The organism is Amycolatopsis echigonensis (assembly GCF_014174495.1).
In the GTDB taxonomy this organism is placed as follows: Bacteria; Actinomycetota; Actinomycetes; order Mycobacteriales; family Pseudonocardiaceae; genus Amycolatopsis; species Amycolatopsis echigonensis.
On the sequence record NZ_JACJHR010000007.1, the window covers coordinates 1 to 56049 of the forward strand.

Annotated in this window: 57 protein-coding genes (1 of these 57 only partly in view); 31 read left to right on the forward strand and 26 right to left on the reverse strand. The window is 70.5% G+C overall.

Translation table 11 applies throughout. The features are described from left to right. The first annotated feature begins 66 nt into the window (after window positions 1-66). Window positions 67-1527 (forward strand): flavin-containing monooxygenase, encoded by a 1461-nt coding sequence (locus tag H5411_RS06825; protein WP_183123274.1) that lies wholly within the window; start codon window positions 67-69, stop codon window positions 1525-1527. A 297-nt stretch (window positions 1528-1824) separates the two neighbouring features. Here the strand turns inward: H5411_RS06825 and H5411_RS49250 are convergent, their stop codons facing one another. From H5411_RS49250 to H5411_RS06850, 5 genes are all read right to left on the reverse strand, one after another. Continuing rightward, window positions 1825-2415 carry a helix-turn-helix domain-containing protein gene (locus H5411_RS49250; RefSeq protein ID WP_101438130.1) on the reverse strand — a complete coding sequence of 197 codons (591 nt, stop codon included), beginning with the start codon at window positions 2413-2415 and terminating at the stop codon, window positions 1825-1827. A gap of 124 nt (window positions 2416-2539) precedes the next feature. Continuing rightward, entirely contained in the window at window positions 2540-4228 is a 1689-nt protein-coding gene (locus tag H5411_RS06835; protein WP_376772101.1) for an LCP family protein, read from the reverse strand. Window positions 4229-4392: 164 nt separating this feature from the next. Beyond that, window positions 4393-6573, reverse strand: a complete 2181-nt coding sequence (locus H5411_RS06840; RefSeq protein WP_183123275.1) for a phospholipase A2 — start codon at window positions 6571-6573, stop codon at window positions 4393-4395. Window positions 6574-7126: 553 nt separating this feature from the next. Next, window positions 7127-8491 carry a GGDEF domain-containing protein gene (locus tag H5411_RS06845; protein ID WP_101438133.1) on the reverse strand — a complete coding sequence of 455 codons (1365 nt, stop codon included), beginning with the start codon at window positions 8489-8491 and terminating at the stop codon, window positions 7127-7129. 464 nt (window positions 8492-8955) lie between these two features. Continuing rightward, window positions 8956-10164: an MFS transporter gene (locus H5411_RS06850; RefSeq protein WP_183123276.1), complete on the reverse strand. Its 1209-nt coding sequence runs from the start codon at window positions 10162-10164 to the stop codon at window positions 8956-8958. 352 nt (window positions 10165-10516) lie between these two features. On the opposite strand from H5411_RS06850, the gene H5411_RS06855 reads away from it, so the two are divergent. Further along, window positions 10517-11413 (forward strand): SDR family NAD(P)-dependent oxidoreductase, encoded by an 897-nt coding sequence (locus H5411_RS06855; protein ID WP_101441116.1) that lies wholly within the window; start codon window positions 10517-10519, stop codon window positions 11411-11413. Between the two features lie 6 nt (window positions 11414-11419). Here H5411_RS06855 and H5411_RS06860 read toward each other — a convergent pair whose 3' ends face one another. Continuing rightward, window positions 11420-12994: a phosphoenolpyruvate--protein phosphotransferase gene (locus tag H5411_RS06860; RefSeq protein ID WP_183123277.1), complete on the reverse strand. Its 1575-nt coding sequence runs from the start codon at window positions 12992-12994 to the stop codon at window positions 11420-11422. 103 nt (window positions 12995-13097) lie between these two features. Between H5411_RS06860 and H5411_RS06865 the strand changes: the two genes are divergently transcribed. The 7 genes from H5411_RS06865 to H5411_RS06895 all read left to right on the forward strand — a co-directional run bounded on the left by H5411_RS06865 (window position 13098) and on the right by H5411_RS06895 (window position 18580). After that, on the forward strand, window positions 13098-13859 hold the full coding sequence (locus H5411_RS06865) for a DeoR/GlpR family DNA-binding transcription regulator (protein ID WP_101438136.1): 762 nt from the start codon (window positions 13098-13100) through the stop codon (window positions 13857-13859). After that, window positions 13856-14800 (forward strand): 1-phosphofructokinase, encoded by a 945-nt coding sequence (pfkB, locus tag H5411_RS06870; RefSeq protein WP_183123278.1) that lies wholly within the window; start codon window positions 13856-13858, stop codon window positions 14798-14800. Before H5411_RS06865 ends, pfkB begins: the two co-directional genes overlap by 4 nt. After that, window positions 14797-15249, forward strand: a complete 453-nt coding sequence (locus tag H5411_RS06875) for a PTS sugar transporter subunit IIA (protein WP_101438138.1) — start codon at window positions 14797-14799, stop codon at window positions 15247-15249. Before pfkB ends, H5411_RS06875 begins: the two co-directional genes overlap by 4 nt. Window position 15250: 1 nt before the next feature. Next, window positions 15251-16720 carry a PTS fructose transporter subunit IIC gene (locus H5411_RS06880; RefSeq protein WP_183123279.1) on the forward strand — a complete coding sequence of 490 codons (1470 nt, stop codon included), beginning with the start codon at window positions 15251-15253 and terminating at the stop codon, window positions 16718-16720. Continuing rightward, window positions 16713-17009, forward strand: coding sequence for an HPr family phosphocarrier protein (locus H5411_RS06885; RefSeq protein ID WP_009082438.1), 297 nt, complete (start codon window positions 16713-16715; stop codon window positions 17007-17009). Before H5411_RS06880 ends, H5411_RS06885 begins: the two co-directional genes overlap by 8 nt. 115 nt (window positions 17010-17124) lie before the next feature. After that, the gene (locus tag H5411_RS06890; RefSeq protein ID WP_244194746.1) at window positions 17125-18075 is read left to right on the forward strand and encodes a sigma-70 family RNA polymerase sigma factor; all 951 of its coding nucleotides are present in this window, start codon (window positions 17125-17127) and stop codon (window positions 18073-18075) included. 91 nt (window positions 18076-18166) lie between these two features. Further along, window positions 18167-18580 carry an SgcJ/EcaC family oxidoreductase gene (locus tag H5411_RS06895; protein ID WP_101438141.1) on the forward strand — a complete coding sequence of 138 codons (414 nt, stop codon included), beginning with the start codon at window positions 18167-18169 and terminating at the stop codon, window positions 18578-18580. A gap of 72 nt (window positions 18581-18652) precedes the next feature. Here H5411_RS06895 and H5411_RS06900 read toward each other — a convergent pair whose 3' ends face one another. Next, window positions 18653-20476 carry an AMP-dependent synthetase/ligase gene (locus H5411_RS06900; RefSeq protein WP_183123280.1) on the reverse strand — a complete coding sequence of 608 codons (1824 nt, stop codon included), beginning with the start codon at window positions 20474-20476 and terminating at the stop codon, window positions 18653-18655. Between the two features lie 143 nt (window positions 20477-20619). Here H5411_RS06900 and kynU point away from each other — a divergent pair, with 143 nt between their 5' ends. The 6 genes from kynU to H5411_RS06930 all read left to right on the forward strand — a co-directional run bounded on the left by kynU (window position 20620) and on the right by H5411_RS06930 (window position 26557). Next, window positions 20620-21810 carry a kynureninase gene (kynU, locus tag H5411_RS06905; RefSeq protein ID WP_101438143.1) on the forward strand — a complete coding sequence of 397 codons (1191 nt, stop codon included), beginning with the start codon at window positions 20620-20622 and terminating at the stop codon, window positions 21808-21810. A gap of 209 nt (window positions 21811-22019) precedes the next feature. Beyond that, the gene (locus H5411_RS06910) at window positions 22020-22310 is read left to right on the forward strand and encodes a hypothetical protein (RefSeq protein WP_101438144.1); all 291 of its coding nucleotides are present in this window, start codon (window positions 22020-22022) and stop codon (window positions 22308-22310) included. 375 nt (window positions 22311-22685) lie between these two features. Next, the gene (locus H5411_RS06915; protein WP_183123281.1) at window positions 22686-25190 is read left to right on the forward strand and encodes a sensor histidine kinase; all 2505 of its coding nucleotides are present in this window, start codon (window positions 22686-22688) and stop codon (window positions 25188-25190) included. Continuing rightward, window positions 25190-25606 (forward strand): roadblock/LC7 domain-containing protein, encoded by a 417-nt coding sequence (locus H5411_RS06920; protein ID WP_009082431.1) that lies wholly within the window; start codon window positions 25190-25192, stop codon window positions 25604-25606. Before H5411_RS06915 ends, H5411_RS06920 begins: the two co-directional genes overlap by 1 nt. Beyond that, entirely contained in the window at window positions 25603-25977 is a 375-nt protein-coding gene (locus H5411_RS06925) for a DUF742 domain-containing protein (RefSeq protein WP_101438146.1), read from the forward strand. Before H5411_RS06920 ends, H5411_RS06925 begins: the two co-directional genes overlap by 4 nt. Next, on the forward strand, window positions 25958-26557 hold the full coding sequence (locus H5411_RS06930; RefSeq protein WP_101438147.1) for a GTP-binding protein: 600 nt from the start codon (window positions 25958-25960) through the stop codon (window positions 26555-26557). The genes H5411_RS06925 and H5411_RS06930 overlap by 20 nt, the downstream gene beginning before the upstream one ends. A gap of 27 nt (window positions 26558-26584) precedes the next feature. Here H5411_RS06930 and H5411_RS06935 read toward each other — a convergent pair whose 3' ends face one another. Then, window positions 26585-27049: a DoxX family protein gene (locus H5411_RS06935; protein ID WP_183123282.1), complete on the reverse strand. Its 465-nt coding sequence runs from the start codon at window positions 27047-27049 to the stop codon at window positions 26585-26587. 137 nt (window positions 27050-27186) lie between these two features. Here H5411_RS06935 and H5411_RS06940 point away from each other — a divergent pair, with 137 nt between their 5' ends. Beyond that, window positions 27187-27651 carry an NUDIX hydrolase gene (locus H5411_RS06940; protein WP_183123283.1) on the forward strand — a complete coding sequence of 155 codons (465 nt, stop codon included), beginning with the start codon at window positions 27187-27189 and terminating at the stop codon, window positions 27649-27651. Here H5411_RS06940 and H5411_RS06945 read toward each other — a convergent pair. From H5411_RS06945 to H5411_RS06960, 4 genes are all read right to left on the reverse strand, one after another. Then, on the reverse strand, window positions 27648-28301 hold the full coding sequence (locus H5411_RS06945) for an HAD family hydrolase (RefSeq protein WP_183123284.1): 654 nt from the start codon (window positions 28299-28301) through the stop codon (window positions 27648-27650). The genes H5411_RS06940 and H5411_RS06945 overlap by 4 nt on opposite strands. 35 nt (window positions 28302-28336) lie before the next feature. After that, entirely contained in the window at window positions 28337-29137 is an 801-nt protein-coding gene (locus tag H5411_RS06950; RefSeq protein WP_183123285.1) for an alpha/beta fold hydrolase, read from the reverse strand. Window positions 29138-29259: 122 nt separating this feature from the next. Continuing rightward, window positions 29260-30390: a metallophosphoesterase gene (locus tag H5411_RS06955; RefSeq protein WP_183123286.1), complete on the reverse strand. Its 1131-nt coding sequence runs from the start codon at window positions 30388-30390 to the stop codon at window positions 29260-29262. A gap of 113 nt (window positions 30391-30503) precedes the next feature. Next, the gene (locus H5411_RS06960; protein WP_101438151.1) at window positions 30504-30917 is read right to left on the reverse strand and encodes a DnaJ family domain-containing protein; all 414 of its coding nucleotides are present in this window, start codon (window positions 30915-30917) and stop codon (window positions 30504-30506) included. A 118-nt stretch (window positions 30918-31035) separates the two neighbouring features. On the opposite strand from H5411_RS06960, the gene H5411_RS06965 reads away from it, so the two are divergent. Both H5411_RS06965 and H5411_RS06970 read left to right on the forward strand, forming a co-directional pair. Beyond that, entirely contained in the window at window positions 31036-31839 is an 804-nt protein-coding gene (locus H5411_RS06965) for a TetR/AcrR family transcriptional regulator (RefSeq protein ID WP_183123287.1), read from the forward strand. A 153-nt stretch (window positions 31840-31992) separates the two neighbouring features. After that, entirely contained in the window at window positions 31993-32628 is a 636-nt protein-coding gene (locus tag H5411_RS06970; protein ID WP_183123288.1) for a LysE family translocator, read from the forward strand. Between the two features lie 23 nt (window positions 32629-32651). Here the strand turns inward: H5411_RS06970 and H5411_RS06975 are convergent, their stop codons facing one another. From H5411_RS06975 to H5411_RS06985, 3 genes are all read right to left on the reverse strand, one after another. Further along, window positions 32652-33515 carry an SDR family NAD(P)-dependent oxidoreductase gene (locus H5411_RS06975; RefSeq protein ID WP_312877830.1) on the reverse strand — a complete coding sequence of 288 codons (864 nt, stop codon included), beginning with the start codon at window positions 33513-33515 and terminating at the stop codon, window positions 32652-32654. 106 nt (window positions 33516-33621) lie between these two features. Beyond that, entirely contained in the window at window positions 33622-34842 is a 1221-nt protein-coding gene (locus H5411_RS06980; RefSeq protein WP_183123290.1) for a lytic transglycosylase domain-containing protein, read from the reverse strand. Between the two features lie 165 nt (window positions 34843-35007). After that, window positions 35008-36024, reverse strand: coding sequence for a helix-turn-helix domain-containing protein (locus tag H5411_RS06985; protein ID WP_183123291.1), 1017 nt, complete (start codon window positions 36022-36024; stop codon window positions 35008-35010). 51 nt (window positions 36025-36075) lie between these two features. Between H5411_RS06985 and H5411_RS06990 the strand changes: the two genes are divergently transcribed. From H5411_RS06990 to H5411_RS07000, 3 genes are all read left to right on the forward strand, one after another. After that, window positions 36076-36465, forward strand: a complete 390-nt coding sequence (locus H5411_RS06990; protein ID WP_183123292.1) for a cupin domain-containing protein — start codon at window positions 36076-36078, stop codon at window positions 36463-36465. A 40-nt stretch (window positions 36466-36505) separates the two neighbouring features. Further along, on the forward strand, window positions 36506-37012 hold the full coding sequence (locus H5411_RS06995) for a winged helix-turn-helix transcriptional regulator (protein ID WP_183123293.1): 507 nt from the start codon (window positions 36506-36508) through the stop codon (window positions 37010-37012). 273 nt (window positions 37013-37285) lie between these two features. Continuing rightward, window positions 37286-37831, forward strand: coding sequence for a dihydrofolate reductase family protein (locus H5411_RS07000; protein ID WP_183123294.1), 546 nt, complete (start codon window positions 37286-37288; stop codon window positions 37829-37831). Between the two features lie 72 nt (window positions 37832-37903). Here H5411_RS07000 and H5411_RS07005 read toward each other — a convergent pair whose 3' ends face one another. From H5411_RS07005 to H5411_RS07015, 3 genes are all read right to left on the reverse strand, one after another. Beyond that, window positions 37904-39430 carry an AMP-binding protein gene (locus H5411_RS07005; RefSeq protein WP_101438161.1) on the reverse strand — a complete coding sequence of 509 codons (1527 nt, stop codon included), beginning with the start codon at window positions 39428-39430 and terminating at the stop codon, window positions 37904-37906. Between the two features lie 93 nt (window positions 39431-39523). Continuing rightward, entirely contained in the window at window positions 39524-39883 is a 360-nt protein-coding gene (locus tag H5411_RS07010; RefSeq protein ID WP_101438162.1) for a VOC family protein, read from the reverse strand. Between the two features lie 24 nt (window positions 39884-39907). After that, complete coding sequence (locus tag H5411_RS07015) at window positions 39908-40726, reverse strand: LuxR C-terminal-related transcriptional regulator (RefSeq protein ID WP_101438163.1); 819 nt, start codon at window positions 40724-40726, stop codon at window positions 39908-39910. Between the two features lie 93 nt (window positions 40727-40819). Between H5411_RS07015 and H5411_RS07020 the strand changes: the two genes are divergently transcribed. Further along, a complete protein-coding gene (locus H5411_RS07020; RefSeq protein WP_167442025.1) occupies window positions 40820-41575 on the forward strand; it encodes a hypothetical protein in 756 nt (251 codons plus the stop codon). Between the two features lie 79 nt (window positions 41576-41654). Beyond that, window positions 41655-41834 (forward strand): GNAT family protein, encoded by a 180-nt coding sequence (locus H5411_RS07025; RefSeq protein WP_183123295.1) that lies wholly within the window; start codon window positions 41655-41657, stop codon window positions 41832-41834. On the opposite strand, the gene H5411_RS47435 is transcribed toward H5411_RS07025, so the two are convergent. The 5 genes from H5411_RS47435 to H5411_RS07050 form a co-directional block, all read right to left on the reverse strand. Next, window positions 41831-42400, reverse strand: a complete 570-nt coding sequence (locus tag H5411_RS47435; RefSeq protein ID WP_246368829.1) for an amidohydrolase family protein — start codon at window positions 42398-42400, stop codon at window positions 41831-41833. The genes H5411_RS07025 and H5411_RS47435 overlap by 4 nt on opposite strands. 493 nt (window positions 42401-42893) lie before the next feature. Beyond that, complete coding sequence (locus H5411_RS07035; protein ID WP_183123296.1) at window positions 42894-43706, reverse strand: dihydrofolate reductase family protein; 813 nt, start codon at window positions 43704-43706, stop codon at window positions 42894-42896. Continuing rightward, the gene (folP, locus tag H5411_RS07040; RefSeq protein ID WP_183123297.1) at window positions 43706-44575 is read right to left on the reverse strand and encodes a dihydropteroate synthase; all 870 of its coding nucleotides are present in this window, start codon (window positions 44573-44575) and stop codon (window positions 43706-43708) included. Before folP ends, H5411_RS07035 begins: the two co-directional genes overlap by 1 nt. Window positions 44576-44715: 140 nt before the next feature. Continuing rightward, window positions 44716-45015: a YciI family protein gene (locus H5411_RS07045; protein ID WP_101441121.1), complete on the reverse strand. Its 300-nt coding sequence runs from the start codon at window positions 45013-45015 to the stop codon at window positions 44716-44718. Window positions 45016-45195: 180 nt separating this feature from the next. After that, window positions 45196-46716 (reverse strand): PucR family transcriptional regulator, encoded by a 1521-nt coding sequence (locus H5411_RS07050; RefSeq protein ID WP_101438167.1) that lies wholly within the window; start codon window positions 46714-46716, stop codon window positions 45196-45198. Between the two features lie 161 nt (window positions 46717-46877). Between H5411_RS07050 and pucL the strand changes: the two genes are divergently transcribed. The 5 genes from pucL (at window position 46878) to H5411_RS07075 (ending at window position 51396) form a co-directional block, all read left to right on the forward strand. Next, entirely contained in the window at window positions 46878-47759 is an 882-nt protein-coding gene (pucL, locus tag H5411_RS07055) for a factor-independent urate hydroxylase (RefSeq protein WP_101438168.1), read from the forward strand. A gap of 37 nt (window positions 47760-47796) precedes the next feature. Next, on the forward strand, window positions 47797-48285 hold the full coding sequence (locus H5411_RS07060) for a nucleoside deaminase (RefSeq protein WP_183123298.1): 489 nt from the start codon (window positions 47797-47799) through the stop codon (window positions 48283-48285). Window positions 48286-48460: 175 nt separating this feature from the next. Further along, window positions 48461-49903, forward strand: a complete 1443-nt coding sequence (locus tag H5411_RS07065) for an NCS2 family permease (RefSeq protein WP_101438170.1) — start codon at window positions 48461-48463, stop codon at window positions 49901-49903. Window positions 49904-49921: 18 nt separating this feature from the next. Further along, window positions 49922-50299: an allophanate hydrolase-related protein gene (locus H5411_RS07070; protein WP_101438171.1), complete on the forward strand. Its 378-nt coding sequence runs from the start codon at window positions 49922-49924 to the stop codon at window positions 50297-50299. Further along, window positions 50296-51396 carry a glycerate kinase gene (locus tag H5411_RS07075; protein ID WP_101438172.1) on the forward strand — a complete coding sequence of 367 codons (1101 nt, stop codon included), beginning with the start codon at window positions 50296-50298 and terminating at the stop codon, window positions 51394-51396. Before H5411_RS07070 ends, H5411_RS07075 begins: the two co-directional genes overlap by 4 nt. Here the strand turns inward: H5411_RS07075 and H5411_RS07080 are convergent. Genes H5411_RS07080 through H5411_RS07090 form a run of 3 tightly spaced genes read right to left on the reverse strand, consistent with a single transcriptional unit; the run spans window position 51374 to window position 52705 of the window. After that, window positions 51374-51766 carry an NUDIX hydrolase gene (locus tag H5411_RS07080; protein WP_101438173.1) on the reverse strand — a complete coding sequence of 131 codons (393 nt, stop codon included), beginning with the start codon at window positions 51764-51766 and terminating at the stop codon, window positions 51374-51376. The genes H5411_RS07075 and H5411_RS07080 overlap by 23 nt on opposite strands. After that, a complete protein-coding gene (locus H5411_RS07085) occupies window positions 51763-52008 on the reverse strand; it encodes an SDR family oxidoreductase (protein ID WP_244194748.1) in 246 nt (81 codons plus the stop codon). The genes H5411_RS07080 and H5411_RS07085 overlap by 4 nt, the downstream gene beginning before the upstream one ends. Then, window positions 51998-52705 carry an RraA family protein gene (locus H5411_RS07090; RefSeq protein ID WP_101438174.1) on the reverse strand — a complete coding sequence of 236 codons (708 nt, stop codon included), beginning with the start codon at window positions 52703-52705 and terminating at the stop codon, window positions 51998-52000. Before H5411_RS07090 ends, H5411_RS07085 begins: the two co-directional genes overlap by 11 nt. Window positions 52706-53109: 404 nt before the next feature. Here H5411_RS07090 and H5411_RS48875 point away from each other — a divergent pair, with 404 nt between their 5' ends. The 3 genes in view from H5411_RS48875 to H5411_RS07105 are tightly spaced (at most 43 nt apart) and all read left to right on the forward strand, a layout consistent with a single transcriptional unit that may run on beyond the window. Beyond that, window positions 53110-54279, forward strand: coding sequence for an EfeM/EfeO family lipoprotein (locus H5411_RS48875; protein WP_183123299.1), 1170 nt, complete (start codon window positions 53110-53112; stop codon window positions 54277-54279). Then, complete coding sequence (locus H5411_RS07100) at window positions 54276-55475, forward strand: Dyp-type peroxidase (RefSeq protein WP_101438176.1); 1200 nt, start codon at window positions 54276-54278, stop codon at window positions 55473-55475. The genes H5411_RS48875 and H5411_RS07100 overlap by 4 nt, the downstream gene beginning before the upstream one ends. Window positions 55476-55518: 43 nt before the next feature. Continuing rightward, a protein-coding gene (locus H5411_RS07105; protein ID WP_101438177.1) for a phospholipase C crosses the window boundary here: on the forward strand, window positions 55519-56049 show its start. It continues 1095 nt past the right edge of the window; only the first 531 of its 1626 coding nucleotides appear in the window; it begins with the start codon at window positions 55519-55521; its stop codon lies off the right edge, out of view.

Here is a 56049-nt window from a genome sequence, read left to right on the forward strand (position 1 = left end):
ACACTCTACCGCCAGTAACCTACTCCGGGTAAGCTGGACTTCGGGTAACAGTTAACGGGAGGACGCATGGGCAACCGCACCGAGACCGGCGTGATCGTGGTCGGCACCGGGTTCTCCGGGCTCGGCATGGCGATTCAGCTGCGCAAGGACGGCCGCGACGACTTCGTGGTGCTCGAGAAGGCGCACGACGTCGGCGGGACCTGGCGCGACAACAGCTACCCCGGTTGCGCGTGCGACATCCCGTCGCACATGTACTCGTTCTCCTTCGAGCAGAACCCCGGCTGGTCGCGCGCGTACTCGCCGCAGCCGGAGATCTACGAGTACATGCGCGGGGTCGCCGACAAGTACGACCTGCGCCGCTTCATCCGCTTCGGCCAGGAGATGACCGGCGCGCGCTGGGACGCCGAGGAGAACCGCTGGCACGTCAGCACCCGCGGCGGCGACGAGTTCGTGGCTCCGGCGCTGGTCGCGGGCGTCGGCGCGCTGCACCGGCCGATGATCCCCGACCTGCCCGGCATCGAGCGGTTCCAGGGCCGCGCGTTCCACTCCGCCGAGTGGGACCACGACTTCGACTTCGCCGGCAAGCGCGTCGCCGTGGTCGGCACCGGGGCCAGCGCGATCCAGTTCGTGCCGAAGATCGCGCCCGAGGTGGCCGAGCTGACGCTGTTCCAGCGCACGCCGCCGTGGGTGATGCCGAAGGCCGACCGCGACATGCCGGGCTGGCTGCGCGGGCTGTTCCGCGCGGTGCCGCCGGTGCAGCGGCTGTACCGGGATTTCCTTTACTGGGCACTGGAAGCGCGCGCGATCGGCTTCAACGGCCAGCCGTGGATCATGAAGATCGGGCAGCGGCTCGCGAAGAGCAACATCGACCGCGCGGTGAAAGATCCGGAGCTGCGCGCCAAGCTGACCCCGGACTACACCATGGGCTGCAAACGCGTGCTCATCTCGAACGACTACTACCCGGCGCTGGCCCGCGACAACGTCGACGTGGTCACCGACGGCGTCGCCGAGGTGCGCGAGCACAGCGTCGTCGACCAGGCCGGCGTCGAGCACGAGGTGGACGCGATCGTCTACGGCACCGGGTTCCACGTGACCGACGCGTTCGACAGCCTGGAGATCGTGGGCCGCGACGGGCGGAACCTCGCGAAAGAGTGGGCGACCGAGGGGATGCGGACGCATCTCGGGATCACCGTCAACGGCTTCCCGAACCTGTTCTTCCTCCTCGGGCCGAACACCGGGCTGGGCCACAACTCGGTGGTCTTCATGATCGAGGCGCAGATTTCCTACATCGCGAAGGCGCTGCGGCTCGCGGGCGACCGGGCGCTGGAGCCGCGCGAGGACGTGCAGGAGCGGTTCAACGCCGAGGTCCAGCACAAACTCGAGAAGGGCATCTGGACCCAGGGCGGCTGCAAGAGCTGGTATCTCGACGCGAAGGGCGTCAACCGGACGATCTGGCCGGGCTTCACCTGGCGGTACTGGCTGGACACCCGGACGGTGCGGCGGGAGGACTACGAACTGCTCGGGTGAGCCGGCACGAGGGGGACTCTCGCGGCGGGGGATGGAGCCGCGAAGGTCCCCCTCGTGGTCTCCGTGGCAGTCCACAGTGGACCACGGGGGTACGAGGGGAGGCCTTCGCGGCAGGGGAGGCCTCCTCTCGTAGTCCGAGGGGCCCGGCGGGCAGCGTTCAGCAGGGAGCGGGCGCTCCACAGTGGACGCGGGCCGGACGTGGGCGGCGTTGTCGTCGAGCGGAAAGAAACCTGAGCAGTACGAGGGGGACTTTCGCGGCAGGGGAGGAGTCGCGAGGGTCCCCCTCGTGGTCTGTGGTCAGGCGGGCGCGAGCTTGCGCAGGTGCGAAACCAGCTCGGCGGTGGGAAGGCCGCACAGTTCGGCCATGCGCTCCAGCGCGGCGAAGTCGAACGACACTTCGTCGGACGAAGTGCTCGACGAAGCGGGCTGGCCCGAAGTCGCGGGAGCGGAAGTGCTTGGCGTGCCTGAAGATCCGGATACGGAAGCGGGCGGCCGGGAGGCGGCGCCCGAGCGGACGGACGACCCCGGCAACGCGACTCCGCTCTGCCGCAATCTGCCTTCGGCCCAGCGCCGCAGCGGAGTCAGTTCCGGACCGGCCTCCTCGACGACCCGGCGCAGGTCCACGCGGACCCGGCCCGGTTCCTCGGTGAAGACCCGGCTGTGCACCTTCGCCAGCAGATCCTGCGGAAGCTCGTCCATCGCCATGCACAGTTCGACCAGGCGCACCACGGAACACTGCCGGGTGCCCAGTTCGTACGTCGCCAGTGTCTGCAGCGAGATTTCGCTCTGCAGATGCGCGTTCAGCTCTTTGCGCGTCCACCCCCGGCCACGCCTGAGCTTGCGCAGCTCGTCTCCCAGCACCCGCTGGTAGTGCTCAGCGTCGATCACGGCCCCTGCCCCTCAACCAACTTCGCGGACGCGGGCTTGCGTCCCGATGGTGAAAGTGCCGAGGCGGCCGCTCATTACGCGGGTTTCGGGAAAATTCTCGGCTTGCCCCGAATGGAGCAACGCGTCAGTTGACGCAGGGCACTCCGTCAGCGGTGATCGGCTGGTCGTCGCTTCCCGGGCCCGAGGGCGTGGGCGGGGGAGAGGACTCCTGCTGCGCAGAAGGGGCTTGCGCCGCACCGGTTCCGCTCGACGCGCCGGCCGCGGACGGCTGGTAGTCCGACCCCAGGAACACCTTCACGTGGCCCTTGGGCACGCTCTTGTCTTCCTGCACCGTCGCTTTCGTGCCGAGCGCGTCGGCGACCGCTTGCCCGGCCGCTTCGCCGCCGTTGGGGACCCAGATCACAGTCGTCTTGCGCGAGGACGCGTTGTCCGTGTCACCCGCGGTGAAACCCTTGTCCACCAGCTGCTTGGACACGGTCGCCGCGAGACCGGTGCGGTCCGAGGCGTTGCGCACGTCGACCGTCGTGTCCTTGTGCGACTCGTTCGGCTTCGGCTGCGGTTGCTGCGCCGGGGCGCCGTCGGATCCGGTCTGCGGGCCGGAGAGGCCCTGCACGAACGCCTTCACCTTCGCCGGGTCGACCTTGATCGCGACGCCGTCGGTGGGCGTGTGGTACTCGACGTTGTCGACCGGGATGGTGCGGAACTCCAGCTGCCCGCCGGTGAGGCCCTTCATCTGCTGGGCGAAGTTGAAGATGTCCCAGTTCTGGTTCAGCACCACGGACTTCTTGATCGCGTCGATCAGCGAGTTGAGCTTGGACGGGTCGGTCAGCGTTCCCGCGGACAGCACCTTGCGCGCCATGCCGGCCATGAACACCTGCTGGCGCACCACCCGGTCGAGGTCGCCGCGCGGCAGCCCGTGCCGCTGCCGGACGAACTCCAGCGCCTCGACGCCGGAGATAGTGTGCTGGCCCTTGGTGAACTTCGCGCCGGAGTACTCGTCGTCGACGTTGTCCTTCAGGCAGACGTCCACGCCGCCGACGGCCTTCGTGATGTCGCTGAAGCCGAGCAGGTTGATCGCCGCGTAGTTGTCGATCGTGGACCCGGTCAGCTCCTGGACCGTCGCGATCAGCAGCTTCGCCCCGGCCTGGTTCGACTTGACGTCGAGTTCCTTCGGATCGGTGACGCCCTGGGCCTGCAGGTCCTTGCGCGCCTGCAGCATCGCCCTCGCGTACGCCGAGTTGATCTTGTGCTTGCCGTACCCGGGGATGTCCACGTACGAATCGCGCGGCAGCGACATCGCGACGGCCTTGCTGCCGTCGTTCGGGATGTGCACCAGGATCAGCGTGTCGGTGTTCAGCTCGCCGTCCGATTCGCCCGCGCGCAGCTGGGCGAGCACTTCCGGGGACAGCGGATTGCCCTGCATGTCGGTGCGGCTGTCGAGGCCGACCAGAAGGATGTCGCGGGCGCCGTCGGCGGGTTTGTCGCCGCCTCCGCCGTCGCCGATCACGTCGGAGTAGTTCAGCCCGTTGACCAGCCCCTGCAGCGAGGCCCACGCGTATCCGGTGAGCCCCATGACCAGCAGCGACACCACCGTGAGAGCGATCTTCGCGCCGCGCAGCCCGCCGCCGCGGCGGGACCGCCCGCCAGGACGGCGCGGGGGCGGTCCGGGACGACGGGACGGACCCGCGGACGGCGGTTCGCGTCGCGAGCGGGGCGGTGGCCCGGGCCGCCGCGCCGGTCCCCTGCCGGGCTGGTCCTGCCACGAGCGGGCGGGGCGGCGATCGCCTTGCCCGTTCCGAGGCGGGTAGTCCACGGGCCGGCTCCTTCGTGTCGTTCTGGTCGTCCGCTTCTGGAGACGCATCGTGCCGGGCGGGGGTTGCGACGGATTCGCACCTCCCCCGTGCGGTGTGGCGCGCACCACCCATGGTCCGGTATCCGAACCATTTTCGCCCGGCCGGCGGTATGCGTGTCGCCGGATCAGGGTGTCGCGGTGGCCGCCCGTCTCGTCGGCACCATGCACGAGCCCACTCCGACCAGCGCGAATGCTGCGGTGAGGAGGTGCAGGAAGACGACCGCCGGTCCGTGGGTCTCGCCGCCGGCGGCGGCCACGAGCGACGGCACGCAGGTCAGCGCGGCGGCGAACCACGTCGCGGCCGAGGTCGCCGCTGCGCCCGTCCGGACGGCGTGCAGCAGCAGGACGCCGAGGAGCAGGTGCACGAGGCTCTGGACCGGGTCGAGGCGAAGGCCGAGCACGTCGGCATCCGCGGCTTCGGCGCCGAACCGGGCCAGCGCGAGACCGAACACGCCGAGCGTCGCGTACCCGATGCCCAGCGTGGCGGCTGCGCGAGTGAGCAGTACCGAACGACGGCCGGTCGGGGTGTTCGGAAGCGGGACGACAGGTGTCTCGATGCGGGGTTTGCCGGGTTTGCCCGGGTGTCGTTCGAACCACCAGAACACCAGCGCCGCGGGCACGAGCAGCAGCGCGACCGCGGCGAGCATGCGGGGCCGCAGCAGCCAGCTCAGGCCGTTCGCGATCGGTCCGGGCAGATAGACCACGGCGACGAGCAGCAGCATCGCGGCGAGGAACGCCAGGTAGAGGCTCATCGGGGCGCGCAGCACGAGCGCGGCGGTGCGGGTCACCCGGTCACGTGCGGCCCAGCGACGCAACGGTGTCGCGAGGAGTCCGATGAGGCCAAGCTGCGACACGCCCAGCAACAGCACGGTCCACGGCCTCGCGGACAGCGCAGCAGGCGCGCCTGGGTTGCCGAGCAGTACAGGCGAAGCGTCGAAGGCGAACACTGCGACCGCGAGGGCCGCGACACCGCTTACGGCGGCGATAGCGAGCACCGAGCGGCGAAGCCGGACGCCCTCCGAGTACGCGAACGCCACCTGTTGCGCGAGGAGCGCTAGGGCGAGCGTGGCTGCATAGCGCGGCCAGGAGACGTCCGTCCAGCTCGCGGCGAGCTCTCCGGCTACGACGATGGCAGTGAGCGCCGCGACCGACCACAGCCGCGTACGACGGTAGAGCGCGAGCAGCATCGGCGCGCCGACGACGGTCAGCAGATAGACGCCAAGCAGCCACAGCGGGTGCAGCGCGATCCGCATGACGGTGGCGTTGGTTCCGGCCGGAATGCCCAGCAGCTCCAGCGCCAGCGGCACGATCAGGGCGACCACCGCGAAGATCAGCGCCGGGCGCAGCAGCGGACTGGACCGTTCGGCGACGTAATGCCGGTAGCCGCGGTCGCGTTCGGCCCGCCAGCCCGCCGCGTTGGCGAGCCCGCCCGCGAAGAAGAGCAGCGGGGTGAGCTGGGCAAGCCAGGTCAGCGGCCACCAGGTGCTTTCCGGCAGGCCCGCCCAGTCGGCCAGCGCGGTCGCCGATTCGCCGACCGTCAGCAGCACGGCCCCGGCGACGCCGAGCACCGCCCACGGCCGAGGGACGCCGCGGGGCAGGCGCGGACGCGGGGTCGTGCGGCGGGCGGTGTGCCACCCGCGCAGGCGCATCACGAGCAGGCAGCCGATCACGAGCACGCCCGCGACTATCGGGCCGATCGGGTCGCCGACCGGCGGGCCCCAGCGCTGATGCCACGAGTTGACCACCAGTCCGCTGGTGAACACCGACGCGACGAGCTGGCAGGTGCGCTCGGAGTTCATCGGGTTCAGCTCGCAGGTGCGGTGCATGTCCTTCTCGAGCCGGTCGTCGAGAGCGGCCCGGGCGGACTGGCCGAGCGGATGGCCCTTGTCGTTGGCGTAGCGGAGCAGGTCGTAGCCGAGATCGTGCGCCTTGCACGGGACGGAGAAGTCCCACTTCGTGTTGTCGTCGCCCCACGGGGCGGAGCAGCCGCCGTCGAGGTGCGCCGCGCGGACGGTGCCGTCGCGGGCGGGCAGCGCGCCGGGCTTCACGCCGGTGACCGCGGTGAAGTCCTTCGGCAGGAGCGCCAGCGCGGTGGCTTCCCCGCCGGGATGGGCGAGCGCGTCGACCGCGTTCTGCGCCGCGAGCACGCCGCCGGTCGGCGGGCCCTGGTCGGGCGGAGACGCGGGCCGCGAGGCGATCAGGCCGAACCCGAACACCACGAGCAGGACGAGCAGCAGCCACCCGGACGTCGACAGGGGTCGGCGAACGCGAACGGCGGCCGGGGCACGGTCGTCGGTGGCTGGCATGCGCACCAGGGTGCCAGCCCGGCGCGCGCCGCGGGAGGCGGCTGTCCCCCTCACCCGCGTGGGGGTAACCCCCGGGTGGCCCCAGGCGGGATGGGTTGCGCAGGGCACGCCCAACGCCACGGTGGGTGCATGCGCCGCGCTCGACGAGAGTTTCTCGCGGCGGTGCGGAGTGCGTCCGGTTCGCGATGCAGCACTCGAGACGAGACGGGGCCGCCGGACTTCGGCGACGCGCGTCCGGGCCAGTCGGGCGGGGAGAACCCCGCGCACCGCCATGCGGCAGCGGGGCGGTCTCGGCGGGGCACAGCAAAGGGGCGGGGAGCCCGGAGGCGAGTCCGGGGGAGGGCGATCCGATTTCCGGTCCTCGGCCATCCGGGTCCGCCAATCCCGGCGGTTCCGATCCGGCCCCGAAAAACCGACTGCCGCGGTTAGCGGTCCCTCCGACAATTAACCCGGCGGCTCAATCCGGCGGCGGAACGGGCGGAGGCCGTAGCGGACAGTTGCTGAATCGGTTTCGCGATTAATCGCAAACAGTGCCGGTGATCGGAATTGTGGATCACTCGGACGGCAGATTCGCGTCCGCGAAGCGCACCTGGTTCCGGCCGCCTTCCTTCGCGGTGTAGACGGCCGCGTCGGCGGCTTGCAGCAACTGTTCCAGTGTTGTTCCGTTCACCGCGAGCAATGCGACGCCGATCGACGCGGTGCGGCCGGTGATCAATGCGGAACCGCCGCGTTTGTCGGTCGTCACGATGCGCTGATCGGCGATTGCGGTACGGATCCGTTCCGAGGTCACCTTCGCCGCCGTGCTGTCCACATCGGGCAGCAGGATGAGGAACTCCTCGCCGCCGAAGCGCCCGATGATGTCCTTGGGGCGGGTTATCTCGTCGAGAGTTTGCGCCACCGTGCGGAGCACGTCGTCGCCCGCCGGGTGGCCGTAGGTGTCGTTGATCCACTTGAAGTGATCGAGGTCGATCATCAGCAGCGCCAGGGTTTCCCCGCCGCGCGCGGCCCGCGCCAGCGCGCGCTCCGCGGACTCCGACCACCCGCGCACGTTGAAGATCCCGGTCTTCGGATCGGTGCGCGCTTCGGACTGCAGTTGGTTGATTTCCGCCAGCCGGTTGCCGAGCACCGTGATCAGCACGAGGATCACGATCGCCGGCGGGATGTTCACGAGAAGGATCGTCGCGATGGTGCCGAGGCTGATCGTCGACAGCTCCAGCAGGTTGTCGTCCTTGGTGCCCAGCACGTTGCGCAGCGTGGGCGCGGACGTGCCGCCGAGGGCGAGCAGGCCGCCGATCACGATCGCCTGCAGCGCCGCGTAGCTGAAGCCGACGAGCATCAGGATCCCGAAGACCTGCAACGAGTTCGCGGGCGAAAGCCGGGCCAGTTCGGCGGACGCGAAAGTCTGGTACAGGTAGTGCGCCAGCAATGCCGACACCGCATGCGTGAACGAGGTGAACACGAACTTGTGCGGCGGTCGCCGGGAGTTGAACCACCGCTGGACGCGCAGCAGCGCGATCAGCAGCAGCGTCAGCGGGATCGGCAGCAGCAGCGCGGCCGGGAACACCCAGATGCCGGTCAGGTCGATGTGGACGGCGGTGACCCGGTTGCGCCGCCGTTCCTCCTGCCGCCGGGTGAGCTGGATGTGCACCGTCGCGCAGCCGGCGAGGATCGCGAACCGGCCCCAGTCCACGAGATCCGGGCTCGGCGACGCGATCACGCCGAAGGTCAGCAGCGCCACCGCGATCGCGTCCCAGGCGAGCAGGAACGCCACCATCCGGCGCGGTTTCGTCCAGAGATCCCAGGACGAAACGGGGTTCGCGGCGATCAGTGCGCGCAGCCGTCCCGCGAAGCCCGTCGCGGCGGGCGGTTCCTCCCCGGGGCGGCGGTCCTCACCGCGCGCCGGTTCGGTTCCGGGCATCGGGCCGTGCCTCCTCCGGTGTCGGATGCGGTTCCCGGAAGGTTCCCGGTTCTGCGTCGTTATCAGTTGCCGGTATCATCTCACTCACCGACTTCGAACGCTGTATTCGGTCGAGTCTCCGAACCCGGAGACGCCTTCCGCGACAACTGCTGCATCCATGAAGTAAATTGCGGAGGAGCGTCCCCGCCGTCCCCCCGAGTGAGGTGTTTTCCCGTGCGCGACCGCGAAGCGTGAATCGAGCTGTTGTCATTTTCCGATGAATTGTCAGCGAGCGGAGGTGGGCAGCTGTGCGTGACCGTGAGGCGTGAGTTCCGTGACCGATCCACAGCAGATTCGTGACAATGCGAACGGAGGTGTGTTCCGTGCGTGACCGTGAAGCGTGAACCGACTTCCCGTCCGGCGTACCCGGACCCATTCGGCCGGTGCCTTGACCCCGGCCACAGTTCCCTCCGGCAATCCACGATTCAGGCCCCGGCCGCGACCGCGTGCCGCACCCGGGTCCACGAGAACGCGGTGGGGATCGCCAGCGCCACGCCGGCCAGCCCGGCCAGCGCGATGGCGGTGACCGCGGATCCGGTCGCCTGTGCGACCACCCCGCCGAGAGCCACCCCGATGCCCTGCGCGACGCGCAGCCCCGTGCGGTACAGCCCGCCGGCTCCGCCGCGCAGTTCGTTCGGCACCCAGGTGGAGAACGTCGCGGTCACGGTGATGATGTAGGCGCCCATCGCACCGGCGAGCGCGAGCAGCACCAGCGCGACCACCAGGTTCGGCTGCAGCAGGAACAGCGCGAGCAAGGCCAGCGACGTCGTCGCGAGCACGCCGAGCAGCCGCTGCCGGACCGCGGCGGACGCGAATTTCGACAGCAGATAGGCCCCGGCGACGAAGCCGAGCGGGTCGGCGGCGAGCAGCCAGCCGACCGCCGCGGACGGCGCGTTCAGCTGCTGGGCCAGCGGCGCGGCCAGTCCTTCGGGCACCACGGCCAGCCCGACGAGCCACGACAACGCGATCAGCACGCGCAGTTTGCGCTGCCCGAACACCCAGCGCGTCGCGGAGAACCAGGTGCTGTGCTCGCCTCCGGCGGCGGGCCGGTCGCGCACCCACACCCGCACGATCACCGAGGCCACCGCGAAGCTCACCGCGTCGATCGCCAGCGCCCACGACGTGCCCACGGCCGTCACCAGCAGGCCGCCGCCGGCCAGTCCGAGCAGTTGCACCGTGTTGGTGGTGATCCCGCGCAGGTCCTGGCTGCGCAGGTACAGATGGTCGTCGGTGAACACCTCGCGGGTGATCGCGTTCTGCGCCGCGTTCGCCGGTGACGCGGCCAGCTGCACCGCGACGAGCAGCAAGCACAGCGCGGCCAGCGGCATGCCGGGCAGGCTCATCAAGCCGACCAGCACCGCCTGCGCCGCGGCGCTCGCGCTCAGCACGGCACGGCGCGGGTAGCGGTCGGCGAGGAAGGACAGCCCGAGCCCGCCGGCGAGCGCGGGCAGGAACGTCAGCGCGTAGACGACCGCAGCCCAAAGCGCGGAGCCGGTGCGGTGGTAGACGAGGATGGACAACGCCACCTTCGCCAGCTGGTCCCCGGCGCTCGAGACGGCCTCCGCCGCCCAGAGCACGCGATATTCGACATTCCGCAGCGGCGCCGTAAGCCGAGAGGTCGCTTCGGTCGTCACGAGATGACCACTGCCCCCTCCCCGATCGAGTGAATGCGGGTGCCCCGCATTCTGCCTTCGCCTGATTCGCTCCTGGCCAGGAGTGTCACCGCTCCGGCCAGGGCATGCACCCTCAGTATGCCGCCGATCACACCAGGGTGAACAGCCGGGAAGAATCCGGTGGCCGGAACGCGGAGGCGTTCGGAGTGACCTGCCGCGGGGTATCCGTGGCACTGATCAGCTTTCCTCGTTCGGCGCAGCGCGACCACCGTTCGTCGCCATCGTCCGGTGCGACTGGGCCGAACGGTCCAACACTGGGAGAGACCCGGCGGAGCGGTCGTCCTCTCGCCGGGCGCACCAGCGGGGAGTGAGCGTGGACAGGTTGCTGCAGGACAAGGCCGTGGTCGTGACCGGGGCCGGGCGTGGGCTCGGGGAGGCGTTCGCCGTGCACGTCGCGCGAGCGGGCGGGGCGGTGGTGGTCAACGACGTGGACGCGGACCTGGCGGAGCGCACCGCGGCGACCATCCGCGGCCACGGCGGGCGGGCGGTCGCGAACGGGCACAGCGTGGCCGACCCGGCGCAGGCGCAGGCGATCGTCGACCAGTGCGTCGCCGAGTTCGGCCGGATCGACGGCCTGGTCAACAACGCGGGGCTGAACTACGAGGCGCTGCCGTGGGAGGACGACGCGGAACAGGCCCGCCAGCTGGTCGAGGTCAACGTGCTCGGCGTGATGTACACCGGGCTGGCCGCGATCCGGGCGATGGTCGGCGCGGGCGGCGGCGGGTCGATCGTGAACATCTCCTCGGGAGCCTCGCTCGGGCAGCGCAAGCTCGGGGTCTACTCGGCGAGCAAGGGCGCGGTCGCGTCGCTGACCTATTCGTGGGCGCTGGACCTCGAGGACTCCGGGATCCGCGTGAACGCGGTGTGCCCGGTGGCGCACACCCGGATGGTGTGGAAATCCGAGCGTGCGCTGCGGGCCTGCCCGCCGGAGCGCACGCCGGCGAAGATCGCGCCGGTGGTGCTGTTCCTGCTCGGCGAGGGGTCGCACGGCATCACCGGGCAGATGATCCGGTGCAACGGCCCGCAGCTGCACGTGATGGGGCAGCCGTATCTGAAGCAGCCGATCCTCGAACGGCCGGACTGGGACACCGAGACGGTGCAGGAGGCGTTCGACGAGGTGTTCTCCGCCCACCTGGAGAACTACGGACTGGAGAAGCGCGTGCCGCCGCGGCTGCGCAAGTGGACGGAGAACTCGATGCGGGCGTCCTGACCCGGGTCAGGACGCTTTGGCGGCGGCTTCGCGGCAGCCGGGCAGGTCGACCGAGCGCAGCGTCGCGCCGACGGAGGCGAGCGCGGCGGAGTTCATCGACAGACTGGTCACCCCGAGCCCGGTCAGCACCGGGGCCAGCCCCGGGTCGGCGGCCGCTTCCCCGCACACGCCGACCGGCTTCCCGGCGGCGGCCCCGGCCTCGGCGACCATTCCGACCAGCCGCAGCAACGCGGTCTGGCTCGGGTCGTTGAGCGCGGCGACCGCGCCGAGCTGCCGGTCGGCGGCGAAGACGTACTGCGCCAGATCGTTAGTGCCCAGCGAGACGAAGTCGACCTCGGCGAGGATTTCCCTGGCGCACAACGCCGCCGCCGGGACCTCGATCATCACGCCGGCCCGGGCGATCCCCGCGGCCCGCGCGCGTTCGGCGAACCAGCGTGCCTCGGCGGCGGTCGCGATCATCGGCGCCATCACGGAAAGTTCGGCCCCGGTGTCGGCGGCGGCCCCGGCGATCGCGGTCAGCTGCCGGTCCAGCAGCTCCGGCCGGTCGAACGCGACGCGGACGCCGCGCACGCCCAGCGCCGGATTCGGTTCGTCGCCCATGTCCAGGAAGGCCAGCGGTTTGTCCGACCCGGCGTCGAGCGTCCGGACGATCACCGGCTTCCCGGCGAACGGCGCCAGCACTGCCGCGTAGGCCGCGCGCTGTGCGTCCACGGACGGCTCTTCCGCCGCGCTGAGGTAGCAGAATTCCGTACGGAACAAGCCGATTCCCTCCGCGCCCGCGTCGGCCGCGGCGCGGGCGTCCGCCGCGGAGCCGACGTTCGCGAGCAGCTTCACCGGGTGTCCGTCGGCCAGCGCGCCGACGCCGTCCCATTCCGCGCGCGGCTTGCGGCTCGCGGCTCGCACGCTCCCGTCGGACGGCGAAACCGTTCCGGCGGCACCGTCCACCGCGAGGCCCGGGCTCTCCACGGCGAGCACTCCGGAGCACGCGACCACGGCCGGAATTCCCAGTGCCCGCGCGAGAATCGCGGTGTGGCTGGTCGGTCCGCCCTCTTCGGTCACCAGGGCGAGAACCAGCTCCGGGTCGAGACCGGCGGTGTCGGCCGGGGCGAGGTCGCGCGCCACGAGCACGCTCGGCGACGTCAGTTCGGGCACGCCCGGCGGGGCCACGCCGAGCAGGTCCGCGACGATCCGGTCCCGCACGTCGGCGACGTCGCGGGCGCGCTCGGCCAGGTAACCGCCGGCCGCTTCGAGCGCTGCCATGAACTTCGCGGCCGCTTCCCAGACCGCGCGCGGCGCGGGCAGGGACTGCTCCCGGACGAACTGTTCGGCCGACGCGAGCAGCGCCGGGTCCGCCGCCATCGCCGCGGTCGTCTCCACGACCGACCGGGCATCACCGGACACAGAACGGGCACGATCGGACAACCGGGCAGCGACCCGGGCGGCGGCGGGCGCGATCCGGCCCGCCTCCTCGGCCAGATCCGCGGGCACCGGCTGGTCCTCGGGTTTCCGCAGGTCAGTGGCTACGACGACGCGTGGGCCCTCGGCCCGGCCGGGGCTGACTCCGACTCCGGACAACGACATGGCGAGACCTCCGGGAGCAAAGGATCTTGTAACTGGGGATTGACAGTACGGTAACAACGGGCACAATCAAATGACAACGGGCAAACAGCGGAGGGGAACGGGCATGTACGCCGCCGAACGGCATCAGCTCCTCGCACAGCGGGCACGCCGCGACGGACGGGTCGACGTGGGCGACCTCGCCGCCGAACTGGGCGTCGCGCCCGAGACCATCCGCCGCGACCTGGGCGTTCTCGAACGCCAGGGCGTCGTCCGCCGGGTCTACGGCGGCGCGGTCGCGGTGGACCGGCTCGACTTCGAGCCCGAGGTCGCCCAGCGCGACCAGACGAACGCCGCGGAGAAGGACGCGATCGCCCGCGCCGCGCTCGACCAGGTCCCCGATCGCGGTTCGGTGCTGCTGGACGCGGGCACGACGACCAGCCGCCTGGCGACGCTGCTTCCGGCCGACCGCGAGCTGACCGTCATCACGAACTCCATCTCGATCGCGTCGATCCTGGCCACCCGCCCGGGAATCACGCTGCAGATCCTGGGCGGCCGGGTGCGCGGGACGACGCTCGCCACGGTCGGCTCCGCGTCGCTGCACGCGCTCGACGGACTGCTCGCCGACGTCGCTTTCCTGGGGGCGAACGGGTTTTCCGCCGAACACGGCTGCACGACGCCGGATCTCGAGGAGGCCGCGGTGAAAGCCGCCCTCGTCGCGGCCGCTCGCCGCCGCGTCCTGCTCGCCGACCACAGCAAGTACGGAGCCGACCAGCTCAGCCGGTTCGCCCGGCTGTCGGAGATCGACGTGCTGATCACCGACGGCGGGATCGACGCGGGCGCGGTCGCCGAACTGGAAGAGGCCGGCCCCGAGGTGGTGCTCGCATGATCGTCACCGTCACGCCCAACCCGAGCCTGGACCGCACTGCGCAGCTCAGCGAGCTGCGGCGCGGCGAGGTGCTGCGCGCCTCCCGGGTCCGCCTCGATCCCGGCGGCAAGGGCGTCAACGTTTCCCGCGCGCTGGCCGCCGCCGGGTCGCCGACGGTCGCGCTGCTCCCGGCCGGAGGCCCGGTCGGCGAGCGGCTGGCCGACCTGCTCGCGCCGGAGGGCGTCCCCGTGGTCGCGGTGCCAATCGCCGGCACCACCCGCAGCAACATCACCCTGGTCGAGGCCGACGGCACGACCACCAAGATCAACGAACCCGGTCCGGAGATCTCCCCGGCCGAGCTCGCTGTCCTGCAGCAGCGGACCGTCGAGCTCGCCGTACGCGCCGAATGGGTCGTGTGCTGCGGCAGCCTTCCGGCCGGAGTGCCGGACGATTTCTACGCCCAGCTCGGCAAACTCGCCCGCGACGCCGGGACGAAGGTCGCCGTCGACTCCTCCGGGGCGCCGCTGGCCGCCGCGCTCGCCGGCGGTCCCGACCTGATCAAACCGAACCTCGACGAACTGGCCGAACTGGCCGGCCGCCCGCTGTCCCGGCTCGGGGACGTGGTCGAGGTGTGCCACGGCCTGGTCGCCGACGGCGTCGGCGCGGTGCTGGTCAGCCTCGGCGCACGCGGTGCCGTGCTGGTCGACGGCACTGAGACTTGCCACGCGCTCGGCCCGCTGGTCGCCGTGCGCAGCACCGTCGGCGCCGGAGACGCCGCACTCGCCGGATTCCTCCACGCGGGAGGAACCGGCCCCCAAGCCCTGCGCGTCGCGGTCGCCTACGGCACTGCCGCGGTCGCGCAGGAGGGCAGCCGCATGCCCGCCCCGCAGGACGTGCACCCGGACCAGGTGCGCCTGCTCGCCGCCGATCCCACCCTCACCCTCAGCGGAGCCGCAGCATGACCACATCAGACCTGATCACCGCCGACCTGGTCGACCTCGAGCTCGCCGCCGCGGACAAGAACGCCGCGGTCCGCGCGCTCGCCGGACGGCTCGTGTCCGCCGGGCGGGTGACCGACCTCGAGCTGTTCCTCAAGGACGTCGCCGCCCGCGAGGAGCAGATGGCCACCGGGCTGGAGGGCGGCATCGGCATCCCGCATTGCCGTTCGGCCGCCGTCACCGCGCCGACGCTCGCCTTCGGCCGCAGCGCCGAGGGCATCGACTTCGGCGCGCCGGACGGCCCGGCGAAGCTGATTTTCCTGATCGCCGCGCCGGACGGCGCGGACTCCGCGCACCTGAAGGTGCTCGCCGCGCTGGCCCGCCGGCTCGTTCGCGCGGAATTCAAGCAGACCCTGCTGGACGCCTCTGATCCCGCAGCGGTCGCGACCTACATCCGCGAAGAGGTGTGCTGACATGAAGTTCGTCGCCATCACCGCGTGCCCCACCGGCATCGCGCACACGTACATGGCCGCCGAATCGCTGGAGCAGACCGCGAAGGCCAACGGCGACACGATCGTGGTCGAGACGCAGGGCTCCGCCGGGTCCGAACCGTTGTCCGCCGCGGACATCGCGGACGCCGACGCGGTCATCTTCGCCGCGGACCTCGCCGTGCAGGGCCGCGAGCGGTTCGCCGGCAAGCCGATCGTCGAAGCCCCGGTGAAGGCCGCGATCAACGACGCGGCCGGGCTGTTCGAGCGGGCGAAAGCGGCCGCCGCGGAACCGCCCGCCGCCGAGCCCGCCGCCTCCGCCGCCGCGGCGGGACCGGAGCTGACCACCAAGGTCGGCGAGCACGACCGGCTCGGCTCCCGGATCCGGCAGTGGCTGATGACCGGCGTCAGCTACCTCATCCCGTTCGTCGCCGCGGGCGGTTTGCTGATCGCGGTGAGCTTCGCGCTCGGCGGGTACAAGATCGCCGACGCGCCCAGCGTCACCGAGCATTTCGACGCCGGTTCGCTCGCCGGCTGGGCCGCGCTGATGTACCAGATCGGCAGTGTCGCGTTCAAGTTCCTGGTGCCGGTGCTGGCCGGGTTCATCGCGTTCGCGATGGCCGACCGGCCCGCGATCGCACCGGGCTTCGTCGGCGGGGCGATCGCGGTCGCCGTCGGCGCCGGCTTCCTCGGCGGTCTGGTGGCCGGGTTGTTCGCCGGCGGCGTGGTGCTGGGACTCAAGAAGATCCGCGTGCCGAAGGCGATGCGCGGCATCATGCCGGTGGTCGTCTATCCGCTGCTCGGGACCGTGGTGGTCGGCGTGCTGATGTACGTCGTGGTCGGCAAGCCGATCGCGATCGCCACGACCGGCCTCACCCACTGGCTGAACAGCCTGAGCGGCACCAGCGCGGTGCTGCTGGGCGCGCTGCTCGGCCTGATGATGGCGTTCGACATGGGCGGTCCGGTCAACAAGGCCGCGTACGCGTTCGCCGTCGGCGGCCTGACCACCGGCAGCGTCGGCTCGCTGCAGATCATGGCCGCGGTGATGGCGGCCGGAATGGTGCCGCCGCTCGCCCTCGCGCTCGCCTCCACCGTGCGGAAGAAGCTGTTCACCGCCGCTGAGCGCGAGAACGGCCGGGCCGCGTGGCTGCTCGGCGCCTCGTTCATCACCGAGGGCGCGATCCCGTTCGCCGCGGCGGATCCGTTCCGGGTGATCCCGTCGATCATGGTCGGCTCGGCCGTCACCGGAGCGCTGTCGATGGCTTTCGGCGCGACGCTGCGCGCGCCGCACGGCGGGATCTTCGTGGTGCCGCTGATCGGCAACCCGCTGCTGTTCCTGGTCGCGCTGGTGGCCGGGACGCTGGTCGCCGCCGCTTCGGTGGTCCTGCTCAAGCAGCTGCGGTTCCGTTCCTCGGACTCGGCCGCCGCTGTGTCCGCCCACCCGGTCAATGCCTGAGGAGGCCCTCGTGTACCAACGTCGCATCGTCGTCGCCAGCAGTGTCGGGCTGCACGCCCGACCGGCCGGGCTGGTCGCCCAGGCCGCCGCCGCTCAGCCCGCGAAGGTCCGCATCGCCAAGGTTTCCGGCGGCGCGGCCGGTGACCCGGTCGACGCCGGCAGCGTGCTCAGCCTCATGACGCTCGGCGCCGCGCACGGCGACGAGGTCGAGCTCAGCGCGGACGGCGACCAGGCCCGGGAATCGGTCGACGTGCTGGTCGAGCTGATCGCCAAGGACCTCGACGCCTGACCCCTCGCGTGCGCAGTGCCGGTGCCGGGATCTTCCTGGCACCGGCACTTCGCGGATACCGCACCGGAAGGCGATCTGCCTGTCCATAATGGTCGCGGCGGCGAAGGGGCGTGGCGTGATTTTTGGGGAAGAGGGCTTCGGCCGTCAGATCGAGCAGTTCCGGACCGAGCTCTTCGCGTACTGCTACCGGATGCTCGGGTCGGTGCACGACGCGGAGGACGTGGTCCAGGAGACGTGCCTGCGGGCATGGCGGGCCCGGGAGAGCTACGACGAGAAGCGCGGTTCCGTGCGGACCTGGCTGTACCGGATCGCGACGAACGCCTGCCTGACCGCGCTGAAGTCTCGCGGCGGCCGGGCGCTGCCGTCGGGACTGGTGGCCGAGTCGGATCCGCTCGCGCCGCTCGTCCCGGGTGAGCACGCCTGGCTCCAGCCCGTGCCGGACTCGCTGCTGGGCGACCCGGCCGCCACCGTCATCGGCCGCAGCAGCCTGCGGCTGGCGTTCGCCTCCGCCCTGCAGCACCTGTCAGCGCGGCAGCGCGGTGCGCTGATCCTGCGTGACGTGCTCAGCTTCTCGGCGTCGGAGACGGCGGAGATTCTCGACGCCACCGTCGCGTCGGTGAACAGTTCCCTCCAGCGGGCGCGGGCCCGGCTGAAGGAAACCGGCGTCCGGCAGGAACCGGCCGAGCCGTCCGCGGCCGAGCAGCGCGTCTGGGTCGAGCGTTACCTGAAGGCCTTCGAGCTCGCCGACGTCGAGGCCCTCAAACGGCTGATCACCGAGGACGTCCTCATGGAGATGCCGCCGATGCTCAACTGGTTCACCGGACGCGGGAACTACGGCCTGTTCATGGACTGGGTGTTCGACGTCGCCGGGAAGGACTGGCTGCTGCGGGAGACCACCGCCAACGGCGGCCAGCCCGGATTCGCCGCCTACCAGCGCGCCGGCGACGGGTACCGGCTGCACACGCTCCAGATCCTCACCGTCACCGCCGAGGGCATCAGCCGGAACTCGGTGTTCCAGGATCCGGAGATCTTCGAGGCCTTCGGACTGCCCTCCGCGATTTCCTGACGATCCCGCGATGAGTTCGGCCCGCCCCGCCGGTATGTACCGGCGAGCTCACCGGAACACCCCGGGCGAGCCGAGCGCGAGGGAGAACCCGATGTCGAACACCCGTGTCGAGGACGAGGCCGCGATCCAGGCCGTGCTGGCCGACTCCTACCAAGCGTGGGAGGCGGGCGACGCCGACGGCATGGTCGCCGATTACACCGCCGACGCGACCGCCATCATGACCGGCTCGTTCCGCGACAGCCGCGAGATGATCCGCGACAGCATGGCCCAGGGCTTCGCCGGCCCGCTCAAGGGCAGCTCCACGTACAACAAGCAGCTCAGCATCCGCTTCCTCGGCAAGGACGCCGCGATCGTCGTCAGCGAATCGGCCATCCTGTTCCCCGGCGAAACCGAGATCACCGACGACCACCGCAAGGTGAACGCCACCTGGGTCTTCGAGAAGCGCGACGCCCGGTGGCTGATCGCCGCCTACCACAACAGCCCGGTCCTGGCCCCCGGGCAGTAGTTCCGGTACCGCGGCTGCCAGGCCGTTCCTCGCGGAGTCTTCGCGACGGGGACGGCCTGGCGGTCGCGGCACTCAGGCGTAGAGCGAGGCGATGTCCGGCTGGTAGCGGTCGTTGATCACCCGGCGCTTGAGCTTGAGCGTCGGGGTCAGCTCGCCGGTTTCGGGAGTCCAGGCGGTGGTGATCAGGCGGTAGCGCTTGATCTGCTCGGCTCGCGCGAGCCTGCTGTTGGCTGACTCGACGGCCCGGTCGATCTCCGCGCGCACCGCCTCGTGCTGGGCCAGCGTTTCGATGTCCGCCGTCTCGATGCCCTTCGCCTTCGCCCAGCCGGGGGCGATTTCGTCGTCCAGCACGATCAACGCCGTCACGTACGGCCGCGCGTCGCCGATCGCGACCGCCTGGCCGATCAGCGGGTGTTCCTTCAGCAACCCCTCGATCCGGGTCGGCGCGATGTTCTTGCCGCTCGAGGTGATGATCAGTTCCTTCTTGCGGTCGGTGATCGTGACGTACCCGTCGTCGTCGATCGTGCCGATGTCGCCGGTGGCGAACCAGCCCTCGGCGTCGGTGGCCGGTTCGATCGTGCCGTCCGGCTGCAGGTAGCCGAGGAACACGATCGGACCGCGGACGAGCAGTTCGCCGTCCTCGCCGGTCTTCACCTCGACGCCGTTGATCGGACGGCCGACGGTGCCCGCGCGGAACGCTTCGGCGCTGTTGGCGGTCGCCGCGCCGGTGGTCTCCGACAGGCCCCAGACCTCGCGGATCTCGACGCCCAGCCCGGCGAGGAAGTACAGCACTTCCAGCGGCAACGCGGCCGCACCGCTGGAGGCGATGTGCAGCTGGTCGAGCCCGAGCATCCCGCGCACCGGCGCGAGCACGGTCTCGTCGGTCTTCGCGATGCGCTCGGCGAGATCGGCCGGGACCTCCTTGCCGGCGCTGCGGAGTTTGTAGCCCTCCTGCAGGAGTTCGTTCGCCGAGATGAGCGCTTCGCGCCGGTCCTCGGGTACGCCGGCGAGCATGTTCTTCAAGCCCGCCACCATCTTTTCCCACACCCGCGGCACGCCGAAGAAGCTCTGCGGATGCACCTGGCCGAGCGCCGCGACCACGCCGGACGGATCGCCGACGGTGTGCACGTGGCCCGCCGCGACGATCGGCAGGTAGATCGACAGCTCGCGTTCGGCGATGTGCGCCAGCGGCAGGTACGCGATGTTCGTCGGGTGCATCGGGGCCTTGTGCAGCGTGTGCACGGCGATGCCCTCGTGGATCGCGTTGCGGTGGGAGAGCACGACGCCCTTGGGGTCGCCGGTGGTGCCGGACGTGTAGATCATCGCGAGCGGGTCGTCCGGGCGGATCGCCTGCCACGCCCGGTCGAACGCCTCGGGGTCGGCGGCGAGTGCTTCGCGGCCGGCCTCGCGCACCGCGGAGTACGCGACGAACCGGTCGTCGCCGTCCGGGATCGCGGATTCGTCGATCACCACCACGCGGCGCAGCGCGGGCAGGTCGTCCAGTACCGGCAGCCAGCGGGACAGCTCGTCGGCGCCGGCGAGGACGACGACCGGGGCGGCGCTGTGCCGGGCGACATAGCGGATCTGCTCCGGGCTGAGCGTCGCGTAGGCCGTGCACGGGATGGCCGCCAGATGCACCGCGGCGAGGTCCGCGACGAGGTGGTCCGGCGAACTCGGGGCCATGATCAGCATCCGGTCGCCCGCGGCGAGGCCGAGCCCGGCGAGTCCGCGGGACACTTCGGCGATCGCGGTCCGGAACTCGCTCCAGGTGAGCGTCGGACGGCCTTCGAGGTCGAGCGAAGTGAGCGCGGGCCGGTCGCCGTACTCCTCGGCGTTGCGCCGCAGCAGCAGCGGGATCGTCTTGCCCTCGGTCTGTTCGGCGATCGACTGGGTCAACGCTGACCTCCTCCGGTGGTGCCTGGTGAGGTCACTCTAGGTCGTCGGCGCGGGGTCCGATAGAGAATCCCGGCCAGCCTCGGCGCTCGATAAGACGGCCCGCGTCCTGTTAGAAAGGGGCACCTGGAACCCGAGGAGCGTCGATGACCGAATCCGCAGTGCGCAGCGAGAGTCTTGCCGACGAGGCGGCCGCGCTCGATGCCGCCGACCCGCTCGCCGCCAAACGCGCGGAGTTCGACCTTGACCCGGAAGTCGCGTACTTCGACGGGAATTCTCTTGGCGCGCCGCCGAAACACGTCGCGGAGCGGCTGACCGAGGTGGTCCGGCAGCAGTGGGGGCGGCGGCTGATCCGGTCGTGGACCGAGGGCTGGTGGGAAGCCCCGCAGCGGGTCGGGGAGCGGATCGCCCCGCTCGTCGGTGCCGCGGCCGGGCAGGTCGTGGTGGCGGACTCGACGAGCGTGGACCTGTTCAAAGTGCTCGTCGCAGCGGTGCGGGCGAACCCCGGCCGCGACGAGGTGCTGGTCGACGCCGCGACCTTCCCAACCGACGGCTATGTCGCCGACCAGGCGGCTCGGCTCACCGGGCACACCGTGCGGCGCGTGCCGGTGGCGGAGCTGCCCGGCGCGGTGAGCGAACGGACCGCCGCGGTGCTGATGAATCACGTCGATTACGTCAGCGGGCGGCTGCACGACATGCCGTCGGTCACCGAAACCGTGCACGCGGCCGGCGCGCTCGCGGTGTGGGACCTCTGCCACAGCGTCGGCGCGATTCCGGTTCAGCTGGACGCGTGCGACGTCGATTTCGCGGTGGGCTGTACCTACAAATTCCTCAACGGCGGACCGGGTTCGCCCGCGTTCGTCTACGTGGCACAGCGGCATCAGGCGGAATTCGATCAGCCGCTCGCCGGATGGGCCGGGCACGCGGACCCGTTCGGCATGGAGCCGGGATACCGCGGCAGCGCGGGGATCGCGCGCGCCCGCGCCGGGACTCCGGACATGCTGTCGATGCTGGCGCTCGACGCCGCGCTGGACGTCTGGGACGGCGTCGACCTTTCCGTGCTGCGCGCGAAAGGCTTGGCGCTGGGCGATTTCTTTTTCCGGTGTGCGGACGAACTGCTGCCGGGAGCCGACATTCCGACGCCCCGCGAGCACACGCGCGGGCACCAGGTGTCGGTGCGCGACGCGGGCGGGCAGCAGACGATGAACGCGCTGCACGCACGCGGGGTGCTGGGGGATTTCCGGCCGCCGGACGTGCTGCGCTTCGGACTGGCCCCGCTGTACACGACCTACGCCGAGGTGCTGCGGGCGGTGACCGTGCTGCGCGAGGTGCGCTGAAAAGAATTCGCGGATTGTCCGCGCGGATTCGGGGGGATCCGGCCGGCCTCGCGGGTCCAGGTGAACAATCGGTGTCCGGCTCGCCCCTTCGGGTGATCGACGGGCGCGCCGCCGGCTGCCCGGCGGGTATGCTCGATGCCTGTTTTTTCGCGGGCGGAGCCGATCGGCGAGCTGTTCCGCCGGGCGAAGCCGGGCGGGAAGGGGCCGAAATGATCGAGACCCGCGGTCGGGAAGTGCCGCTCTCGTATGTGGTGACCCTGCTCGTCGGCGTGGCCGTCGGCTTCGTGCTCGCGCGCTTCGGCGGCCTGGTCGCGCGTTATCCGGTCGAATCGACGCTGGTCGCGGTGCTGATCGCGTCCGTGGCGGTGCTGGCGTGGGCGTGCCGGGAGATGCTGCGCGATCTGCTCCGCCGCGACCGCCCGTCCGCCGCGGAAGAAACCGAAACGGCACCGGGTCCGCGGCTTTCCGCGCACCGGCCGCCGAATGGCGTCCGGCGCTGAATTCCGGAAATCCGTCTCGGTTTTCCCTTCGATTCCGTCGCCGACGCGGAATTGCGCATAAGGTTCCGGTGAGTTTTCGCGGGCGCACTCTCGTGACCGGCCTCACGCGCCGGCGCCCAGCGGGCCGCGGCGCGGCCGATGCGACCAAGGTCACGTCCGGTGGTGATCAGTTTTCCAAGCACCGCAGCGGGTTACTAGCAGGTAACAAGAGGGTGACGGCAACCCGGGTCCGGACTTGACTCGCCGGTGAAGGTTGTTTACCGTCGTCGCGGGCAACTCAGACCACGGTGAACTGTGATCCGGCTGGTCGGACCGGTGCGAGGAAAACACCGCGGACCCGAATACCATGGCAGGGCCGGAAGGAAAACGGATCACGTGAAGCAGAATTCCGGGCGAAACGGCCGCGGGTCGTCTATTCGCTCTCGCGTCCTTGCGATCGCGTTGATTCCGAGTGCCGCGTTGCTGCTGGTCGGTATCGCGCTCGCCGGATACCTGATTTTCGACGCTGCGCAGGCGCGCGGTTACGCGCAGAAGATTCGCGGTTCGGAAGGCCCCGGCATTCCGTTCCTCCTCGCCGCGGAACAGGAACGGCAGCTGTCGATGAGCGTGCTCGCCGGCCAGGACGCCGCGCGCGCCGAGCTGCTGGCCGCCCGGCCGAAGACGGACGCGTCCGCCGCGCAGATCACCTCGGTGCTGGAGGGCAACTTCGCGACCGACTCGAACGTGCCCGCGAGCGTCAAGCAGAACATCGCCACGTTCGCCGCGCTGGAGGCGAAACTGCCGCAGCTTCGCCAGCGGGTCGACTCCGGCCAGGTGCCGCGGCTCGAGGTTTTTTCCTTCTACAACCAGATCATCGACCAGTTCACCCAGGGCGTCGCCGGGCTCGCCCAGGGCGCGCGAGGTGCGGACAACGCGTTCGCCCGGCTGTCCGCGATCCCGATTTTCAACGCCGCCGAGGAAATGCAGCGCGCCGACGCGCTGGCGTCGGCCGGGCTCGCTTCGGGCGGGCTGTCCGGCGACGAGCAGCGCGCGTACCTCGGCGAGATCGGCGCGTACCACGCGCAGCTCGACCAATCGGTGCCGCAGATGGTGCCCGAGGTGCGGGCGAACTACGACAAGCTCGTCTCGAGTCCCGCGTGGACGACCGTGACGCAGGTCGAGAACGCCTTGCTGTCCGGTGCGAAACAGCTGCCGGTGCCGCTGGAGCAGTGGCGGACCGACGCCAAACAGGTCGCCACCACGCTGATGACGATGTTCGCCGCGCAGAGCGCGCACGCGACCAATGCCGCGATCACCGACGCGGACGACACGTTGCGGAACTCGATCATCGCGGGCGCGGCGGCGGTGCTCTTCGCGCTCGCCGTGGTGCTGGTCGCGCTGCGGCTGTCGAACCGCTTCATCGCCCGGCTCGCCCGGCTGCGCGAGGACACCCTCGACGCGGCCGAGGTGCGGCTGCCGGAACTCGTCGGCCGGGTGCGGGCCGGCGAACCGGTCGACCTCGACGAGGGCGGGCACCTGCTCGACCACGGCGCGGACGAGATCGGCGAGGTGGCCGAGGCGTTCAACCTGGCGCAGCAGTCCGCGCTCGCCGCCGCGGTCGAAGAGGCCAAGACGCGGCAGGGCACGAAGGCGGTGTTCCTCAACATCGCGCACCGCAGCCAGGTCATCGTGCACCGGCAGCTGAAGGTGCTGGACGCCGCCGAGCGCAAGCAGGAGGACCCGGACCAGCTCGACACGCTCTTCCAGCTCGACCACCTCTCCACCCGCGCGCGGCGCAACGCGGAGAACCTGATCATCCTCGGCGGCGGCCAGCCAGGGCGGCAGTGGCGCAATCCGGTGTCGCTGGTGGAACTCGTCCGCGGCGCGGCGGCCGAAACCGAGCACTTCGCGCGGGTGAAGACGGCGAAGCTGCCCGACGTCGCCGTGCGCGGACCGGTCGTCGGCGACCTCGTGCACCTGCTCGCCGAGCTGATCGACAACGCGACGTCGTTCTCGCCGCCGGAATCGCGCGTCGAACTGCGCGGCAACGTGGTCGGCAAGGGCGTCGTGATCGAGGTCGAGGACCAGGGCCTCGGCATCGAGCCGGAGCAGGCCGACGAGTTCAACGCGATGCTCGCCGACCCGCCGGACTTCGGGATCATGGCGCTGTCCGACGAACCGAGGCTGGGCCTGTTCGTGGTCGCGCGGCTGGCGTCCCGGCACGGGATCTCGGTGCACCTGCGCGACTCCGCGTACGGCGGGACCCGGGCGATCGTGTTGGTGCGCAAGGATTTGCTCGCGCCGCTCAGCGAGACGGAGCCTTCGGCGGCCGACGCGGAGTCCGCTTCGGGGCCGGGCGAGGCACCGGAACTTTCCCGGCTCGCGGTGGAGCCGTCGCGGCCCGCGCCGGAACCGACTCGAGCCGAGTCGCAGCGACCGGAACTGCCGCAGCGGCGGCCGTCGCGTCCGGAACCGCGACCGCAGCAGGTGGAACAGCCCTCGCGGATCGCGCCGGAACCGCGGGTCGCGCCGGAGCAGCAGCGGCCGGAGTCGCCGACCCGGCGCGCGATGCGTCCGGCCGCCGAGGCACCGCCGGCCCGCCCGCCGCAGAACCGTGAGCAGCGACCGCCCGCGGACAACGGCCGCGCGCCGCGTCCGGCGGTCGACAACGGCCGGGGTGCGCCGCCGCGTCCGCCTGGACGTCCGCCGCTGCCGCAGCGGCGCCGGCAGCAGAACCTCGTTCCGCAGTTGCGTGGCGACCGGCCGGCGCCGGAATCCGAGGACGTCCGCGAGGATTCGCCGGAGCAGGCCCGCTCCCGGCTCAGCGCGTTCCAGCAGGGCACCCGGCGGGCCCGCGAGGCCGATCCCGGGCACGACAACAGGTACGGAGATCGGGACTGATGGCGAACAACGGCGTCAACGAGCTCGACTGGCTGCTCGACGACCTCGTGCAGCGGGTCGCCGGGGCGGACCGCGCGGTGGTGCTGTCCGCGGACGGGTTGCTGATCGGCCGGTCGGGCAATCTGTCCGAGGCGGACGCGGAGCACCTGTCCGCGGTCGCGTCGGCGTTCCAGAGCCTCGCCCGCGGCACCGGACGGCATTTCGGCGGCGGCAACGTGCGGCAGACGATGGTCGAGATGGACCACGCGTTCCTGTTCGTCACCGCGGCCGGGCGGGGCGCCTGCCTCGCGCTGCTGGCCGGGGTCGACGCGGACATGGGACTCGTCGCGTACGAGATGAACCTGATGGTCAAGCGGGTCGGTGCGGTGCTCACCGCGGCGCCGCGGGCCGGAGCGGTCCAGCGGACCTCGCCATGACGGCGCGGGGCCGCGAGTCCTGGTACGAGGACGAGGCAGGTCCGCTGGTGCGGTCCTACGCCGTCACCGGCGGGCGGACCCGCTCCGACACCCGCGGGCTCGACCTCATCACGCTCGTCGTCGCGCTGCGCGCCGCGAGCGAGACGCCCGGCCTCGAACCGGAGTACTCGCGCATTCTTTCCCTGTGCCAGCGCCCGGTTTCGGTCGCCGAGGTGGCCGCGCGGGTCGATCTTCCGCTGCCGGTGGTGAAGGTGCTGCTGAGCGATTTGATAGAGCGTAATCTCGTGCTGTTCCGCACCGCGACGCCGGTGACCGACGCCCCCAGCCCCCACGTACTCCAGGCGGTTCTCGATGGCATCCGGAAACTCTGAGCCCCGCCGGTCGCTCACCGCGCAAGCGGTGAAGCTGCTCGTCGCGGGCGGCTTCGGGGTCGGCAAGACGACTCTGGTCGGCTCGGTCAGCGAGGTGCCGCCGCTGCGCACCGAAGAGGTGATCACCGCCGCCTCCGAGGGCGTGGACGACCTGTCCGGCGTCGAGGGCAAGACCACCACGACGGTCGCGCTCGACTTCGGCCGGATCACCATCAACCCCGAGCTGATCCTGTACTTGTTCGGCACGCCGGGGCAGGACCGGTTCTGGTTCATGTGGGACGAATTGGCCGACGGGGCGCTCGGCGCGGTGGTGCTGGCCGACACGCGGCGGCTCGAATCTTGTTTCCCCGCAGTGGATTTCTTCGAACAGCGGGGGCTGCCGTTCGTGGTCGGGGTGAACTGCTTCGACGACGCCTACCGGTACGGGACCGAGGAAGTCCGCGGCGCGCTGGATCTCGACCCGCAGGTGCCGTTGCTGCTGTGCGACGCGCGCGAACGGGATTCGACCAAGCAGGTGCTGACGGTGTTGCTGGAGCACGTGCTCGGCCGGGCGATGCTGGTGAGCGGCAATCCCGGTTAGAACCGGGATTGCCGCTCACGACGTCGTTCACCGGCGGCGCAGCTGGTCCAGCGAGGCCGCGCCCGGGCCGACCACGGCGATGGCGAGGAAGATCCAGGCGTACAGCGCGGCGGGCTCTCCCATGTTGTGCACGGGGAACAGGCCTTGCGGGGCGTGCACGGTGAAGTAGGCGTAGGCCATCACGCCGGAGAGCACGATCGCGGAGACGCGGGTGAAGAGCCCGGCGAAGACGAGCACCGCGCCGACGACCTCGATCAGGCTGGCCCAGTAGCCCGGCCACTGGCCGAACGGGAACGCGCCGCCCGCGTTGTCGATGCCGCCGAGGAGGCCGAAGCCCATCACGCCGTGGCAGAGGAAGAGGAACGACACGACGGCGCGGAAGACGGCCAGGACGGCGGGGCGGGCTCGGTCGGCCAGGGACTTCGTGCCGGTGCTCCCGGCGGCGGTCTGGGTGGTCGAGGAGGTCTTGGCGGTGGCGATCGTCGTGGTCATCGTGGGGTCCTTCCCGAGTGGCTGTCGGTTGCCTTCTGCCTATGCGTCGAACGCGGCCGACGCGGATCGACACGGGTGCGGAAACTTTTTTCGCGCCCGCTTCCGGCCTGGTCAGCGGCACCGGGCAGACTGGGCGGATGGTTGTCAGGCGCAGCGCGGGGCTGCTGCTCTTCCGCCGGTCCGCCGACCGGCCGGAGGTGCTGCTCGCGCACATGGGCGGACCGTTCTGGGCGAAGAAGGACGAGGCCGCGTGGTCGCTGCCGAAGGGCGAACTCGAGGACGGCGAGGACCCCGAGGCCGCGGCCCGGCGCGAGTTCGCGGAGGAACTGGGGCTCCCCGCGCCGGACGGGGCGCTGCGGCCGCTGGGCGACGTGCGCCAGTCCGGCAAGGTCGTGACCGCGTGGGCGGTGGAGGCGGACCTCGATCCCGCGGCGGTCGTGCCGGGCACCTTCGACCTCGAATGGCCGCCGCGGTCCGGGCGGACGCAGCAGTTCCCGGAGGTGGACCGCGTCGCCTGGTTCGATCTGGACACCGCGCGCGAGAAGCTGGTCAAGGGCCAGCGCGCGTTCCTGGACCGGTTCGCCGAACTGGACCTGGATTAGCTGAACTGCTCCAGCACCGCGTTGAGCGGTGTGGTGGCGAAGGACGGCAGGACCAGGTCTGCTTTGGCGAAGTCCAGAGTCGCCGTGATGGGGTTGGGCACTGCGACGGTGGTGATCCCGGCGGCTTTCGCGGCGCTGACGCCGTGCGGCGAGTCCTCGAAGGCGAGGGCTTCTTCCGCGGTGACGCCCAGGGTGCGCAGCGCCGCCAGGTAGGTGTCCGGGTCGGGTTTGGGTTTGTGGCGGTCACCCGTTTCCACGGCGGTGAAGCGGGCCGCCAGGCCCAGTCGGTCAAGCTGGCCGTGGACCCAGGCTCCGGACGAGCTTGAGGCGACGCCCAGTGCCAGTCCGCGAGTGGCGGCCTCGTCCAGGTAGTCGAGGACGCCTTCGCGCGGGCCATCCTCGGCCAGGAGTTCATGCACTCGCGCGCGCATGGCGGGGCGCAGGGTCTCCGGGTCCACGTCTTCGACCTGTTCGGCCAGCAGCTTGAACATCGTCGCGGCGGTGTTCTGGGTGCCGATGACCGTGTGCCAGACATCCAGCGGCAGCTCGACGCCGTGTCCGGCGAACATTTCTTGCCAGGACCGCAGTACCGCGGCCTCGGTGTCGGCGAGGGTGCCGTCGAAGTCGAAAATCAATGCTCGCGTGGCCACGTCTCGCAGCCTGCCTCACCGACTTCGGCGGCGCGTCAGTTCGTGGCGAAGAACTCCGCCAAAACCGGGGCGAGCGCGGCGGTTTTCACCAGGTGCGTCTGGCCGGGCAGGGTGCGGTAGTCGGCGTGGGGCAGTTGCTTCGCCGCTGCCGCGACGCCGTTGCGCATCCAGGCGGGGCTCTTGCCTCCGTCGATGATCAGCGTCGGAACGGTGATTCCGGACCAGCGTCCTTCCGGGAGCGGGCGGCCGGCCTGGTTGTCGTCCATGATCCGGGCGTCGTAGGCGAGGGTGTGGGCGACGCGTTTCATCCGGGGCCACGCGGGCATCAGCCGCATCATCAGGACCATCAGGGCGGGCAGTCCGACGCCTTCGACCATGAATGTCTTGATCGCGTCGCCCAGTTTCCCGGCGGCGATGGCCGCTTCGAGCTTCGCCTGGTAATCGGCCGGGACGCGCTTGCGGGTGCTGTCGACGACGAACGGCGGTTCGTACACCGCGACCTTCTGCACCGGCACACCGCGGTGGGCGGCCTCCAGAACCAGAGCGGCACCGGACGAGATGCCGTACAGGCCGATCTCCCCGCCCGCTTCCTTGGCCAGCGCGGCGATGTCCTCGATCTCGCGCTCGACCTCATACGGACCGGTGTCGCCGCTTTCGCCTCTGCCGCGACGGTCGAACGTGTAGACGGTGAAGCGGTCGGAGAGGGCTTTGGCGAGATCGTCATTGGGCGTCGAGGTCCGGTAGCAGAGCGCGCCGTCGACGAGGACGAGCGCGGGGCCGGAGCCGATGCGGGAGTAGGCGATCTGGGTGCCGTCGGCGGACGTGACGGTGGGCATGGGGTTCCTCCTCAGTGGCGGGTGCCGGTGGGAAGAACTCTCGCATCCGATGGTTTGAGCTGTCAAGACAAAAAAATTAGTCGGTGGGATGTGGCGGCGGCCGGGGCGGAGGGGAACCGGTCTCAGGCGCTGCGCAGGGTCAGCAGGGCGATCTCGTTCGGGGCGAACACCCGGAACGGCGGACCCCAGAAGCCGGACCCGCGGCTGTTGTACAGCTGGGTCGGGCCGTGCCGGGTAAGGCCGGACAGCGTGGGCTGGTCGAGGCGGACCAGCAGGTGGAACGGCCAGATCTGGCCGCCGTGGGTGTGCCCGGAGATCTGCAGGTCGACGTTTTCCTCGCGGGCCTGGGCGACCTGTTTCGGCTGGTGGGCCAGCAGGACGACGGGAACGTCCGGGTCGGAGCCGTCGAGGGCCGCGGCCAGGTCGGGGCCGTGGCCGGGCAGGCCGGAGGCGGCTCCGGTGGGGTCGTCGATGCCGGCGAAGAGCAGTCGGGCGCCGTCGCGTTCGAGCAGGGTCGAGCGGTTGTGCAGGGTGTCCCAGCCGAGGCTCGCCATGTGGTCCAGCCAGGCCTGTGCCTCGCCGAAATACTCGTGGTTGCCGGTGATGTAGAACCGGCCGAGCGGAGCCTGGACGCCGCCGAGCGGGTCGACCTGCTTGCGCCGCTTGGCGACCGATCCGTCGGCGAGGTCCCCGGCGTGGCAGACGACGTCGGGTTGCAGCCGATTCAGTTCGGCGACCAGGCGTTCGGACCACCGGGTGCGGTCGAGCGGGCCGTAGTGGGTGTCGGTGATGACCGCGACGCGCAGCCCGTCGAGCCCGGGGCCGAGCTTCGGCAGCACGACGTCGACCTCCTTCACTGGCGGCACGCGCATGGCGATCCGGTTCCCAGTGACGAGCAGCACCGCCGCGACGGCGAGCGTGACCGCGGCCGCGATCCGCGGCCGCGCGGGATCGTCCACTCCGGACACCAGCAGGACCAGCCGCAGCAGATGCGTGAGGACGCTCCAGGCGAACAGCACCCAGACCGTGCCGAGCAGGACGTCCGCGACCCGTGCGGCGGCGTCGTTCTGCTTCGGACCGTGCCCGAGCACCAGGAGCACCGGAAAACTCAGTGCGGCCACGGCGAAAACGACCGTGCCGACGGCGGTGGCGGCCACGGGCCAGTCCGGCAGCAGCACGAGCACCGACCACGGCTCGCCGAACAACAAGAGCACCGCGGCGACCACGAAGGCGGCCCGACGAACTCCAACCACGGTTCTCTCCTTCGCCCAGGTGCTACCCAGCGTAGCCGCATCTGGGGGAAGGTGGTCGGAGTGTGAGGGGGAGGGGAGACCGTCTTCGGCGGTACGGCCCGGATTCGCCTCGCTCAGGACTCTCCGCGGCCCGCGCGCCAGCTGGCCACCGTTTCCTCCACGTCCAGCGGCCGGGCGCGCAGAACGGGACCGTCCTGCGGCATCGCGTGTGCCTTGCGGATGCGGGCGTTCAGGTCCTCGACGATCTCGCGCACCTTCTTTTCGGTGCGGACTTTCGCCAGTTTCCTTGGCAGGTCTTGGATTTCCCGCGGCAAGGCGAGCGACGGCGGAAGGAACGCGGACACGTCGACGTCGCCTTCGCGGGCGCGGCGGAGCGCCCAGTCGGTCGCCGCGTCGCGGCCGCTCGGGGGCGGCAGCGGTTTTCCCGCTCCCGGAAGGTCTTCGAAGTCTCCGCGAGCTTCGGCGGCGGCGATCTGCCGGTCGACCCAGGTGTCGTACGACACGCCCGGTGGTTTGCGTTCGGTCACGGGAACCACCTCCCTCGCTGCCCAGCGTAGCGGCCAGTGCGACCGTGCGGAGGGGACGAAGGTCCTGAAACGGCAGGTAAGATCCCACGCTGACCGTACGAGGCCGGGAGGGGACGCGATGATCGTCGAGCACGAGGGCGACGGTCCCGAGGCCGCGCGCGAGGAGATCGAGCGCACGCTCGCGCTGCTGTGGCGCGACTGTGCGGGAGCCCCGGAGCCCTCAGCCCGCGGCAGGCGGCCGACGCTCACGATCGAACAGATCATCGCGGCGGCCATCGCGGTCGCCGACGCCGAGGGACTCGTCGCGACGTCCATGCACCGCGTCGCGAAGGAGCTCGGGGCGGGCACGATGACGCTCTACACCTATGTTCCCGGCAAAACCGAACTGATCGATCTCATGGTCGACACCGTTCTGCTCGAACGGAATCTTCCTAGGCCCGGCGAGCCGCGGCCGGAGGACTGGCGGGCGCAGGTGCGCGTTTACGCGGACCGGACGCGCGAAATTTACCGTCGGCATCCGTGGCTGCGCGAGAGGTCCCGGGTCCGGCCCGCGCTCGGTCCGGGGCAGCTGGCCGGTCAGGAATATCTGTTGTCCATTATGGAGAGTCTGGGCCTGCCCGCACGCGAGGTTGTTGCGGCGGCCAATTCGGTCGCGGGCTACGTGGACGCGAACGCGGCGGCCGAGGCGGAGAGTGTCCACTTGGAACGGACCACCGGACAGTCCAACGACGCGTGGTGGGGACAGCGTTCTTCGTTCTGGTACACGTATTTCGACGTCGAGTCCCATCCGGCGATGAACCGGATCTGGCTCGCCGGCGGTTTCGAAAAGCCTTCCTCGGAGCAGGCGTCGGACGCGTCGGAGTTCGGGTTGGACCGGCTTCTCGACGGGATCGCCGCCCGAATCGACCAGGTCGGCAAGTAGCTCAAGCGCTTTCACCGGACCTGAGCCATGCGCTTGCCGGAAAGGCGGCCCGCTCCGCCGCGGGCACTCGAGCCCCGCGCCTGCCGCGGTGACCAGCGTGCGCGGTAAGTATTGAACTGGACCGAATCCGCGGCGCACCGGGATGATGAGTCCATGTCGTCGATTGCGGCTTTCGCGGCCTTGTCCTTGGTCCTGGTCCTCATTCCCGGCCCCGCGGTCATGCTGGTCCTCAAGAGCGCGGTCGCTCGCGGCCGGGCACCGGCCCTGCTGACCGCGCTGGGCGTGCTGGCCGCGGACCTGGTGTGGGCCGGCGCGTCGGTCGCCGGCTTGACGGCCCTGTTGGTGTCCTCGCAACTGGCCTTCGACGTGGTCCGCTATCTGGGGGCCGCCTACCTGGTGTTCCTCGGCGCCAAACTCCTGCTGACCCGCTCCTTGACCGTCTCCGCCCGACCCGACGTGGCGGCGTTGACCACCAGCCGGCCACGCAGCGGGTGGCGCGCGTTCCGGGAAGGGCTCCTCAGCGACCTGTCCAACCCCAAGACCGTCATCGTCTTCACCAGCGTCATTCCGCAGTTCCTCCACCACGGTGCCGGACCTGCCGACACGCTGGTCCTCGGGGTGGCGTTCGCGGTGATCGGATTCCTGTCCCTGACCGGCTACGCCGTGGTCTTCAGCGCCGCGGCCAAAATGCTGCGCAACGCACGGGTGATTCGCGTGATCCTCCGCGCCGGCGGCGCGATCCTGGCGGCATTCGGCGTCGGACTCGCCGTCGAGCGTCCCGCGGGGTGAACCGAGCGGACCTAGCGGCCGAGTCAGGAACCCCCGAGCGCGAACCGGATCCCGGTCGCTTCCTCGGAAAGCGTCCACAGCCGGCGGCCGCGCGCTGGATCCCGGGAGGTGCCCATCGCCTTCCCCAACCGGGGTCGGCCCACCACACCGAAGGCTGGACCGTAGTAAGCACCGCCGGTCGCGGCGGGATCGACCGCGGCCCGAACCGCGGGCCAAGCGCCGTGGTCCTTCCCCTGCGTACCCGGCGCGAGGAACCGCATGATCGGCACCGGCTGGGTGATTCCCGGCCGCGCGGGGCTGGTGCGTTCGAGACTGAAGCCCGGATGCGCGAGGATCGCCCGCACCGGCGAACCCGCCGCGCGCAGCCGTCGATCGAGCTCCATGGCGAACGACTGCACGGCGTGCTTCGATAGCGCATACGCGCGAAAGTCCGAATACTTGCGCGAACTCTGCAGGTCGTCGATGTCGTACGGATACATCCGGGTGATCAGGCTGCCCGCCAGCACCACCCGCGCCGCCGACTCGGTCAGCACCGGCATCGCCAGCGCGGTGAGCGCGAAGTGGCCGAAGTGGTTGGTGCCGACCGCCAGTTCCAGACCCTGTTTCGTGGTCCGGCGCACCGGTCCGGGCGCGGTGATGCCCGCGTTTTCGATCAACGCGTCCAGTCGGTCGAGCCGTCCGAGCGCCTCGACGGCTGCCGGGACGGAGTCCAGATCCGCCAGGTCCAGCGGGATCGTGCTGAGGGAAGCCGAACCGACGCGCGTGCGCACCATTTCCACCGCCGCGCGCAGCCGGGAAGGGTCGCGGCCCAGCAGCGCGACGTGGGCCCCGGCGGCGGCCAGTTGCTCGGTGATGAAGTAGCCGATGCCGGCGTTGCCCCCGGTCACCGCATAGAACCGGCCAGCGAGGTCAGGCAGGTTCCTCGGATTCCACGCCACGATCGCCCCCGCAGTCCGGTGTCTCGGTCCGGTCCGGACTATACGAACGCCGCGGTCAGTGCGTCGGCGGGGCCTGGGTCGTGGTGCTCGAAGTAGTGGTCGTGGTGGTCGGCGTGGCCGGGTTCGCCGGAGCGGAGCTGGACGGCGTCGTGCTCGTCGGCGTGGTGCTGGTGGGCGTGGTGCTGGTGGGCGTGGTGCTGGTGGGGCTCGGGCTGGCCGGCGTAGTGGGGGTGGTCGGCGTGGTGGGCGCCGTGCTCGTCGGCTTCGCCGGGGAGCTGCTGGCCGGCGCGGTGCTGCTGCCCGGCAGCTGCGTCGGCGTGCCTGGTTGGCCCGGCTGGTTCGGCGTGCCCGGCTGGGCCGGGGTCACCGGCGGGGCGGGAGGGGCGACGTCGCCCGCCGGGCTGCCCGCGGCGGCCTCGACCGCGCCGGGGCCGGGCGGGGCTCCGATCGGGACCGGGCTGTCCGGCAGCTTCGAGACGCCGTTGCGGTAGCCGTACGCGTACGCCATCACAGTGTCCACATAGGACTGCGAGTTGTTGTACCGGCGCACCGCGAGACGCTGGTTGGCGTCGCTGGAGAGGTCCAGACCTCCGGAACACAGGTAGCGCGCGGTGGCGAGGGTCTCGTCGTAGACGTTGTTCGGGTCGGAGACGCCGTCGCCGTTGCCGTCGGAAGCGTAGGACGCCCAGGTCGACGGGATGAACTGGGTCGCGCCGACCGCGCGGTCCCACACCGGGTCGCCGTCGTAGCGGCCCTGGTCGGTGTCGCGGATCGCGGCGAACCCGCCGGTGCCGTCGAGGACCGGGCCGAGAATGCGTTCGAGGGTGTTGCCCCGGGCGTCGACGTAGCCGCCGCGGGCGTGGTTCGACTCGACCCGCCCGATGGCCGCGATCAACGCCCAGTCGACGTGGCAGCCGGGCTGTTCGCGGGCCACGATGTCGGCCGCGTTGTGGTAGGCCCGCAGCATGCTGTCCGGGATGCCCAGCGGACCGGCGGTGGTCGCCGAGCCGGGGCCGTTCGGGTAGCCCGGGACGCCGAGCGCCTGCGGGACCGGCGGCCGCGGGAGGCTGCCGTCCACGCCGATCGGCGGGAGCGTGATGCCCGGCGGCAGTCCCGGGGTGTTCGGCGCGGCCTGCGCAGCCGGCGGATCAGCGGCGCGCAACGCCATCGGGATGCCGGACGACGTCACCGTCGGCAGCACCACGAGCGCGCCTCCGGCGAGGGCGGCGAAAGCCCGGCTCCGGGCGTTCCGTCCCTGCAGGCGGCGTATGGCCATGCGCTTCTCCCCGTTCGTTTGCCGGTCCGCGGCCCAAGCTAGCGGATTCGTGCGCGATCCGGTGAGGGGTCGGCGGAATTCTGTCCGTTCCGGCCAACTTTCGTTCGTCTGGCATAAAACCTTCGGCGGGTTCCGGTCATCGGGGCTTAACCGGAATTTCGCCGATTAGGCCGAATGGAGCAATCCGTTCGGAGGGTCCACTGTGGACCGCGGAGCCGGTTCCGCCGGGCCGAACCGTTTCCGGTACTCCGACGGCGACAGTCCGGTGTGCCTGCGCAGCTGCGAGCGGAGGTTCGCGCCGGTGCCCAGCCCGGAGCGGGCGGCGATGCGGTCCAGACCATGTTCGCCGCGTTCGATCAGGCGGCGGGCCAGCGTGACGCGCTCGGCGGTGAGCCAGGCCAGCGGCGTCGTGCCGAGTTCGGCGCGGAACCGGCGGTGCAGGGTGGCGGCACTGGTCGACGCGCGAGCGGCGAGATCGGCGACCGCGAGGGGCTGGTCAAGGTGCTGACGGGCCCATTCCAGCACCGGCGCGAGGGAAGCGTCCGGACTCTCCGGCACCGGGCGTTCCACGAACTGTTGCTGGCCGCCTTCGCGGTGTCCGGTGAAAACGAGGCGACGGCTGACCGCGTTGACGATTTCCGCGCCGTGATCGCGTTGGATCACGTACAGCCCCAAATCGAGGGCGGCCGCGCTTCCGGCGGCGGTAAGAACTGTGCCGTCGTCGACGAACAGGACGTCCGGCTCCAGCTGGACCCGGGGGTAGCGCGCGGTGAACGCCTCGGCCCATCGCCAGTGCGTGGTGGCGCGGCGGTTGTCCAGCACGCCGGCCTCGGCCAGGGTGAACGCGCCGGTGCAGAAACCCATCAACCGCGCGCCGCGGGCGTCCGCACGCCGGATCGCGGCGAGGATTTCCGGGTCGGCCGGGGTTTCCGGATCCGGCCGGTTCGGGACGATCACCGTGTCCGCGGCGTCGACCGCCTCGAGGCCGGCGACGTCGGCGAGGGTGAAGAAACCCCGGTGCATCCGGGCTTGCCCGCCGGGCGCGGCGAGGGCGAAGTCGTACCACGGCCGCCGCAGTTCCGGCCGGCGCAGGCCGAACAGCTCCGTCGCGACGCCCATTTCGAACGGGTTCGAGCCGTCGCTGACGATCATCACGACGCGGTGCGAGGATCCTTTCGGCATCTGCGATTCCTAGCACTCCCGGTCGTCGGTGACCAGGCCCAAGATCGACCTATGTCAACTCAGCCTCTCGACCTGCGGGCCGTGCTCGCCGGATTCGACGCCCCGTGGAGCCCTCGAATCGTCACCACTGTCAACGACTACGACATCCGCCTCGCCCGGTTCTCCGGCGAGCACGTGTGGCACAAACACGACAACACCGACGAGTTCTTCCTGGTCCTCGACGGCAGCATCGAGATCGGCCTGCGCGAACCGGACGGCGAACGGACGGTGACGCTGACCCGCGAGCAGGCGTTCGTGGTCCCGCGCGGCACGTTCCACAAACCGTCGTCGAAGGAGGGCGCGGTGGTGCTGCTGGTGGAACCGTCCGGGACGCTTTCGGTCGGCGACGAGCACGAAGAAGTGCCCGACACGGTCGACGTGACCGTCGGGCATCGCGTCTGACCTGCTGGGTTGCACTGTGGGACGGCGTATCCTCGCCGTCATGAAACGCACTTCCTTCGCGCAGTGGCCGTGCTCGATCGCCCGGACCATGGACCTGCTCGGGGATTCGTGGACGCCGCTGGTGCTGCGGGACGCCTTCTACGGCGTCCGCCGCTTCGACGAGTTCCAGCAGGCGCTCGGCATCGCGCGCAACACCCTCGCCGACCGGCTGCGCAGGCTGGTCGACGAGGGTTTGCTGGAAAAGCGCGCCTACCAGGCCGAACCGGTGCGCTACGACTACGTGCTGACTGAGAAGGGGCGCGATTTCTGGAGTGTGCTGGCCGCGATGACGGCCTGGGGCGACCGGTGGCTGGCCACCGAAGCGGGCCCGCCGATCGTGCTGCACCACGACGCGTGCGGACACGACACGACCGCGGCCGTGGTGTGCGCGGAATGCGGCGAGCCGCTGTCCGCGGACGACACCCGGATGCGGCGAGGGCCCGGATTCCCGGAGCGGCTCGCGCAGCGCCCCGACGTGCAGGCGAGGTTCGCGCTCCAGGAGGAGTAGCGGTCCGGGAGGGGAAGTCTGGCGGGCAGAGTCCGTCAGGGTTTCCCCTCACGGCTTCGATCTCCTTCGAGGGCAAGGCTTTCCGGATTCCTTTGCCGCGAGAGACCCGCCCGATACGGCTGTCGACGACGCCGAACGGCTCGCGACGCTCGGCCGGGCACTCGAGTTGGTAACGGAAGTGCCCTGACAGACCAGGCGTTGGGCCAACCGGCTGCGTCGGCGGGTCCGGCTGCGCCATAGTGTCGGCGATCCCGAACCCCAAGGAGCCGCTCGATGCGCAAGATCGTGTCCACTTTGTTCGTCTCGCTCGACGGCGTGGTCGAGGCGCCGGACCAGTGGTCGCTCTCGTACTGGAACGACGAGCTCGAACACGCGGTGGGCGACGGCATGGCGGACGCCGACGCGATGTTGCTGGGCCGCGTCACCTACGAGGGTTTCGCCGAGGCCTGGCCCGGCCGCACGGACGACCCGGGCGCGGAGTTCATGAACAGCGTGCCGAAGTACGTCGCGTCCACCACCCTGACCGCGGCGGACTGGCACAACACGACCCTGTTGCGCGGCGACCTCGGCGAGGCGATCGCGGACCTGAAATCCAGCGAGGGCGGCGACATCATGACCAGCGGGAGCACGACGCTGGTGCGATGGCTCCTGTCGCACGGGCTGGTGGACGAGCTGACCCTGCTGCAGTACCCGGTGGTGGTGGGCAAGGGAAGGCGGTTGTTCCCCGCGGAGGGCCCGCAGCTGGACTTCCGGCTGGCGGACACGACGACGTTCCGCAACGGCGTGCTGCGATTGGTTTACCGGCCGTCGGACGACTAGCGGACCGATCTCCCGCCACCGCGCCGAACGCCGCATTGGGTGCGTCTGAGGCGCCCAATGCGGCATCGGGGTTCAGTTCACCTGCCGGTCCTGTCCTTCCCAGAACGGCTGGCGCAGCTTGAACTTCTGGATCTTCCCGGTCGCCGTCCGCGGCAGTTCCGGGAGGAACTCGACTCGCTTCGGGCATTTGTACCCGGCCAGGTGCTGGCGGCAGTGCGTGATCAGCTCGTCCGCCGTCACCTCGGTTCCGTCCGTCACCACCAGCGCCGTGACCAGCTCGCCCCATTTCTCGTCCGGGATGCCGATCACCGCGGCTTCCCGGACGGCCGGGTGCGAGTTCAGCGCGTCTTCCACCTCGATCGACGAGACGTTCTCGCCGCCGGTGATGATGACGTCCTTCTTGCGGTCGGCGATGGTCAGGTAGCCGTCGGTGAAGGTGCCGCCGTCGCCGGTGTGGAACCAGTTGCCTTCCTGGACCCGCGCGGTCTCGTCCGGGTTTTCCCAGTAGCCGTCGAGGTTGTGGTTGCTTTGGGTGAGGACCTCGCCGTCGGCGTCGATCGTGACGCGGACGCCCAGTGCCGGGGCGCCGGCGCGGCCCAGGAGTTTCGCTTGCTCGTGCGGGTCCAGGTCGGCCCATTCGCTGCGGAAACGGTTGACCGTGACCAGCGGCGAGGTTTCGGTCAGGCCGTAGATCTGGATGAACTCCCAGCCGAGTTCGGCACGCACGCGTTCGATGGTCCGGGTCGGCGGCGGCGCGCCGGCCACCACGATCCGGACCCGGTCGCGGCCGGGGATCTCGCCGTCCCAGGAGGCGGCGCCGTCCAGCGCCGCGGTGACGACGGCGGGGGCGGCGCACATGATCGTCACGCCGTGTTCCTGTACGCGGCGCAGGATTTCGGTGCCGTCCACTTTGCGCAGCACGATGTGTCGTCCGCCGAGACCGGTGACCGCGTACGGCATGCCCCAGCCGTTCGCGTGGAACATCGGCAGCGTGTGCAGCAGCACGTCGTTGTCGCTGAGCGTGGTGTGCAGGCCGAAAGTGGTGGCGTTGAGCCACAAATTGCGGTGCGTGAGCTGGACGCCCTTCGGCCGCGCGGTGGTGCCGGAGGTGTAGTTGATCGTGGCGGTCGCGGATTCGTCGGCGGACCACGGTCGCGGTTCGCCCGCACCGCCCCAGATTTTGTCGTCGTCCTCGCCGAGGACGAACACGTGTTTCGCGGTTACGCTGTCCAGCAACGGTTTCAGCTCGGGGTCGAGCAGCAAGACCTCGGCGCCGGAGTGCTCGACGATGTAGCGCACCTCGGCGGCGGCGAGGCGGAAGTTCACCGGAACCAGGATGCGGCCCCAGCCGGAGACGCCGAAGAACGACGTCAGCAGCCGCGCGGAGTTGTGGGAGACGATGGCGACCCGGCCGCCGACGGGAACGCCGAGCGCGTCGAGGTTCGCCGCCTGCGCGCGGGCGCGGCGGGCGAGTTCGCGGTAGGTCACCGAGCCCCAGGACTGCGCGGGCTGGGCGGGTTCGTCCACCACCGCGACCCGGTCCGGGTACACCGTTTCGGCGCGGTCGAGGAAGTCGCGGACACTGAGGTCATAAAACACGTGCCGATCCCTTCGCGTCAGCGGGCCGCACTGCCCGCGCGGGTGATTTTCGCTCGCCGGACCGGATCCAGCCACCCCACATGGAGGGTGCGTTCAGAAGTACTGGACGACGCAGAACTCGTGCCCCTCGGGATCGGTCATCCCCAGCACGACGCCCTCGCCGGGATAGTCGTGGCGCTCGCCGGTCCAGCGCCCGCCCAGCTCCTCGATCCGCGCCCGGGCCTCGTCGATGTCGTCCACTTCGACGTCCAGATGCAGCCGCACCTTGCCGCGCTTCGGCTCGGGAACGCGCTGGAACGTCAGCCGGGGAGCAGGGTCGAACCGCGAGCCGACCGTCGCCCAGTCCGGTCTGGCGTGCTCTGCGGAAACCGGCCGGTCGAGTAGCGCGCTCCAAAAGCCAGCCAGCACAGCCGGTTCGGCGCAATCGATCGTGACTCCGCTCAGTCGCCTCATCCGGCCATCGTCGCATCGGACGCGCTAACGAAGGAGCCCAGCGGCCCGCGCCCGGTTCACTGCCTGCACCCGGTTGGACACCGCCAGTTTCCGCATCGCGTGCTTGAGATACGACTTGACCGTGTTGGGCAGCAGGCCTAGCCGGTCGGAGATCTCGTCGTTCGTGCAGCCCTCGCTGACCAGCCGCAGCACGTCGACCTCGCGCGGGGTCAGCGCGACGCCCGGCAGGTCCAGCTCCGGACGCAGCCGTTCGCACACCGCCAGCAGCCGCTGCCGGGCGGTTTCGTCGGCGATCGACCCGGCGATGGCCGTGAGTTCGGCGTGCAGGTCGCCGCGTTCGGCTGGCGGGACGACCGTCGGCGCGGCCAGCCGGCGCTGTACTTCTTCCTCGACCTCGATGTCGCGACCCAGCCGCGTCGCCACCGCGGTCGCCGCGTGCAACAGCCGGTCGCCGAACGCGATCGACTCTCGGGACGCCGCGTACAGCACCGCGCGCGTGGTCTCGCCGACGCGCACCGGGAGCGCCACCATCGCGCGCAGCCGTTCGGGCGCCACCGCGTGGTCGTATTTATGCGTGATGCCCTGTGCGCTGAGGTAGTCGACCACCGTCGACGGCCGCGCCAGGGCCACTGCTTTGCCGCCCAGCCCGGCCCCGGTGTCCACCTGCACGTGCTGCAACGACCGGGTGGCGGTGCCGCGCAGCTGGTCGATCACGTGCGAGCGGGAAGCGGCCGACACCGGTCCGCCCATCGCGACGGGCAGCTCGGTCGCGATTTGCAGTGCTTTGAGCGCGCCGGCGACCAGGGGGCTGGCCGTCAGCGCGAGCCGGCCCGGAGGCGTCATGGGCACCGTCCCGCTTCACTCGACCTTGATGGGTGGACGTCCACGTTACGCGTTGCGTCGCGTTCGGACTACTCGTGTGGTTCGGTGGCACACGTGGCAACCTCGGATTTCGATACCGTCGCCGACCGGCTCTACGCAGGTGATCCGGCCGACTTCGTCGCTGAGCGCACCGCGGCCGCCCGCGCGGCGAAGGAAGCGGGCGACGTCGAGCTGGCGCGCCGGATCCGCGCGCTGCGGAAGCCGACCGCGGCCGCGGCGTACCTCAACCGCCTGGCGCGCGACGGGTCCGCTCCGCTGTCCGAGCTGGCGTCGCTGGGCGACAAGCTCCGCGAAGCGCACGAGAAGCTCGACGGCTCCCGGCTGCGCGAACTGGCGCACCAGCGGGCGGAGCTGGTGCAGCGGATCGTGCGGGACGCGACCGGCTTGAGCGATTCCGTCGAGCGCGAGGTGGAGGAGACGCTGGAGGCGATCGTGGCGGACGCCGACGTCGCCCGGCTGGCGCTGGCCGGACGGCTGACGTCGAAGGCTCGTCAGGACGCCGACCGCTGGCTGTCGCTGCCGACGAATCCCGCGCCCGCCAAGAAGACCCGGCAGTCCGAAAAGGACCGGAAGGCCGAGGAGGAAGCCCGGGTCCGCGCGCTCGAACGGCGGCAGGCGGTGCGGGCGCGGGCGGAGGCCGAGCGGAATCTGCAGCGCGCGGAGCGGACAGCCGAACAGGCCGACGACCGCGTGACCGAATTGCGGGAACGGCTCGCCGAGGCGGAGCAGCGCGCGGCACGGGCGGCCGACGAACTGGCCAAGGCGCAGAAGACTTTCGAGGAAGCCGACGATGCCGTTCAGCGGTCTTGAGGACTTGTCCGACGGCATGCTCGTCTTGTCGCCATCGCGGCCGGACGACGCGTAGGCATCTCAGGCCGGGGAGGTGAACGTGGCTTATGGCCGCTATCCCCGGTGGCGGGGGCGCGGGTTCGCGACGCGGGCGGTGATCAAGGTGGAGCCGGAAGACGCGAGTTCGAGTGCGGTGGCGCGGCGGACGAGGTTCACGCTCAGCGGTCAGCTCAGCGAGGACGGCGCAGTGTTCGACCGGTATTTCCTGGACCTCGGCTAGATTCCCGTCCCCGCACACCACACCGCGCGGATCGCCCGCGTCGCCGACAGGTCCGCCACCGGATCGCCTTCGACCAGGATCAGATCCGCCCGCAGTCCGGGCCGGATCTCGCCTCGGTCGGTCAGCCCGAACGCCCGGGCCGGGTCGACCGTCGCGGCACGCAGGATTTCCGCCGGGGTCAACCCGGCCTCGGCCAGCAGCTCGAATTCGCGGTGCAGGCTCGACCCGTGTGCGACCTCGGCCGGGGCTCCGGGCTGGGCGTTGGCGTCGGTACCGGCGAGGATCTCGACCCCTGCGGCGTGCAGCGCGGCCGCGTTGGCCACGAAATCCCCAGCCGCGCCGGCGAAGCGGGCGAGCGCCGCTTCCATCATCGTGAGCGTCGGAACAGCCGTCTGCCCAGCGGCCTTCATCGCCGCGACGTTCTCGGCAGCGATCCGGCCGACCGTCGGCACATGCGTGACGAACCGCGCTCCGGTCGCCACCGCCAAGTGGTACGCGCCGGGAGTGGCCGCGTGCAGGACAGTGTCCAGACCCCGTTCCCGCGCCGCGTCGACCAGCGCCTGCAACGCTTCGGCAGGCGGCCCGCCGTCGCCGGGAGCCTCCGCGATGCCTTTGACGTAGTCGACCCCTTCCGCGACCGCTCCTCGACGAACCGGACAGCCGCGTCCGCGGTCGTCACGATCGAGGACGCGGGCATCCCTGGAATCCGGGCGTGCATGCCGCCGGGACCGATCGCCGGAGGACCGGCGCTGCGGAAGTCCGCCGGCCCCGCCGCCCGCAAAGCGGCTACGCGCTCGGCGGGGAAGCACCCCATGTCCAGCGCGGTCGTGACCCCCCACACGGCGAGGTCGGCCAGTTGCTCAGGCGCGGTCAAGTGGACGTGCGCGTCGATGAACCCGGGCAGCAGCGTCGCCCCGGCGGCATCGATTTCCCGTGCCCCAGCGGGATCCGTGCCGAGGACTGACCCGTCGATCACGACGGTGCGCGGCTCGGTGAGCTCTCGCCCGTCGAAGACGCGCACATCGCGCAGAGCGGTCTTGGCCACGAGCCCTCCCCGGGTCAGTGGACGCGATACCGCAACAGTAGTGAGTTGTCGTCCACCAAGGCGGAAAGCAGGTCGAGCTGCTGCGGGTCGATGGCCGCGCCCATCGCGACGCGCGGCGCGTCCCCAGCGATCAGCATCGGCGCCACCGTCAGGCGCAGTTCGTCCACCACGCCCGCGGCCAGCAGCGACGCGAACAGATGCGGTCCGCCCTCGCAGTCGATCCGGCGAAGGCCTCGCCGGGCCAGTTCGTCCACCGCGGCCCGCAGGTCGACGTCGCCGTGCCGGGGGCGCGGGCGCTGCTCGTCCGGATCGGCGTGCAGGGCGGGGTCGCCGGTGGCTTCGTGCAGCGTTGGGTCGCCGGTCCCGGCGATCAGGACGTCCGCCCCGGCCGCCGCCCACGCCGCGCGCAGTTCCGGGTCGGTCGCCGCGCTCGTGATGACGATCGTCGGCACCAGCGCCTTGGTGATCACCGGGGCTTCCGGCGGCAGCGAACGGCCGGTGCTGACCACCGCGATCGGCGCGATCGGGGCCAGCCCGTGCCTGCGCCGCCGCTCAGCGGTTTTCTCGTCCGGCCGCAGGCCCTCGAAACCCTCGGCCTGTGCGGTGCCCGCGCCGACCAGCACGACGTCGGCGAGGTCGTTGCCCAGCCGGTAGACGATGCGGTCCGCGGGCGTCGACAGCCCGCCCGAGCGGCCCTCGACGGTGATCCCTCCGTCCGCGCTGGACACGAAGTTCACCGCGAGCCATTTCGGCACGTCCGGATAGACATAGAGCTGCTCGACGTCGGCCTCGGTGCGGTCCTGGTTCCCGGGGAAGATCTCGCGCATCAGACCGACCGTACAACGTTCGCCGGCGGCCGGGTGCCGATGATGCTCGCCACCATCTCGGCGACCTGCCGCGTTTCGCGGACCTGGTGCGCGCGGAACATCGCCGCGCCGTGCATCGCGGACACCGCGGTGGCGGCGAGCGTGCCGATCACCCGTTCGCCGACCGGGAGGTCCAGCGTTTCGCCGATCACGTCCTTGTTCGACAGCGCCATCAGCACCGGCCAGCCGGTCGCGACCAGCGTGTCGACGTGCCGCAGCAGTTCGAGCGACTGGTAGGAGTTCTTGCCGAAGTCGATGCAGGGGTCGATCATGATGCCCTCGCGCGGCACGCCCGCGGCGAGCGCGCGCTCGGCGAGCGCGGTGGTGCCTTCGACCACCGCGGCCACGACGTCGTCGTACACCGGCCGGACGGCTTCGGTGCGCGGAACGAGACCGTTGGTGTGCGAGCAGATGTAGCCCGCGCCGTGTTCGGCGGCGACGTCGAGGATTTCCGGTTCGACCGCGGCCCAGTTGTCGTTGACCAGGTCCGCGCCCGCGCGGCAGACGGCGTCGGCGACCTCGGCGCGGTAGGTGTCCACGCTGATGACCAGGTCGGGGAAGTTCTCGCGGGCCCATTCGACGGTCGGCACGACGCGGCGGATCTCCTCGGCCGCGGTGACCTCGGGGCCCTTGCCGGCGGGCACGCCGCCGATGTCGATCAGGTCGGCGCCCTCGGCGTGCGCGCGGCGGATGGCCGCCTGCGCGGGTGCTTCTTCGAAGGTCGCACCGTTGTCGTAGAACGAGTCGGGAGTGCGGTTGATGATGGCCATCACCAGGGCGCGGTCACTGGTGAGGCGACGGCCTCGGAACACGAGGTCGGGCGTTTGCATGCGGTCTCCCGGGCCGGAACGAAAGATCTCGCGTGATCATAGGCGAGTTCGCGGCGGGAGTACGTCCGGCAGGTGGCGGGCGGAGCGGTCCGGAGGCCACCTGCGTCCGGGCGTTCGATCGATCTGCGTGGAGCGTGCGATCAGGAGGCGAGCGCCTCGTTGACGGTCAGGAACTCGCCCGCGGTGCGGGTGGCGGTGAATTCGATCACGCGGTAATGCGCGAGCCGTTGCAGCACGAGGGGATCGGTGGCGAGCACGGCGTCGAGCTTGCCGCGCAGGCACGGGCGGGTGATGATGACCTGGTCGGCGTCCTCGTTTCCTTTTCCGGAAACGAGGAACAATCCATGCTCGAACTGGCTTCGCAGCCACTCCGCATGTTCCGCCAGTGCGTAGTCGACTTCGTTTCGAGGTGCGGTGTAGGACAGCAAGGCGATGTACATGACCACAGAGTAGGACGCCCGGTCGGATGGTGCATCCTCCTCCCGAGTGCCGTCGCGTGTCATCGAATGGTCAAGTATTCCCAATAACTCTTTACGGATAAGCGTACTGTTTGGATTTCCGTTACGGGGTACGGGAAATCGCCGCCGTCGGCGTTTCCGCAGGACATTTCGGACGGATGGTCAAGACCACCCCCAGTTCTGCGTGAAGCAGCCCGCCAGATAAAGATCCACGCGATCGGCGAACCGGCTCGGATCGCGTCCGGTGAGTTCGCCGATCCGGGTGATCCGGTATCGCAGGGTGTTCACGTGCAAGTGCAGAGTGGCCGCCGTCTGCGTCCACGATCCCGAATGTTCGAGGAACGCCTTGAGTGTCGTTATCAGTTCGGAACCGTGCGCCGCGTCGTACGCGAGTACCGGGCCCAGTACTTTTTCGCCGAATGTCCGGCGCAAGCCCTCCGGCACGGCGGCGAGCAGCAGCAAATGTGAAGCCACTTCGTCTCCGGACAACACAGTCGCGCGGCCCGGCGTCATCGCCGCCAGCGTGCGCGCGTGCCGGGCTTCCTGCACGCCGGCGCGGAGACCGGCGGCGTCCGCGGCGCGGCTGAGGCCGAGCGTCAGCCGCGCGGACCCGAGCGCGGGTTCGATGGTGTGCACCGCTTCCCGCAACGTTTCGGTGTCGCGCGAGGAGAAGAGACCGAACGTCTCGCCGTCGACGGTCGCCACGAGCACCGGCTGTCCGGTGGTCGCCAGCAGCTCCTCCACCAGCACCTGCGCGAGGCCCGGCCCGCCGCCGCGGACCTCGGCGGACAGCGTCGTCACCGGTTCCTGCGGGGCGAACCCGGCGGCGGACAGCCGGGACGTCAGCTCGCCCGGCGCGGCGTCGTCGGAGAGCACCAGCCGCAGCAGCGGTTCGGCCGCCCGGTTCTCGATCCGGCGGGCCTCGTCCACCCGGGACCGCTCGAGCCCGACCAGCGCCGCGAGTTCCAGGGCCAGCTCGCGGCGCGCGGACGTCCACTGCGCCGGATCGCCCTCCACCACCAGGAACCAGCTCGCGATCCGGTGCCCGGAGCGTCCGGCCGCGCCGAGCAGCGTGACCGGACCGTCCTGGCACGGCAGCCGTTCGGCGCGCAGGAACCGGCGAGCCAGCGCGGTGCGGCGCGCGGCGGGCAATTCCGGACCGCCAGCGAGCTGCTGTCCGGTCGCGCTCAGCACGAGACAGTCGGTGCCCAACTCCTCGGCACCCGCCTTGACCAGCGCGGACAGCCCGTGGCCGGAGGTCACCGCGGCCACCAGCCGCCGGTGCGAATCGCGAGCCGGAGCCGACCGTTCCGCGGCCAGGCCGAGGATCACCCGCTCGGCCACGGTCGCGAACGAAACCGACACCGGCACCTCGAACAACGGCAGGCCGACGCGTTCGCAGGCGGCCACGAGGTAGTCCGGCACCGGGCCGCCGACCTCGGCGGTGCCCGCCCCGAGCGCGGTCACGCCCGCGGCGGCCAGTTTGCCGACGAACGCGTCCGCGTCCGCCGGCCCCGGCAGCCAGCGCAGGCCGCAGAGCACGATCTCGCCGCCGTCGAGGTACCGCGTCGGGTCCTGCAGGGTCGCCTGGAAGACGCGGCCGAACTCCCGGTCGCGCGCGTTCTCGCCCGCCAGCAGCCGCAACCCCAGCTCCGGGGTGTCGAGCAGTGCACCCAGCCGCATGCGCGCCTCCTTCCGCCCATCAGTACCGCACACCAGAGGGGTTTGGCGGAAACTACGAAAAACCGGCCGTTCGCGGCCGCCGCTTTCGGTGGATCTGCCGTGGCCCGGGCCACGCCGCGCCAGGTGTACTCACTCGGCGAGCGAACGAGAAGGGATGACCAATGGCGATCGTTCTTGGCGACAACCGCTACGGGAAGGCCGAAAACCGGCTGGTCCGCGTCGACCGTGCCGCCGGTGACGGTGGCGAGCACCGCATCACCGACCTCACCGTGAGCGTGTCGCTGTCGGGCGACATGAGCGACACCCACCTGACCGGGGCCAACGACAAGGTGCTGGCCACCGACACGCAGAAGAACACCGTATTCGCTTTCGCCCGCGACGGCATCGGCGAGATCGAGGACTTCGCGCTGCGGCTGGCCCGGCACTTCGTGTCCACGCAGGAGAGCATCCACCTCGCCCGGGTCGGGATCGTGGCCCATCCGTGGGAACGGCTTCAGGTCGGCGGACGTCCCGCGCACCATTCGTTCGCGCGGTCCGGAGCGGGCACGCGCACCACGCGCGTCACTTACGACGGCGAGCGGGCCTGGGTGCTCGGCGGGGTCGAAGACCTGACCGTGCTCAACTCCACCGGTTCCGAATTCTGGGGCTTCCCGCGCGACCAATACACCACGCTGGCCGAGGTGAAGGACCGGATCCTCGCCACCGCGGTATCCGCGACCTGGCGGTTCTCCGTCGAAGAGACCGACTGGGCGCACGCGCACGAAACCGCGCTCGCCACGCTGCTCGACGCGTTCGGCGGCACGCACAGCCTGTCCCTGCAGCAGACGCTGTACGCGATGGGGGAGGCCGTGTTGGAAGCCGTCCCGGAGATCGCGGAGATCCGCTTCTCGCTGCCGAACAAGCACCACTTCCTCGTCGACCTCGAGCCGTTCGGGCTCGACAACCCCGGCGAGGTGTTCTACGCCGCCGACCGGCCCTACGGCCTGATCGAGGGCACCGTCCTGCGCGACGACGCCCCGCCGGCCGGCCCGGCCTGGTCCTGAGCACACCGAAACCTGAGCTGTTGGGAGCAGTACCGTCATGACCGTGTCCATCGATGCCGACGTCGAACGCGCCTGGCTCGCCGAATGCGTGCGGATCGCCGAGAAGAACGTCGCCGACGGCGGCGGCCCGTTCGGCGCGCTGGTGGTGAAGGACGGCGAGATCGTCGCGACCGGCGTCAACCGCGTCACCCCCTCGCTCGACCCGACCGCGCACGCCGAGGTGGTCGCGATCCGCGCGGCCTGCCAGGCGCTCGGCACGTTCAGCCTCGCCGGCTGCGTGCTCGTCTCCTCGTGCGAGCCGTGCCCGATGTGCCTCGCGTCGTCGCTGTGGGCCCGCGTGGACCGCGTGCTCTACGCCGCCGATCGCGACGACGCCGCCCGAGCCGACTTCGACGACCGGGCCTTCTACGAGCTTTTCGACCACCCGCGCGAAACGTGGCAGACCCCGGTTTCGCGAGTGTCCACACCGGACGCTTTCGCCCCGTTCTCCGCCTGGCTAGGCCGACCCGACCGGATCGAGTACTGAGCCTCGGCGAGTGCTGATGCCGGTCAGAATCGGCTTCAGCGTCCCCCGCCCCACCCCACCGGGCCACCCTCCCGGTGCTGACCGGAGCACCAGAAAAACGCAAACGTCCCGCCGTGGGCGCCCCTCGCGCATGCCAGGGGTGCGTGCGGCACACCCACCGGCAAGGGGAGGACGCATGACCCAGGTACGCCTCGACGAAGCGGTGACCTCGGCTCCCGGACCCCAGCGCAAGTCCATTGTGGAGCGACTGTTCGAACTGCGCGCTCGCAACACCACCGTAGGCCGGGAAGTACGCGGCGGCTTGACCACGTTCGTCGCGATGGCCTACATCGTGTTGCTCAACCCGCTCATCCTCGGCGCTTCCGCCGACATCACCGGCGCGAAACTCAGCGCCGCGCAAGTGACCACGGCGACCGCGCTCGCCGCCGCGGTGATGACTGTCCTCATGGGACTCGTCGGCAACGCGCCGCTCGCGCTCGCCGCCGGTCTCGGCATCAACGGCATCGTCGCGTTCCAGATGGCCCCGTCGATGACGTGGGCGCAGGCTTTCGGGCTGGTAGTGCTCGAAGGCGTCTGCATTGTGCTGATGGCGGTCAGCGGCGTCCGGGAACGCATTATGAACGCGATTCCGGGTCCGTTGAAAACCGCGATCACCGTCGGCATCGGGCTCTATATCGCGCTCGTCGGCCTGGTGAGCGCCGGGTTCGTCACGCGGACCCCGGACGCGGCGCATACGACTGTCCCGGTGCGGCTCGGCCTCGGAGGGCATCTGCACGGCCTGCCGATCGCGGTGTTCTGCTTCGGCCTGCTGCTGATGACCGTGCTGATGGCGCGGAAGGTGCCGGGCGCGGTGCTGATCAGCATCGCCGCCGCCACCGTGCTCGCGGTGGTGCTGCACGACGGATTCGGCGTCGGCGATTGGGGCCTGACGACTCCGACGCTGCCGGATTCGGTCGTGGCGGCTCCCGATTTCGGGCTGCTCGGGCACATCGACCTGTTCGGCGGATTCGCCAAGGCGGGCGCGCTGACCGCGACGATCTTCCTGTTCACCCTGGTGCTGTCCGGCTTCTTCGACGCGATGGGCACGATCACCAGCGTGTCTGCCGAGGCCGGGCTGTCGGAGAACGGCCGGGTGCCGAGGATGGGCCGGATCCTGTTCGTGGACGGGGCCGGGGCGATCGCGGGCGGGCTGACCGGCTCGTCGCCGAACACCGTGTTCCTGGAGTCCGCGGCCGGCGTCGGGGAGGGCGCGCGGACCGGGCTGGCGAGTGTCGTGACCGGACTGCTGTTCGGGGCGACGCTGCTGTTCACGCCGATCGCGGGCATCGTCCCGGCGCAGGCCGCCGCGCCCGCGCTCGTGGTGATCGGCGGGATGATGGTGGCGCAATGCCGCAATATCCCGTGGAACGACCCGGACTACACGATCCCGGTGTTCCTGACGGTCGCGCTCATTCCGTTCACCTACTCCATCACCAACGGCGTCGGCGCGGGCCTCATCGCGTTCGTGCTGATCAAGACCTTCCGCGGGAAGTGGCGTGAAGCGGGGTGGATCCTCACCGTGCTCGCGCTCGTGTTCACCGTCTATTTCGGAATCGACGTGGTGAAGGCGATCCTCTGAGAAGAAAGGGACCGACAAATGCCTCTGATGTTCCTCAACGGCGGCGCGATGCGCGGCGAACCTCTGCACCATCTGCTCGACGGCGCTCCACTGGTGGCCGAAACGACCACGGCCGCGAAGTACCGGTTCTACTCGGTAGGCGGGCAATGCCCGGCACTCGTGCCGGTAGCGCACGGCGGCGCGGCGATCTCCGGCGAGGTCTACGACATCCCGCTGGACCAGCTGCGCGACCGCGTGCTCCCGTCCGAACCGCCGGAGCTGGAGCTGGGCGTGATCGAACTGGCCGACGGCAGTTCGGCGTTCGCGATGCTGCTGCGGCGGCCGCAGACGTCGCACGTGCAGCTGCGGGACATCACGGAAATCGGCGACTGGCGAGCGTTCAAGGCCGCGGCGTGACGGTTCTGGTCGCTCCGGACAAGTTCAAGGGCTCGCTCACCGCGGCGGAGGTCGCGGAGGTGGTGGCCGCGGCGTTCGCCGAGGTCGCGCCCGGCGAGCCGGTGCGGCAGCTGCCGGTGGCGGACGGCGGCGACGGGACAGTCGCCGCCGCTGTCGCCGCCGGGTTCCGGCAGATCCCGGTGCGGGTGACCGGCCCGACGGGCCGCCGGATCACCGCGTACTACGCGCTGCGCGGGACGGTCGCCGTGGTCGAGCTGGCGGAGGCGTCCGGCCTCCACCGGCTGCCCGGCGGCCGGCCGGAACCGCTGACCGCGTCGAGCTACGGCACGGGCGAGCTGATCGCGGCCGCCCGTGCCGCCGGGGCGACGCAGATCGTGCTCGGCGTCGGCGGCAGCGCTTGCACCGACGGCGGGGCCGGGTTGTTGACAGCGTTGGGCGCGCGGTTGCTCGACGCTTCCGGTACGCCGCTTCCGCCGGGCGGCGCGGCGTTGGCGGAGTTGTCCACAGTGGATCTGTCCGGACTGCCCGAAGTGGACATTGTCCTGGCGTCCGATGTGGACAACCCGTTGCTGGGTGTGGATGGCGCGGCCGCGGTGTACGGGTCGCAGAAGGGCGCCGGCCCCTCCGAGATCGCGTTGCTGGAACGCGGGTTGACCCGTTGGGCCGAAGTTGTGGGCTCCGCGCACGCCACCACCCCGGGCGCTGGCGCGGCAGGCGGCGTCGGGTTCGGTGTGCTCACCGGACTCGGCGCTCGCCTTCGGCCGGGCATCGAGTTGCTGCTGGAATTGCTCGGTTTCCCGGCCGCGGCTCGCGACGCCCGGCTCGTCGTCACCGGCGAGGGGTCGCTGGATACCCAGTCGCTGCACGGAAAAGCACCGGTGGGTGTTCTCCGGGCAGCGGGTGACACCCCGGTGGTCGCGTTGGCCGGTCGATGCCTGCTGTCCGCGCCGGAATGGCAGGAAGCGGGCTTCGCCGGGGTGTACGCGCTGACCGATCTGGAGCCGGACGAGGACCGGTGTGTGGCGCGGGCCCGGTCGCTGCTGCGGGACCGGGCCGCGCAGCTGGCTCGGGACTTCAGCCGAGCAATACCTGCCTGACGTGGTCGGACAGGGGGAGTCCGGCCGCGTCCGCGGGGGTCAGCCAGCGGTGGTCGTCGTGTTCGGCCGGGTTGAGCTGAAGGTCGCCGAGGAATTCCGGGTGCGCGTCGTAGTAGGCGGCGTGCACGGTGAACGGTTTGCCGGTGCGGTCCGGCCAGGATTGGCGGGTCCGCTCCCCGGCGAGCCGTACGCGCAGTCCGGTTTCCTCGGCGACTTCCCGCACCGCGGTGGCCTCCGGAGCCTCGCCGGGTTCGACGGTGCCGCCAGGGAATTCCCAATGCCCACCGAGGAAAGTCCCCGGCGCGCGGCGGATCAGCAGCACGCTTTCGCCGCGGGGGAGCAGGACGTAGGCGAGATGTTTGTCGTTCATGCCGCACCTCCGTTGGCGACGAGGACTTGACCGTTCACCCAGCCGCCTTCAGGTCCGCACAGGAACACGACGAGACCCGCGCAGTCCCGTGGCGTGCCGGCCCGGCCGAGTGGCGTGTGCTGCTTGATCGCCTCGCGCAGGGATTCGGAGATCCAGCCGGCTTCCCTCAGACGCTCGGCGATTGCCGTGCCGATACCGGCTTTCCTCCCGACGCCGGTGACGAGGGCGGTTTTATTCTTCAATGGCGCCGTCTTTCGCGCGGAGGTGCTGCCGGAACGTGTAGGACGGGTCGCTTTCCCGGCGGGCCAGGAATTCGCTGAACCGAACCTGTTCGCGGAGCGTGACGCCGTCGCGGATCTTCGCCGCCTGCCGGTGCTCGGTGTCGCGAATGGACTCCGCGAGCCGGAATACCTCCTCGGCTTGGGAGGCCGGGACGAAGAGCACGCCGTCGTCGTCGCCGAACACGAGATCGTCGGTGGTCAGGGTCCATTCGCCGACGGTCGCGGCCTCCAGCGCGTCGGCTGCGCGGTCGTTGAGGTGCAGGGGGCCGGTGGACAACGAGCCCAGGCTGTACACCGGGAGGCCGATCTCGCGCAGTTCCGCGGTGTCGCGGTGCAGGCCCCAGATGACGATGCCGCTGAGGCCTGCCGCCGCGACTTCGGCGGTGATGAGATCGCCGACACAGCTCTCGTCCAGCCGTCCGAGGTTGTCGACGACGAGCACGTCGCCGGGTTGTGCGGAGGTGAGGGCTTCGAGGAAGACGTCGACACTGCCCGCGTGCCGGGCGGGGAGGACTCGTCCGGCGAGTTTGAGTCCGGGGACAACGGCTTTGGTTCCGGCAGGTGCGCATCGCACGGTCAGCCGGGCGCGGAGGCAGCCGTCGGCCAGGTGGGCGGTGGTCAGTGCCGCGAAACGGTCGGTGAGTTCGGTGTGGTTCATGGTTCCCGCCCTTCGTGCTGACTGGTTCACGCTAGCGGAATCGGGGCGGTTGTCCTGCTGGTTTTTGGGGGTTGCGTGGGGCACCCCGAAGCTGGATTGTGCTGACCGCGGGGAGGCTTCGTATCGGGGTGCGGGGGCGGGGCTGGGCGCCTCGATTGCTGGGTGCATCGGTGGCGGTTGGGGCTGCGGGAACCTCGAGTCTCTTGGCCGCTCTGGGAAGTGTCATAAGCGGCGAACTGGACAGCCCATTACCCTACGCTTTGACGGCTATATCCGTTTTATTCCGTTTCCCGGTTGAAGTCCTGGTGAATTCCCGGCTAGGTGACGCGCTCGACCAGGGTTTCTTCACTTTCCGCACGCATAATTCCGTCCCGGTAGTCCGAACGTGTGGCAGGGAGGAAACTGTGCCGGGGTCTGTGCGCGCCCGCTGGATCGGCGGCGGGGTCGCGAGTGCGGTCGTGGCGGCGGGCATCGCGTTCGCCGTGTGGCCGGACGGGGCTTCGGCGCAGGATCCCGAGATCCAGATCTCGCGGTCGGCCTGCGGGCAGGGCTGGGCGGATCCACGACCTGGGGTCCAGACCTTTCACCTGCACAACACCGGGTCCGTGACCTCCGAGGTCGATCTGATCGACCCGGCGACCGGCGTCGTTTACGGCGAGGTCGAGGGACTCGGCAGCGGAACCACCCGGCCATTGCAGGTGACGCTCGGCAACGGAACCTACGCCTTCCGTTGTCTCCCTGAGGATTCGTCGGCGCTTGTCGGGCCGAGCGTCACGGTGAGCGGTGGCTCCGAACGTGGCCCGGGCGTCGCGCCGGTGACGCAGAACGACCTGCTCGGGCCGTTGAAGTCCTATCAAGCGCATGTGACGCAAGGCCTCGGCCAATTGGCCGCCGACGTCGGCAAGCTGAAGGACGCCGTCCGCGGCAACGATCGCGGCGCGAGCCAGGCTGCCTGGCTCGTCGCGCATCTCGACTACGAACGCCTCGGCGCGGCCTACAACGCTTTCGGCGACTCCGACAAAGCTATCAACGGCACCGCCGACGGAAAGCCCGACGGCGCCAAGAGCTCGGACTTCACCGGATTCCACCGGCTCGAATCCGGTCTGTGGCACAACGAAGACCTCGCCGCCCTGGCCCCGGTGGCCGATCAGCTGGACAGCGACGTGCAGAAACTCCGCAAGTCCTTTGCGGACAGCCAGGTCGATCCGAACGACCTCGGCCTGCGCGCGCACGAGATCGTGGAGAACACCCTGCAATTCGAACTGACCGCGCGCACCGACTACGGCAGCGGCACCAATCTCGCCACCGCACGCGCGAATCTCGACGGGACCCAGGCGGTCCTCGACGTCCTGCGCCCGGTGCTCGCCCCGCGCTATCCGGCACTGTCCAAGGTGGACAGCTGGATGAAGCGCACCGCCGCCGCGCTCGACAGTGCCAAGAAGCCGGACAACTCGTGGACCCCGGTGAGCCAGTTGTCCGCGCCGCAGCGGCAGAAGCTCAACGCTGACGTCAGCGAATTGACCGAACTGCTCGCTCCGATCGCCGCGATCGCGGAGCCGAGGAGGACCTCGTGACGACGGAATCCTCCCGCCGGTCTTTCCTTCGCCGCACTGTCGTCGGCGCGGGGATCACCGCGGCCGCCGGAATCGGCGTGACAGCGAGTGCGAGCGAGGACTCGCCCGCCACCGTTCCGTTCCATGGCCCCAAACAGGCCGCGATTCTCCGCAAGCCGCTGGCGCAGAGCATCATCGCGTCCTTCGACGTGGTCGCCGAGAATCGCGCCGAATTGACCGAACTGTTTCAGGAAATCACCGACCGCGCGCGGTTTCTCACGAACGGCGGCGCGCCGGCGGCACTTGGCATCACCGCGCCGCCCGCTGACTCCGGGGTGCTGGGGCCGGTCGTGCCGCACAGCGACCTCGGCGTGATCGTCGGCGTCGGATCGTCCCTTTTCGACGGACGCTACGGGCTGGCCGACCGCAAGCCCAAGAAACTCAAGCCGATGACCATGTTCCCCAACGACGCGCTCGACGCCCCGCAGTGTCACGGCGACCTGTCGCTCACGTTGTCGGCGAGCGAGCCGGACACCGTGCTGCACGCGCTGCGCGACCTGACCCGCGCGACCCGCGGCGGAATGCAGCTGCGCTGGAAGATCAACGGCTTCAGCTCGCCTTCCCGCCCGTCCGGCACCCCGCGCAATCTCATGGGGTTCAAGGACGGCATCGCGAACCCGGGCGAGTCCGAAATGGACCGGCTGGTGTGGGTGTCCGGGGCGGGCGAGCCCGCGTGGACGACCGGCGGCAGCTACCAGGTGATCCGGCTGATCCGGATGCTGGTCGAGTTCTGGGACCGGGTGTCGATCACCGAGCAGGAGAACATGTTCGGCCGCCGCCGCGACACCGGCGCTCCGCTGGACGGTGCGTCCGAACAGGACGAACCCCGCTACGCCGACGATCCGATCGGCACCGTCATCCCGCTCACCAGCCACATCCGCAAGGCGAACCCGCGCACGCCGCAGACCGACGACAGCCGGATCCTGCGCCGCGCGGTCAACTACGACCGCGGCGTGGACGGCAACGGCAACCTCGACATGGGCCTCGTCTTCACCTGCTACCAGCAGGATCTCGAGCGCCAGTTCGAGGCGGTGCAGAAGCGGCTGATCGACGAGCCGCTCGTCGACTACATCTCCCCGTTCGGCGGCGGCTATTTCTTCGCGCTGCCCGGCGTCACCGGTCCCGGCGACCACTTCGGCCGGGCGCTCCTCGCCTGAGGCGCGCCCCGATCCCCACCCGCGAAACCAGGAGGAATCCTCAGTGGACACAGCATTCGGCAGACGGCGCCGTCGCCTGCTCGGTGCGGGCGCGCTCGTCTCGGCGGCCGTGCTCGCGATCGTCACCGGCTCCGCGGCGTCGTCCGCGCAGGCCCAGCCGCTGCACCCGCTGCCGGCGTCGGGGCTGCCCACGCTCACGCCGATCAAGCACGTCGTGGTGATCTTCGGCGAGAACATCTCGTTCGACCACTACTTCGGCACCTACCCGAACGCCACCAACGAGAACGGCACCCCGTTCCAGGCGGCCAAGAACACGCCGAAGGTCAACGGCCTCGACGAGAAGCTGCTCACCCGCAACCCGAACGCCTACAACCCGAAGCGGCTCGGGCCGGACCAGGCGCTCACCTGCGACCAGAACCACAGCTACGGCGCCGAGCAGGCCGCGTTCGACGGCGGCAAGATGGACAAGTTCGTCGAGAAGACCGAGACCGACAAGTGCACCGGCCAGCCGGTCCTGTTCGGCGAGCCGGGCCTGGTCATGGACTACTACGACGGCAACACCGTCACCGGCATG

Coding starts and splice junctions, on each gene's coding strand:
- H5411_RS06840 (WP_183123275.1), bottom strand. CDS start 6,573: ATGCCAGCCACCGACGACCGTGCCCCGGCCGCCGTTCGCGTTCGCCGA.
- folP (WP_183123297.1), bottom strand. CDS start 44,575: ATGCAAACGCCCGACCTCGTGTTCCGAGGCCGTCGCCTCACCAGTGAC.
- kynU (WP_101438143.1), top strand. CDS start 20,620: ATGACCGAATCCGCAGTGCGCAGCGAGAGTCTTGCCGACGAGGCGGCC.
- H5411_RS06930 (WP_101438147.1), top strand. CDS start 25,958: ATGGCATCCGGAAACTCTGAGCCCCGCCGGTCGCTCACCGCGCAAGCG.
- pucL (WP_101438168.1), top strand. CDS start 46,878: ATGGCGATCGTTCTTGGCGACAACCGCTACGGGAAGGCCGAAAACCGG.
- H5411_RS06990 (WP_183123292.1), top strand. CDS start 36,076: ATGTCAACTCAGCCTCTCGACCTGCGGGCCGTGCTCGCCGGATTCGAC.
- H5411_RS07080 (WP_101438173.1), bottom strand. CDS start 51,766: ATGAACGACAAACATCTCGCCTACGTCCTGCTCCCCCGCGGCGAAAGC.
- H5411_RS06845 (WP_101438133.1), bottom strand. CDS start 8,491: ATGCCCGGAACCGAACCGGCGCGCGGTGAGGACCGCCGCCCCGGGGAG.
- H5411_RS07010 (WP_101438162.1), bottom strand. CDS start 39,883: ATGAGGCGACTGAGCGGAGTCACGATCGATTGCGCCGAACCGGCTGTG.
- H5411_RS06910 (WP_101438144.1), top strand. CDS start 22,020: ATGATCGAGACCCGCGGTCGGGAAGTGCCGCTCTCGTATGTGGTGACC.
- H5411_RS06920 (WP_009082431.1), top strand. CDS start 25,190: ATGGCGAACAACGGCGTCAACGAGCTCGACTGGCTGCTCGACGACCTC.
- H5411_RS07065 (WP_101438170.1), top strand. CDS start 48,461: ATGACCCAGGTACGCCTCGACGAAGCGGTGACCTCGGCTCCCGGACCC.
- H5411_RS06875 (WP_101438138.1), top strand. CDS start 14,797: ATGACCACATCAGACCTGATCACCGCCGACCTGGTCGACCTCGAGCTC.
- H5411_RS06980 (WP_183123290.1), bottom strand. CDS start 34,842: ATGGCCATACGCCGCCTGCAGGGACGGAACGCCCGGAGCCGGGCTTTC.
- H5411_RS06995 (WP_183123293.1), top strand. CDS start 36,506: ATGAAACGCACTTCCTTCGCGCAGTGGCCGTGCTCGATCGCCCGGACC.
- H5411_RS06895 (WP_101438141.1), top strand. CDS start 18,167: ATGTCGAACACCCGTGTCGAGGACGAGGCCGCGATCCAGGCCGTGCTG.
- H5411_RS07035 (WP_183123296.1), bottom strand. CDS start 43,706: ATGCGCGAGATCTTCCCCGGGAACCAGGACCGCACCGAGGCCGACGTC.
- H5411_RS06985 (WP_183123291.1), bottom strand. CDS start 36,024: ATGCCGAAAGGATCCTCGCACCGCGTCGTGATGATCGTCAGCGACGGC.
- H5411_RS07060 (WP_183123298.1), top strand. CDS start 47,797: ATGACCGTGTCCATCGATGCCGACGTCGAACGCGCCTGGCTCGCCGAA.
- H5411_RS06880 (WP_183123279.1), top strand. CDS start 15,251: ATGAAGTTCGTCGCCATCACCGCGTGCCCCACCGGCATCGCGCACACG.
- H5411_RS06950 (WP_183123285.1), bottom strand. CDS start 29,137: ATGCCCACCGTCACGTCCGCCGACGGCACCCAGATCGCCTACTCCCGC.
- H5411_RS06860 (WP_183123277.1), bottom strand. CDS start 12,994: ATGTCGTTGTCCGGAGTCGGAGTCAGCCCCGGCCGGGCCGAGGGCCCA.
- pfkB (WP_183123278.1), top strand. CDS start 13,856: ATGATCGTCACCGTCACGCCCAACCCGAGCCTGGACCGCACTGCGCAG.
- H5411_RS06970 (WP_183123288.1), top strand. CDS start 31,993: ATGTCGTCGATTGCGGCTTTCGCGGCCTTGTCCTTGGTCCTGGTCCTC.
- H5411_RS06935 (WP_183123282.1), bottom strand. CDS start 27,049: ATGACCACGACGATCGCCACCGCCAAGACCTCCTCGACCACCCAGACC.
- H5411_RS07090 (WP_101438174.1), bottom strand. CDS start 52,705: ATGAACCACACCGAACTCACCGACCGTTTCGCGGCACTGACCACCGCC.
- H5411_RS07015 (WP_101438163.1), bottom strand. CDS start 40,726: ATGACGCCTCCGGGCCGGCTCGCGCTGACGGCCAGCCCCCTGGTCGCC.
- H5411_RS06865 (WP_101438136.1), top strand. CDS start 13,098: ATGTACGCCGCCGAACGGCATCAGCTCCTCGCACAGCGGGCACGCCGC.
- H5411_RS07070 (WP_101438171.1), top strand. CDS start 49,922: ATGCCTCTGATGTTCCTCAACGGCGGCGCGATGCGCGGCGAACCTCTG.
- H5411_RS07045 (WP_101441121.1), bottom strand. CDS start 45,015: ATGTACATCGCCTTGCTGTCCTACACCGCACCTCGAAACGAAGTCGAC.
- H5411_RS06925 (WP_101438146.1), top strand. CDS start 25,603: ATGACGGCGCGGGGCCGCGAGTCCTGGTACGAGGACGAGGCAGGTCCG.
- H5411_RS06885 (WP_009082438.1), top strand. CDS start 16,713: ATGCCTGAGGAGGCCCTCGTGTACCAACGTCGCATCGTCGTCGCCAGC.
- H5411_RS07050 (WP_101438167.1), bottom strand. CDS start 46,716: ATGCGGCTGGGTGCACTGCTCGACACCCCGGAGCTGGGGTTGCGGCTG.
- H5411_RS06940 (WP_183123283.1), top strand. CDS start 27,187: ATGGTTGTCAGGCGCAGCGCGGGGCTGCTGCTCTTCCGCCGGTCCGCC.
- H5411_RS06965 (WP_183123287.1), top strand. CDS start 31,036: ATGATCGTCGAGCACGAGGGCGACGGTCCCGAGGCCGCGCGCGAGGAG.
- H5411_RS07000 (WP_183123294.1), top strand. CDS start 37,286: ATGCGCAAGATCGTGTCCACTTTGTTCGTCTCGCTCGACGGCGTGGTC.
- H5411_RS06825 (WP_183123274.1), top strand. CDS start 67: ATGGGCAACCGCACCGAGACCGGCGTGATCGTGGTCGGCACCGGGTTC.